The organism is Bradyrhizobium sp. SZCCT0231 (assembly GCF_018130245.1).
Taxonomy (GTDB): Bacteria; Pseudomonadota; Alphaproteobacteria; order Rhizobiales; family Xanthobacteraceae; genus Bradyrhizobium; species Bradyrhizobium japonicum_F.
Genome location: NZ_JAFCKP010000001.1, coordinates 111,723 through 167,692, shown reverse-complemented (window position 1 = coordinate 167,692; position 55,970 = coordinate 111,723). Strand labels below are relative to the sequence as shown.

Genomic DNA, 55,970 nt, shown 5'->3' with positions numbered 1-55,970 from the left:
ATGACTGCCAGCAGGCGGGCGGTTCGTTGCATTCGTTCTCTCCCAGACCTCTTGGCGCCGCTTGTGCATGTTTGTTGGTGCGACGCCTTCGAAGATCATGATTAGCGGCCGTGCCGGATTTCGCAATCGCGTTCGGGCGCCGGCATTCCGCCGCACGGCACGTGCGCGCCGCTTCCAAACAAAAAGTGCGAAAACAACCCCATGCACAGTAGCCGGCCCCCTGTCGGAACAAGGACTTGCGCAGGGAAAAGAATTTTTCGGATTTACGAAATCGATTTTGACTCGTCGGGCAAAACAGTGGCATGATGGCATCATCGCAACAATCGTGAGCGTCACGGCCTGCCCGACCGCAGCCGCCCCGACGCGGTTGCGCGTAAACCCTTCATCGACATTCCGAAATTCGCATTCGCGCGCAGCAGCGAACGCTCGCTCGCGCCTGCGCCGTCAAAGGACACAGCACATGACGACAGCTCTCGAACGCCACATCACCTCGCCGCTCACGGCAAGCCATCGCAGCGGGCCCGCCGTGAGCCCGCGGGTCAAGCTCTACAAGCGCCGCATTGCGATCAGCCATCCGGACCCGCAGGCCGGCGAGCGGTTGCTGGCCGAGGCGCTCGGTGCCGTCGACCGCGACGCGATGCACGGCATGCTGAGGCAATTGGTCAAGGCGAGCGTGATCGGACAGAAGCCCGACGAAGCCAACCTCGCCTTCATGATCTCGACCATCAGGAGCATCGCGCCGAAGGATTCCATCGAGGCCATGCTGGCGTCCCAGATGGTGTCGGTTCACATGGCGGCGATGCGTTGCGCCTGCCGACTCGCCTGCACCGACGGTCTGCCGCAGCAGGAGAGCGTCACCCGCGCACTGACCCGGCTCTCCCGCACCTTCGCCGCCCAGGTCGAGGCGCTGAATCGCCACCGCAACAGCGACGCGCGCTCGATCACCGTGCAGAACCTGTCGGTGCAGGACGGTGGACGGGCGATCGTGGGCAACGTCACGCAGCATGCGCAGCTGATCGGCGCCGATCCGGACACCGCGGCAGGTCCAGGACTCGTCGCGTCCCGCGAAGCCGGCGAGCGCGAACACGACCGGGCCGCCACAAGGCAAGGCGCCAACGCATGAGTGCCGGTCACATCCGCAACACGCGCGCGATGATGGCAAGCCCGCGCTGCGGTGCCGGCACACGCAGCGGCTTCGCCTGCTCCGCGCCCGCGGTACGCGGCAAGCCCCGCTGCCGCATGCATGGCGGCGCCGCGGGATCGGGAGCGCCATTGGGAAACCAGAATGCGCGAAAGCACGGCGCATTCACACGAGAACGGTTCGACGAGCGAAGGACGATCCGGGCACTGCTGGACGAGACGCGGAAGTTGTTGGTTGCGATGAAATCCACGCCTGACGCATCCGGCTGAGCAGCCTCAAGAATTGAGCTATTGATGGATCATATGGGGCCAAATGATCTATCTTTGGACCAGCCGCCGGCCGTGCTTGCGCCTATTCGCGTCGACCGGCAGCTCCTCCCAAGAATAATTTCCATGCCTTATCGAAATATAGCTTCCGCTCCTTGGCCGAGGCGAGCGGTTTGTAGCCGAACATCGCCAGAGTCGTCGGGCCGACGATGATGCTGTTGATGAGAAAGTCGGTCAGGAAATTGACGTCACCCGACACGATGCGCTGATCGGCCTGAGCTTTCGTGAGCGACGTCCGCAGCAGCGACATGATTGCATCGGGCTCAGGCTCGGCCTGGCTTCCGGCGGCCACCAGACTTTCGCTCGCGGCGATGCGCTTGAAGGCCACCAGTTCCGGATCGAGATTGATGTCGAGCAGAAGGCTTGCCAGCTCCTTGAGCTGCGCGAGGCTGTCTTGACCCGATTGCCTCACCTGAAGATCAGCCAATCGGGCCATGATCCGCCGGCGGCTTCGCTCGAGCACGGCGACGAAGATCGCCCGCTTCGACGGATATCGCCGGTAGATGGTGTCCTTGCCCGCCCCGCATTCCGAGACGACTCGCTCCATCGAGGTCGCGGCATAGCCATCCCGGGCGAACAATTCTGCAGCAACCGCAAGGATCCGCTCCTCGATCGCCTGCGCTTCGGCCTTGGTCGGCCGTCCGCCACGCCCTTCGCCGCCACGCCTCTTGGCGCGTCTGCCGGTCTTCAATGCCGTCTTCATGCCTTCCCCTGCGCGATCCCGGGAATCATTCTGGACTTTTAATAGTTCTAAATAAGCGAAAACGCCAACGACATAACTGGACAGTTCCGTCCCGTTTTGTTTTAAGCCAGCTCGCAGATTTTTGGTGGGGTTTTGGAATGGGAATGACCGGGAGATCGCAGCGGACTCTGCGAGGCGCGACACTTTTGCTTGGTTCTACCGCTTTTCTGGCGTTCGACGTACCGGCCGTTGCGCAAAGCTCCGCGCTACCGCCGGTCACGGTGGACGCACCGCAAGCACAACGGGCGGCACGCAACGTCACATCACAGCGTCAACAGGCGGCGACGCGGCGCAGCGCCCGGGCGAGGAGCAATCCGACGGCGCCGGTGCCGGCTGCTCCCGCGGCGGCATCCGCAACAGCCCGGCAGGACACGCGCGACCGGGTGCTTGCCACCAGCCAGTCGACGGCGACGAAGACGTCCACGCCCGTACTGGAGACACCGCAATCGGTCACCACGATAACGCGCCGGCAGATCGACGAGCAGAACCCGCAGACCGTCGGAAATGCCCTGCAATACACGGCGGGCGTCCTCTCCGAACGCGACGCAACCACCCGCTATGACAGCGTGTTCCTGCGCGGCATCGGCGGCTTCGGCACCTCCACCAATTTCGTTAGCTTCCTCGACGGATTGAAGCTGCCGCGCGGCCAGGCTTTTGCGGTCACGTCGATCGACGCGTTCCTGCTCGACCGCATCGAGGTCATCAAGGGCCCCTCGGCCGTCCTGTACGGACAGATCAGCCCCGGCGGTCTCGTCAATCTGGTCAGCCGCCAGCCGAACGACATTCCCTACAATGAAGCGCGTATCGAAGGCGGCAGCCACGGCCGCGTCCAGGGCGGCATCACCAGCCAGGGCGCATTGGATGCCGCGCATCAATGGCTCTACAGCTTCAGCGCAATCGGCCGGATGTCCGGCACGCGTTACGACGACGTGGACGAACAGCGCTTCGGCGTCGCGCCGGCGATTACGTGGCGCCCGGATGCCGATACGCAGCTGACGGTGTCCGGCTTCTACCAGCGCGATCCGAAGGGCGGCTATTTCAACTCGCTCTATCCGCAATCGCTCGCGCCCGCCGCGTACAAGCCCTATCTCAACCGCAATCTGAACATCGGCGACCCCGGCTTCGACCGCTTCGAGCGCGAGCAATCGGGCGTCGGATATGTGTTCGACCGCCGCCTGAACGATGTCGTCAGCTTCCACTCCGCGCTGCGTTACTCCAAGGTCGATACCGACTTCCAGTCGCTGCAAATGTTCGGCCCGCTCACCGCGGCCGGCACGATCCCCCGCGCGGCGATCCGGTCGACCGAGAGTGCCGAAGGCATCGCCGCCGACAACCGCCTGCGTTTCGACTTCAGGACGTCCGCGGTCGAGCACACCGTGCTCGCCGGCTGGGACCAGCAGAACACGCGCAGCTCGTGGCTCTATCAGTTCGGCGGCGCGACCTCGCTGGATGTCGTCAATCCCGCCTATTATCAACCGGTGGGAACGTTGTTCCCGTTCATCAACAACGACCAGTCGCTGTCGCAGACCGGCATCTACGTCCAGGACCAGATGAAGTTCGGCGGCTTCCGCCTGACGCTCGGCACCCGGCACGACTGGACGGAGCAGAACAACGACAACCGCATCTCGCTGGCCAAGACATCGCAGGACGCCGACAAGCAGACCTATCGCGCCGGCTTGCTCTATCTCTTCGACAACGGGCTCGCCCCCTATGTCAGCTATTCGACGTCGTTCGAGCCGACCATCGGTGTCGGGCCGGACGGACTGCCCTTCGTTCCCACGACGGGCGAGCAGTATGAAGGCGGCCTGAAATACAAGCCGGCCTTTGCCGACATGCTGTTCACGGCAGCCGTGTTCGATCTGCGCCAGCAGAACACGCTGACGCCGTCTGCCGTGCCGGGCTTCAGCGTGCAGCAGGGCGAGATCCGCTCGCGCGGCATCGAGCTGGAGGCGCGCGGCAAGCCGACCGAGAACATCGAGATCATCGCGGCCTCGACCTTCCTCGACACCAAGGTGACGAAATCGACCGATCTCACCGCGATCGGCAAGCGACCTCAAGCCGTGCCGACGCATTTCGAATCGCTCTGGGCCAATTACAGCTTCCTCACCGGCGGCCTTGCCGGCCTGACCATCGGCGGCGGCGTGCGTTCGGTCGGGCCCAGCTATGGCGACGACATCAACAGCCTGGTATCGCCGGGATACGTCGTGGTGGACGCCGCGGTTCGGTACGATCTCGCCAATCTGGTGCGGGCCTGGAAGGGCGCGGAGGTCACGCTCAACGTCACCAACCTGTTCGACAAGAGCTACTACACCAGCTGCAGCTCCAACTTCTACTGCCAGTTCGGAAACGGCCGGCTGGTGCTCGCGGGCCTGCGCTACAGATGGTGATCGCATGATGCTGTGCCGGCCATGACGGCGAGACGGCTGCGGTGGTGGTCCTGGGTTCACAAGTGGAGCAGCCTGATCTGCACGATCTTTGCGCTGCTGCTGTGTCTCACGGGGTTGCCCCTCATCTTTCACGAGGAGCTGGGACCAAATCCGGCCATCGACAAAGTCGCTGCACCCGGCATCCGCGCGTCGGTCGATACGATGATCGCCGAGGCGCTCGCCGAGCGGCCGGGTGAGGTCGTGCCATATCTGTTCTACGATCGCGAGAAACCAATCGTGAAGATACCGACGGCCGGCAGCATGACGTCTGCTCCGGACACCTTCTTCTACAAGGTGTTCGACGTCCGGACCGGCAAGGCACTCAGCGCCGATCAGCCCAACGAGGGCTTCATTTATGTCATGCTGCGGCTCCATGCCGATTTGTTTGCCGGCATCAAGGGCATGTTGTTCCTCGGCGGCATGGGACTACTGCTGACGGCTTCGATCGTCTCGGGCATGGTGCTGTACGGGCCGTTCGCGCGGCGCCTCAGGTTCGGCGAGATACGCAAGCGGCAGAGCAACCGGCTGCGCTGGCTGGACCTGCACAATCTGCTCGGCATCATCACCCTGGCCTGGTTCGGCATCGTCACGCTGACGGGCGTGATCAATACGCTGGCGGCGCCGATCGAGCTGATGTGGCAGTCGAACCAGTTGCTCGACATGGCCGCGCAAAACCGGGGTCAGGCGCAAGGAGACCGCAAAGCTCCGGTTGACCTGGTGCTCGCCAATGTCCGCGCGGCCGTGCCGGGAATGACCGTGACGACGCTCGCCTTTCCCGGCAGCCCATTTTCAACACCCACTCATTATGCGGCGTTCCTGACCGGGGATACGCCGCTCACGAGCCGCATTCTCAAGCCAGCCATCATCGATGCGGCCAGCGGCGAAGTCGTCGTGGTTCGCGACATGCCGTGGTACGCGACGGCATTGTTCGTGTCGCAGCCGCTGCATTTCGGCGACTACGGCGGGCTGCCGCTGAAGATCATCTGGGCGACCCTCGACATCGTCACCATCTTCATCCTGATCAGCGGCCTGTATCTCTGGCTCGCCAAATGGCGCTCAGGCCGCGCTGTCGTCGACGCGGTGGGAACAGCCTCGACTGAGGCTTCCCGATGAGCATAAGCCGGACAAGGCGGGCGCCCTGGGCGATCCCGGCGCTGCTGGCGCTCGTGACGCTGTTCGGTCTGCTTGCCGCCCTGGTCGGTGAAGGGGGCATTTGGTGGCCCCTTTCGTGGGTGACGCTGGCGGTGCCTTGCGTGTGCAGCGGTTGTTATCTCGTTCGCGGCCTGCGGCCGCCCGAGCAATCCTGACATCACATCCGGTCCGCCTCTGCACCAACGTATCCGTCCGGCCATTGGCACCCGCTCCCCAATCATGTAACCCCACCCAAAACCTCCTCGGGACGGGACGCTCATGACCACCGCCGCCAACGACGCGGGCACCGCCACCCGCGCGCTGATCTTCGCGCTGCTCGCGCTCGCCTGCGGCCACATGCTGTCCACCCTGCTGCGCACCATTCCGGCCGTGAGCCTCGACCTGATGGCGGCGGATTTCCACATCGAGCCGCAGACGCTGGCCAGCCTCACCTCGGTCTATCCCTTCGCCTTTGCGGCTTCGCAGATCCCGGTCGGCGCGGCGATGGACCGCTTCGGCGTGCGGCCGGTGTCGCTCGGCTTGCTGGCGGGGACCGTGTTCGGTGCGGTGGCCTCGGGGTTTGCGACGGGACCTGAGAGCTTTGCCGTCGGGCAGCTGCTGCTGGGCGTTGCCACCTCGGGCATGCTGATGTGCCCGATGACGCTGGCGGCCAAGCAATTGTCGCCGGGCCGCTTCGGTCTGTGGTCGGGCGCGATCCTCTCGATCGGCAATATCGGCATGCTGCTGTCGGCGAGCCCGCTCGCCCTTGTGGTCGACAATTGGGGCTGGCGCGCGGGGTTCTGGATCTCCGCGATCGGCGGCGTGGCGGTGGCGCTTGCGGTGTTCGCGCTGGTGCCGAACCAGCCGGCCGAGCACAAGGACGAGTCCTCGCCGCTTTCGCAGATGGTCGAGGTGCTCAGGCTCGGCCTCTCCCGTCCCTTGCGCGGCCTGATCGCGCTGGCGCTGGTATCGCTGGCGAGCACGCTGGTGCTGCGCGGCCTGTGGGGCGGGCCGTGGCTGATGGAGATCAAGGGACTGACGCGGGTCGAGGCCGGCAACCAGCTCGGCGCGTTCACGCTGGCGATGATCGTAGGCCCGCTGTGCATCGGCATGATCGACCGCAGGCTCGGCCGCCGCCGCGCGCTGGTGGCGGGCTCGCATCTGGCCGGGGCGGTGCTGCTGGCGCTGATGGCGTTGGGCGCACCGCATTACGCGGTCTCCACGCTGCTCGGCGTGCCCGTGATGCCGCCGCAATTCGATCTGGTGCTGTTCGTGCTGATTGGCCTTGCGACCTCCGCCCAGCCGCTGCTGTTCGGCATGTCGCGGCAGCTGGTCGACGCGCAGACCGCGGGCAAGGCGCTCGCGGCCGTCAACCTCGCGTTCTTTCTCGGTGCGGCCTTGATGCAGTCGGTGACCGGCGCGGTGGCAGCGCTCGCGGGTCTGCCGGCAGTGCTGCTGTTCATGGCTGCCATGCTGGCGCTCGGCGTGCTGATCTTCTTGGCTTACACCTCGCCAAGCCCCTAGGATGGCGCGCCCCGCTCGCTAGAGGAATCACTCATGCCCGTCGACACCAAAGCCGCCACCGACCGTCTCATGCGCTTCCTCACTGTGGAGGGCGTCACCGGACAGGAGGCGGCGATCGGGCGGGAGCTCACGGCCGCGCTGAAGGAGGCCGGCGTGCCGGCGAAGGCGATCCGGCTCGACGATGCCAACACCCGCATTCCCGTCCCGACCGAGACCGGCAACCTCATCGTCGACCTGCCCGGCCGCGGCGCGCTGCACAACCACCCCCGCATCATGTTCATGACCCACATGGACACCGTGCCGCTGTGCGCCGGCGCCAAGCCGAAGAAATCCGGGCGCAAAATCGTCAACGAGGCCAGGACCGCGCTCGGCGGCGACAATCGCTGCGGCTGCGGCGTGCTGGTGACGCTGGCCGCCGAGCTCGTAAAGCAGAAGCTCGATCATCCGCCGATCACGCTGCTGTTCTGCGTGCGCGAGGAGAGCGGACTCTACGGCGCGCGCCACGTCAAGCTCGACGAGCTCGGCTCGCCGGTGATGGCCTTCAACTATGACGGCGGCGCGGCTTCCAACGTCGTGATCGGGGCTGTCGGCGCCGACCGCTGGACCGTCGAGATCTTCGGCCGCGCCTCGCATGCCGGCGTCGCGCCGGAGCGCGGCATCTCCTCGACCATGATCATGGCGCTCGCGCTCGCCGACGTGAAGGCCGGCGGCTGGTTCGGCAAGGTGGTGAAGGGCAAGCAGCAAGGCACCAGCAATGTCGGCCCCGTCACCGGCGGCGAGGGCCGCCCGGCGGGCGATGCCACCAACGTCGTCACCGATTACGTGCATGTGCGCGGCGAATGCCGCAGCCATGACGGCAAGTTCTTCAAGGAGATCACCAAGGCCTACAAGGCCGCGTTCGAGAAGGCGGCCAAGAAGGTGACGAACGCGCAAGGCAAGTCCGGCAAGGTCAAGTTCAAGGCGGAGACGGACTATTATCCGTTCCGCATGAAGGAGAGCCTGCCCGTGGTCAAACGCGCGGTCGAGGCGGTCTCTGCCGTGGGCGGCACCCCGAACGTGCGCGCCGCCAATGGCGGCCTGGACGCCAACTGGATGGTCCGCCACGGCATTCCGACCGTCACCTTCGGCGCCGGCCAGAACGAGGCGCACACGGTCGACGAATGGATCAATCTCGACGAATACGACCGTGCCTGCGCGCTGGCGCTGCAGGTTGCGACGATGCGGTGAGGCAGGTTGTAGGGTGGGTTAGCCGTGCGGGCCGCGCGCAGCGCAGACCGCCCGGCGTAACCCACCCTACGAAGAAAGAATCGAACGTGACACCCATTGCTCGTCATTCCGGGGCGCGACGAAGTCGCGAGCCCGGAATCCATTGGGCCACAGAGATTGCTGCGCGATGGATTCCGGGTTCGCGCCCACGGGGCGCGCCCCGGAATGACGGGGAAAAAGCGGCGCATTGCTGCACGCGAGGCATTCGCTGGCGCTTGATGCAGCGGCCCAATATTCGGCTATGCTGGTTGCAAGCCGGCCCTCCCAGCGAAAGATCCCTGCCTTGCCCCCCGAACTCCACCAGAAACTGACCGCGTGGCGCCAGCACCTGCATGCCCACCCCGAACTGTCGCTCCAGGAAAAAGCCACCGCCGCCTTCGTGCAGGACAAGCTGACCGAGCTCGGCATTCCCTTTGAAGCCGACATCGGCGGGCACGGCATCGTCGCGACCTTGACGCGCGGGCACGCACGAAGCCGGGTCGGCCTGCGCGCCGACATGGATGCGCTGCCGATCACCGAGGACACCGGCCTGCCATACGCCTCCAAGATATCCGGCGTGATGCATGCCTGCGGCCATGACGGCCACACCGCCTCGCTGCTGGGCGCAGCGGCACTGCTCGCCGCCGACACCGATTGGAGCGGCACGGTCGATTTCATCTTCCAGCCGGCCGAGGAAGGCTTTGGCGGCTCGCGCGCGATGGTCGCGGCCGGGCTGTTCGACCGCTTTCCGATGGAGCGGATATTCGGCTTCCACAACTGGCCGGGCCTTGCCGCCGGCACCATCGCGGTCCATGACGGCGTCGTCATGGCCTCGGGCGGGCGCATCACCATCACCATCGAGGGGCATGCCGGTCACGCCGGCATGCCGCATCTGACGCGCGATCCGGTGGTGGCGGCAGGCCATTTGATCGTGGCGCTGCAATCGGTCACCTCGCGCAGCGTCGATCCGCTCGACACCGCCGTGCTGTCGTTGTGCACGATCGAAGGCGGCACCGCGCCGAACCAGATCGCCGGACGCGTCACCATCCGCGGCACGCTGCGGTATCACCGCGAGGCGGTCAAGGGCACCATCCTCGACGGCATCGAGCGCACCTGCGCCGGGATAGCGACCGGCTTCGGCGTCAAGGTCACGCCCGAGATCGTCATGGGTGTCGGCGTCGTGATCAACACGCCTGATGAGGCCGACCTCGCGCGCATCGCCGCGGAGAAGGTGCAGGCGCCGGTGCGGCGCGACCTTCCGCCCAGCATGGCCGGCGAGGATTTTGCCCATTATCTGCAGCAGCGGCCGGGCGCCTTCGTCTGGATCGGCAATGGCGCGTTGCGCGAGGGTGCCGAGCTGCACGGCCCGCGCTACGATTTCAACGACGCGATCCTGCCGGTGGCCTCCGCCTGGATGGCCGAGGTGGCCAAGACGGCGCTGGCGACGAACTGAAGCGCGACGAGATTGGGTTTAATCGCTTTCCACGGCACCTCCGCCGCTGCAGCGATCATGCCTCATAATGCGCTAAACGACGCCGCCCTGCCGAAGCGCTGCGATCGCCGCCTTGTCGTAGCCGAGCTCGGCGAGGACGCGATCGGTGTGCTCGCCGAGTGTCGGCGGACGGCTCGCGATGTCGCCCGGCGTTTCCGACAGCCGCACCGCGGCGCGGGCGACCGGCGCCTGTTTCGGCAGGCCCGGATAATCGACGTCCTGCATAAAGCCGGCGGCGCGGATGTGCGGATGATCCAGCGCCTGTTGCGGTGAGAGCACCGGGCCGGTCGGGATCATCGCCTGGCCCAGCGTATCGACCGCCTCCTGCGTGGTACGCTCGGCGCACCAGCGCGCCATCCGCTCGCTGATGATGCGGCCGTTGTTGCCGCGGCTGATGTCGTCGGCAAAGCGCGGATCGCTCAGCCAAAGCTCCTCCTCACCCATCAGCCTCGCCCAGCGCTTGAACAGCGGATGGCCGGTGACCTGGCACAGCACCCAGCCGTCCTTGGTGCGGTAGATGTCGGCGGGCGCCGCGGTCTGGCCGAGATTGCCCGTCGGCACGCGGTTGACGTTGATGACGGCCTGCTCGATCAGCGTGGCATTGGTGAAGGACAAAGCGGTTGCGAGCAGCGCGCCCTCGACGATCTGCCCGCGCCCGGATTTGCCGCGCTCGATCAGCGCGGCGAGCGTGCCGAACGCGCAATGCAGCGCGGTGCCGAAATCGACCCAGTTCACGGCGGCCCGATACGGCGGATCGCCCGCGCCCGTCATGTAGACCGAGCCCGACATCACCTGCCCGACGCCGTCGAAGCCGACGCGGTCGGACCAGGGACCCGGCCCGCCGAACGCAGTCGCCGTGGTCAGGATGATGTCCGGCTTGATCGCCTTGAGCGAATCGTAGTCGAGCTTCATCGCGCGCAGGGTCTGCGGCGGCAGATTGGCGACCACGACGTCCGCGGTCGCGATCAGGCGGCGCATCACCTCCTGGCCTTCCGCCTTCATCGGATCGAGCGTGATGCACTTCTTGTTGCGATTGACCTGGAGAAACAGCGCGCCCTCGCCGCCTTCGCCCACCGGCGCCACGAAACGATCCTCGCTGCCGTCGCGCTTCTCGACGCGGATGACCTCGGCCCCGAACTCGGCCAGCAAGGTCGCACAATAGGGCCCGGCGATGTAGCGCCCGAAATCGAGCACGCGCACGCCCTCCAGAACTCCTCCCATCGAACCCTTCCCTGTTGTTTGTTGCAGATTACAGGGACTGGCCGCCAGGGCAAGTTGGGAAGCGGGATGCGCATGCGACTTTCATCATCGCATCGCGAACAGCTCCTGATGAAACCGCTGTTCGACGGGGAAGCCGAGCACGCTGAAGTCTCGCCTGAGCGCTTCGCCGAAAGCTGCCGGACCACAGAACCAGATGCTCGCCTGACGCCATTGCGGTACGGCTTCGCGAATGCGTTCGCCGGTCAGATGTCCATCGCGGGCGTCAATGAGAACGTGGAGACGAACATCTGCCGAGCGCGCATCTGCTGCAAGCTTGCCGAGGGCTTCCTCATCCACATCGGCGGTGGTGTGAAAGAGGTCAACCGCCTGCGCGACAGGGCAACCAGGAACATCCTTCATGGCCGCCTGTTTCATGCGGGCAACGAAGGGCGTGATGCCGATACCGCCGCCGATCCAGATCTGATGCGAGCAATCATCGTCGAACGTGAAGCAGCCATAGGGCCCCTCCACCTTCACCTCCTGCCCGACACGGAGCTTCTCACGCAGCCTGCTGGTGTGGTCCCCAAGTTCCTTGGTGATGAAGATGATCCTGGGGTCTGCCGCGTTCCAGCCGGAGGCGATCGTGTAGGGATGCGCGCCCTCGGAGACATCGGACGTGGCGAAGGCGAACTGGCCCGGCCGATGCCCCGGCCAGCCGTGGGGCACCTCGATTTCGGTCTCGATCGCTCTGACGCCGGGATAATATTTGAGCGAGGTGATCCTGCCTTGGACCTGCCGCCTAGCCCCAATGCGCCGCAACAGCGTAACAGCCGCCGCCCATGTCCCGAACGCAAGCAGCGCCCCCACGATCCAGCCGAGCGGCGACATCCAGTAGCCGAACTTCATCAGCGTGATCGCATGAAAGACCAGAACCAGATAGGCGATGGCGAGCAACCGATGCGTCTTGTAGAAGAGCCGATAGGGGAACATTTGAATGAGCGCCAAAGCAATCAGCACCACAGTGCCGTAGAAGGCCCACTCGCCCAGTCCCTCCGCCGGTCCATGCAGGCCGACAAAGAAGGCCTCGATGGGATTCTCGATGGCGGGCCTTGCCCCACGCTGCGGTCGGGTCAGCAAACCCCAACCGACCGCCCATTTCGGGGCATTGGCCCAGAGCCAATGGATAATGGCAGTCACAAGCGCCGCGATACCGAGCCATTTGTGCAAGCGATACATCTTGTCGAGACCGCCCAGCCAAGCCTCCGGCCAGCGCGGCCGCAGCGCGAGGATCATCGCCATGCTCATGCAACCGATTGCCAGGACGCCGCTCAATTGCACCATCCTCTCGCGAAGTGGGAAGAAGGAGCCCGGCCCAAATGGCTGGGGCTCCGCAACCAGCCACAGCACGACGAGAGCCGCCAGAGTGCCCCACAATACCCGTTTGAGCTTCTGCATGCCGTCCTTCCCTCGCGACCTTACGGCGCCAGCTTGAACCGATCGAGCTGTGTTGCATTGAGCTGACTCAAGGCTGCCTGTGATCAGCTGTACGGGCTCATTGAGAGCAGAAACGCCAGTCTCGCGATGAGGCAATGGCCGGGATGCCAGCGCATGGCACGGCTATCGCCTATGCCGCAACGGCCTCGTAGATATCCTCCTCCTGGGCCGTGTGCATGCGCACCAGCGTCTCGATCGCCTCGATCACGCGCTGAGCGTCTCGAACAAGGTAGCGATCGATCTTCTCCGACGGCAGATCCTCCGCGATCCGGGCGAGCAGCCGCGCTAGATGCAATATCTCGCGATGCGCACGGCTCATGGCAGAGAGCCCGTGGCGGTCGCGCAGCACCTCCGTGAGCTTCGGATAGACGCTGTCTTCATCCTCGCGTTCATGCATCACGACGCTGCCCTGGACCAGTCGATCGGCCTCACCAATCAACGCAGCGGCGGATTCGGGCACCGCATCGTCCAGCGCATCGACGATCTGGCGCAGGCGGTCGAGGTCCTTGAGCAGGGCCTGATGATCGTGATGCAGCGTCAGCCCCTGTTCCGCGGTGAGGCGCGGACCGCTGCTGGCGAGGGACGGATTGAGCGCTCGCAGCGCGTTCAGAATGACGGCAACATCGATCACCTCCTGAACGATCGCGGCGGGTACGGGATCGAGCCAGCCAAGGCTGGCAGCGGCCATTGCCGCCAGCGACAACCCCATCCCGACGAAGATGCTTTGCAGGGCAATGCGCCGCGCGCGCTGCGCGATGATGATCGCTTCGCCGACCCGATCCAGCCGATCGGTGAGAATGACCACATCTGCCGCCTCGGAGGAGGCGCTTGCACCGCGCGCGCCGAGCGCGACCCCGGTGTCAGCCACGGCCAGCGCCGGGGCATCATTGATGCCGTCGCCGACCATGATGGTCGGATGCAGCCGCTGTTCGCTGCGCACCGCCTCGACCTTGTCTGAGGGAATCCGATCGGCCAGCACGGCATCGAGATCGAGCGCCGCACCGATGGCCTGCGCCGCCGCGGCGCGATCGCCCGTGACCATCACCATCCGCGCGATGCCGGCATCGCGCAGCAGCCGGATCGCGCGTGGCGTATCGGCTCGCAATTCGTCTGCCAGCAGCAACGCGCCGATGAGACGGCCGTCCACCGCGACAAAGACGATCAGCGCCGAGCGCCATGAGGCACGTCGAATCGCCCGCAGCTCCCATGGCGAGAGCTCGGCGCGCGAGAGAAGCATCTCTCGCGAGCCCGCCATGACGTGGCGTCCGTCGATCTGGCCGCTGAGGCCGGAACCCATGGCCTCCTTGACGTGTTCCGGCGGTTTCAGGCTGAGCCCCTGGGCGTGGGCCGCAGCGACGACGGCCTTTGCCAGCACGTGATGCGAAGCTTGCTCGAGCGACGCCCCGAGCGTGAGGACCTCATCCGGATCCTCGCCTGGCGCAACTTCGACCGACAGCAACCGCGCCCCGCCCACCGTCAGGGTCCCGGTCTTGTCGAACAGCACGGTGTGCGCGCGGGCCAACGCCTCCAGCGCCTTCCCGCCCTTGACCAGGATGCCGCGGCGGGCCGCTTGGGCCACCCCGGCAATGAAGGCGACGGGTGCGGCCAGGATCAGGGGGCAAGGCGTCGCTGCCACCAGCACGGCAAGGCTGCGGGTGACGTCGCCGGAGATGTGCCATGCCACAAAGGAGATGACGAGTGTCACCGGCAGAAAGATCAGCGCATACTGGTCGGCCAAGCGCACGAAGGGAGCTCTCGCCGTTTGCGCCGCAGTCACCATGCGCACGATGCCCGCATAGGTGCTCTCGCTGGCCGCCGCGGTCACGGTCAATTGGAAGGTCTCGCCCGCATTCAGCGAACCGGAAAGAACGGCGCTTCCGCGTGTCTTCTCCACCGGAATCGGTTCGCCGGTAACCGCGGACTCGTCGATCGTGGCGAAGGCGGACGCAACGACACCGTCGACCGGTACGATCTCGCCGGCCTTAACCAGGAGCTCCTCGCCGACCGCGACGTCCTCGATCGGAACATCCTCGATCCGCTCGCCGGATTTGCGATGGACCTGCCGCGGCGCCCGATCAACCAGGGATCGCAGATCATGCTCCGCCCGTGCGACCGCGATCTCCTCCAGCACGTTGCCGCCGGAATACATCAGTGCGACCACGGCTCCTGCGAGCGGCTGTCCGAGCGCCAACGCCGCACTCATCGACAGCAGCGCGATCGCATCCACTCCGACGCGGCCGCTCAGCAGATCCTGGACGATCGAGACCGCCAATCCTGCAATCACGGGCGCCGTGCCGAGCGCCCACGCGACATCGGCCAGATCAGGCCGGCCCGCGGCTCGCGCGAGAGTGCCCGCAATCAATCCCGCGATTGCGATCGCAACCAGAGCCCATCGCAAGACCCGATCAAACGACATGGCTTGGCGCGCCCGCCCTGAGGTCTCCGCTCGCTATTGTTGCGGGACGGAGCTCTTGCTCCGGTGCATGAACGCCATCATCTCCTCGAAAGTGAGCTTGCCGTCCTTGTCGCGATCCATTGCCTTGAAAATTCGTTCGTGAGCGACCTGAAACTCGGACAGCGAGACGGTCCCGTCGCCATCGGCATCCATCAACGCGAAGACGATGCGGAAGACGACCGGCGGCTCCATGGCGTCACCGCCCATCGCGCCGTGTCTCTTCATTCCTTGTCCCATCATTCCTTGTCCCATCATTCCGCGCCCCATCATTCCCATCATGTCTCCACCGCGCATCGGGCTCTGCCGCTCGGCGGATGGGTTGGCAGGAGAACTCGACGGCGGCGACGCCGGCGCCTGCTCCTGTCCGGGATGATGGCCTTGATGCTCCGCCGGCGATTGGGCCAAAGCTGGCTGGCCCAGGATGGCGAACAGCAACGCTGCAGCAACGGTTCGACCTAGCATGGCGCTTCCTCCGACCTTGGTGTGGGTCTGACGAGGTTGTCGAACTTCACCGAATTCACCTTGAGCCAAGTCAAGAAAGCGGCTTGTGCCCATGGCTTTTCGACGCGAATGACCATGGCGCCGAATTCAGCCGGCGAGATCGCGCGATAGGCCCCCGTTTTTGGGGACGTCCTCTGGCCTGCGCGAGCCTCGCCACGTCAAGGACGGGACGGACCGGGCTGGTCGCCGAGACCGCGACGCCGGCCGATCGCTTCGCTCAACGTCTTGCCGCTGGCGGTGCTGACGAAGTGCAACGCGGCGCAAGCGGGACATCGGACGGATACGTGCGTGTCCGCGGCATCGGACGTTGCGTCGGAAAGCCAATGCTGCACGTTCATGCCCGTGCGGGGACATTTGAAGATGACGTTGCGCTCCATGCCGGACATATGCGCCCGGCGCTCCGGCCTTGAAATTGCGGGCCAATACTTAGGCAAATGTCCTGAACGGATCCACACGGGAACGGCAAAGACATCGCAAAGCGCCGCTGGGCAGGATGCCAGTCGAGAGCACCCGGTCGAGCGCCTCCGACCGCCCTTGAGCTGGATCAAGACATGTTTGTGACCCTGATTATAGCGTTGTATTGGCATCGGGAACGCTTTTTCGAGGTACCGTTGCCGAAAGCAGCGACGTTCGGATTCCTAGGCCTTCCCGGCGCCGCTTTCACAGATGGGTGCAGAAGACCGCGAGCATGGAGCAGGCCGGAGAGCGGCTCCGCCGGAGAGTTCGATGGAACGACGATCGGCAACGCGGGTTTGTTGGACGGGCTCAGACCCTGGATGGAAGAACCAAAGCGAACAGTCGGCCTCGGCGCTCCCATGGAGCCCGGGGCCGATTTTCGTCGAACCCATGGGATCGTCTGGGCAACGGAGGACGCCGATCAGGAGAACCGACATGCTTGCCGACATTCAAACCGACGATCTCACCGCCGTCGTGCGCTACGCACTGGAGACGACCCGTGCGACGACGGCCTGCCCTTTCCACTGCGACGTGATCGTCCGTATCGGAGATGACGCTGCCGAGAGCCACGCCTTCGAACGCGCCAAGCGAATCATCAGAAGCGACGGCACGAAATGGGACAAGGAAGCTCTCAGGATCGAGCTCGGCCGTCAGCTCGGCGCAGCCGCGGACGGCTGCTGCCCCAAGTGCGACACGACAGCCTCGTGCGCCTAGCCGCCGTGAGCTAACCGGATGAGGCACACGAACTCGCGTTTCCGGGCAGGACGTCGAGCGATCGGCGGCGATTTAACCTGTGTGAAATCCGCTGATGGAATTGGCCCTTACCCTGAACTGCGCGCGCAGCTCTATCCAGAGGCCGGAATTCCCGTGAAAGTGACAAAGCCGATCGCCTCCATCATCCGCAGGATATCCCGGACGGATATTCCGTCAGCGGACGAGGACGATGATCGTCAGCTTTCTCTATCGGCCGAGAGGCGTCAGGTCGTCGACGAGTACGCCGACAATTTGAGGAAGATCATCCGAAGACTTCTTGGAAAGCCGAATTGATCTCGCTTGGGTACCTCGCGGCAAAGGGAGCAATTTCGAAATTGACGTTCGGCGGCCTCGCCTTCTGGGCGCTCCTGTTTCACTCGGGGCGCGGAATGCGGAAACTTGATTCAGCGCAAGGGCATGGAACGCGACCCTGATAGTAAAGGTCGAGGTTCACAGGGAATGCTCGGATGACGCTGAAGAAATGGTGCGCGGTTCTCGCGATGTCGGCCGGTGCGGTTACGTCCGCGATTGCTCAGTCCGACTTTCCACCGTCCGCGAGCGCGAAACAAGAGGCGCCCCGCCTCGTCGAGGTCATGAGCATGGCGCAGCTCGAGCATCTCAAGCTATGGTATGCAGGCAAGGCGAAGAACTGGGACCTGGCCGCGTATGAGTTGCGGCAGCTGACGAATAGCCTGGCCGAAGCGGCCATCTTCTATCCCGCGGTCCCCGTCAGCAACGTGACCACGATGAAGGAGCCGCTGCTCTCGATCGCCGACGCGATCGCGGCGGGAGATCACCGCAAGTTCGCCGCTTCCATGCGCGTGCTGACCGACGGCTGCAACGCCTGTCACTCATCGATGGGCCGCGGCTTCATTGCCATCGCCGTTCCGACCGGCGGGCAACCACCCGCCAATCAGATCTTCTCGCCATTGGAAAAACCGCGGAAGAAATGATGCGCTGAGGCAGCGCGACCTCAGGTCTGGGAACGAGGAGGAGACATGTCGGCAGTCAGCTTTGCGCTCGATCGCGCCCACAGCAGAAACATCGATCGCTATCATCGGCTCCTCAAGACGCATCTAACGGATGTCGAGCGCAACTACATCGAGTGGCGCCTGTCGCAGGAGCAGGCTGCCCTCGAAGCGCTCGACCGGCCGCATCAGGATGGTGCCGCCACGACCGCCGCCCAAGACCGGATTGAGCTGCATCAACCCGGAGATTGAGCAGCCTATTACCTTCGCCGGGCCCCAGACGTCAGTGACCGGCGAGCCCCTTGATGATCGAGCAGTCTACTCCGGCCAACACTCCGGCTGCCGAGTTCTGGCAAACGCCAAAGGACGAGCTCTGCCGCGCGCTCGGCTCGGGTCCCGAAGGCCTGGCACAAATCGAAGCGAACCGACGGCTGGCGATCTTCGGAGCAAACCGCGCTGACGCCTCCCAAAGCCGGTCGGCCCTGCGCAAGCTCGGCCAACGCCTCTGGAATCCGCTGATTGCGATGCTGCTCGCGGCGGCGCTGGTATCCGGGCTCAGCGGCGACATCGGCAGTTTTGCAGTCATCGCAACCGTGCTCTCCCTGTCCATCACGCTCGATATCGTTCAGGAGCATCGCGCCGAGCTCACTGCCGAAGCGTTGCGGGAATCGGTCGCCATTCAGGCGGACGTCGTCCGGGATGGCAGGGACATGACGATTTCGGTGACGGCTCTCGTCCCCGGGGACGTCGTGAAACTCCGTATCGGCGATCTGATACCCGCCGATGGCGTCGTTCTCGATGCCCAGGAATTACAGGTCAATGAAGCCCTCATGACAGGAGAGCCGTTTCCGGCCTTCAAGACGGACGCCCCCTGCTCGGCGGCATTGCCGGCAGATGCCACGAACGCGCTGTTCGCGGGAACCAGTACCGTCGGCGGGAGCGGCAGGATGCTGGTCGTGAGGACCGGCGGCCGGACGCGCTTTGGCGCGATCGCCTCGGCAATGGCCGCCAACGCGCCACCGACCGCTCTCGAGGAAGGCGTCCAAGGGCTCGGACTGCTGATCCTGCGACTGACGCTCTTCCTCACGCTGTTTGTGATGATGGCTCATCTCGTCGCGCAACATCCCGCAATGGAGTCCTTCCTCTTCGCGGTCGCGCTCGCCGTCGGCCTGACACCCGAGCTGCTGCCTATGGTGATGACGGTGACCCTCGCCCGCGGCGCGCTGCGCATGGCGGAGCGAAAGGTCATCGTGAAACGACTGTCGGCGATTCACGACCTGGGTGCGATGGACACGCTTTGCGTCGACAAGACCGGTACGCTGACGGAAGCCAGGATCACGCTGGAGGCGCATATCGATCCGCAGGACCGGCCCAGCGATCGCGTCCTAAGCTTCGCGCACCTGAACAGCACGTTCCAGGCCGGTGTCAGAAGCCCTCTCGACGACGCGATATTGTCAGCGAGCCGCGATGGTCTGGACGGCTGGGCCCGGCGTTCGGAAGTCCCGTTCGACTTCGAGCGACGGTGCTTGTCCGTTCTCGTCGCACGGGACGAAGAGCACATGCTGATCGCAAAAGGAGCTCCGGAATCCATCCTGTCCCGCTGCGTTGCCGTGGAGATCGATGGCCTGGCCCATCCGCTCGACGCCGCATGGCAACAGAAGATGACGGACATCCAGGCTCGATATGCCCGCGATGGCTTCCGGCTCCTTGCCGTCGCCATCAAGTCGATTCCGTCCGGGCAGCAGACGATTGCCGTCGGTGACGAGAGCAGTCTGACCATGCTCGGGTTCTGTGTCTTCGCCGATCCGCCGAAGCAGGATGCGGCCTCGGCGATTGAAGCGCTCACCTCGCTCGGCGTGACGATCAAGATCCTCTCGGGTGACCATGACGCCGTGGTCTCCCATGTCGCGCGATCGGTCGGCCTGCCGTCGGGACGCGTCATGACCGGAGCCGAAATCTCCGGGCTCACCGATGCCGCGCTCGTCGCCCGGGTCGATGATGTCGACCTGTTTGCCCGGATCGACCCCGATCAGAAGCGGCGGATCATTGCCGCGCTGCGGCACCGCAATCACGTCGTCGGTTTCATGGGAGACGGCGTCAATGATGCGCCGGCGATTCACGCAGCGCATGTCGGCATTTCTGTCACGGGCGCGACCGAAGTCGCTCGCGCAGCCGCCGACATGATCCTGGTGACTCCCGACCTGTCAGTGCTTGCGGCCGGCGTGCGCGAGGGCCGCAGAACCTTTGCCAACATCCTGAAATATGTTCGGATGGGAACGAGCTCGAATTTCGGCAACATGCTTTCGATGGCCCTGGCGTCGGTCGTTCTTCCATTCCTGCCGCTGCTGCCGCTGCAAATCCTGCTGAACAACCTGATCTACGATCTCTCCGAAATCGGGATCCCCTTCGACGAGGTCGACCGCGAAGACGTTGCCCGGCCCGAAACGTGGAACATGGCGAGCATCCTGCGCTTCTCCATCATCATGGGAATGGCGTCCTCCCTGTTCGATGCGATCACCTTCGTCGTTCTCCTCAAGGTGTTCGAGGCGGATGCAGAATTGTTTCGAACCGGATGGTTCGTGGAATCGATACTCACCCAGATCCTGGTGATCTTCGTCATCCGGTCTCGCCGCATGCCGTGGCGCGCGAATCGCCCCCACACCATCCTGATCGCGACGTCCGTCGGCGCCCTCCTCGCCGGGCTGGCGCTGGCGCTTGGTCCGTGGCGCGGACTGTTTGGCTTTACCGCGCTTTCCGCAGAAATATTTGCGGCGATAATTGCCATCGCAGCCGCCTATCTGATCTCGGCGAACGCCGCCAAGCGCCTGGCAATCTCAGAGCGTTGACAGACGGTCGACCTGGATCGATGCCGTGCGTGAAGACGACAGCGCTGATTGGCCCACATTCGGCTGGAAGCAGAGCAACCCTACTTTGGTGGCTGAAGACCCCGAGAGTTGACCCATTCGTCGAGGTGAGCTGCGACGTCGGCCTGACGAACCTTCGCGAGCAGGTCGTCCCGCTCGCGGCCAGGCTTCAGTTTGGCGGCCTGCTCACGGAGCTGTTCGGCCCACGCCGAAAGCCGGTCCTGAAACGATACGCTCTGCTTGAGGTAGTGCCGCTTCACCGTGTTTCCCCCAGGCGCTTTGACTCAAGTTAGGAGCCGATCGGCTTGCGGCTTTGCGCCAAATCAATGGGGGGCCGAATTCCGCGATGTGGGGCGATCAGACTGCGGCAGGGAGAGAGCCGCGCTACATCCCTTCACCGGTGCTCAGGTCGCATTTGAATAAATCCGTTCGCGGTGAACTTCCCGGCCGCTCTCGTCGATGACGACGATCTGGAGCGCGGGATGGCCTTTCGGTTTCTCTCTGCGCACCTTCTCGGCGAGACTCTTGCTGTGAGCGATGGCGGCGCCATCGCTCACCAGCTCCAGTCCCGACTTGTCCCGGACGGGCACGCCGTCCTTGAGATCGAAATAGTATGTGGGCATCGGCTCATTCCCGCGGTCCCACACAGCTTGGCTGGATTCATTCATCCAAAAAAGAGCCGCCGAGATGCGGTGGGTTGGACCTCGGCCCTCCTTCGATTCACACTACTATAGTACCGCAACGACCTAACCCAAAGAGGTCATCTTCCCGCTTGCCCTTGCGGTGGTAACATTAGGCGACGTCACGGGGAAGTGCGCCATGCATCGCTACATCGCTCAGGCCAATGTCGACCATTACATCGCGCTGTTGAACGGCGCCGACCTCTTGCCTGACCGCCGGAGCGCGATCACCAAGATGCTGATTTCCGAAGTGGACGGGCTCGGCCGCGATCTGGAGCAGCTCGAGTTCTTCGAAAATCGAGCCGCGGCCGGACGTAAGCGCGTGGAGCACGTCGCGAGCCTGCGAGACGGTTTTGCCTTCGGAACGCTGGAACGGCGGCACGCAGATGAGCTGCTGGTGAACATCGAGAATCTTCAAACTCTCCTGGAAGATGCGTGTCATCGCCTGCGCAGGAAGGTCAACGCGCGCGGCCTTTGATTGCCTCGGCAGGCCTGACGCGAACTCTTGCAAAGCAAGCCGCGACTGTTCATGCCGCAATCACGCGGCGACCGGCTTGCTCTCCTCGTTGCGCTTGCCGAGCAGCGGCGCGAACTGCTCGGACGTCACCGTTTCGTTCGCGATCAACAGTTCCACACCGGCGTCCAGGTCGCCACGCCGGCGCTGGAGGATGTCCCGGGCGCGGCGGTCCCCCTCCTCGATCAGGTTGCGGACGGCGAGATCGATCTCGCGGCCTGTTGCCTCGGCAGCCCCGACGATCTTGTCCTGGGCCGCCCCGAGGAACGCTTGCGGCTTGGGCGCATAGGTGCGTTGCCCCACCGTCTCGTCCATGCCGTACTTGGTCACCATTTCGATCGCGACTTCGGTCGCACGCTGAAGATCGTCGGCGGCGCCGGTGGAGATCGCACCGTCGAAGATCAGACGTTCCGATGCGCGTCCTCCCATCAGCACGGCAATGCGGTTCTTGAGCTCCTCGATCGTCAGCAGGAACCTGTCCTCGGTCGGACGCTGGATGGTGTATCCCAGTGCACCGATTCCGCGCGGAATGATCGAGACCTTCTGCACGGGATCGACGCCGGGCAGGCTGGCCGCGACGAGGGCATGGCCCATCTCGTGATAGGCAACCCTGCGCCGTTCGTCCTTGCTGAGCACCCTGCTCTTCTTCTCGATGCCGGCCACGATCCGCTCGATCGCCATGACGAAATCGTCGAACGTGACCTCCTCACCGCTCCGCCTGGTCGCGGCGATCGCGGCTTCGTTGATGAGGTTTGCGAGGTCGGCGCCGGTGAATCCGGTCGTGAGTCCCGCCACCTTGTCGAGGTCGACGTCATTGCTCATGCGAATCTTGCGGACGTGGACCTTGAGAATGGCAACCCGTCCGACCTTGTCCGGCCGATCGACCAGGACCTGGCGGTCGAACCGGCCCGCCCGCAACAGTGCGGGATCCAGGATCTCGGGGCGGTTGGTGGCTGCGAGCAGGATGACGCCGGCGCTCGGGTCGAAGCCGTCGAGCTCGGACAGGAGCTGATTGAGGGTCTGCTCCTTCTCGTCGTAACCTCCGAACGACAGCGGCCCGCGGCTGCGTCCCAGCGCGTCGAGCTCGTCGACGAAGATGATGCACGGCGCCGCCTTTCGGGCCTGCTCGAACAAGTCTCGCACGCGTGCCGCGCCGACACCGACGAACATCTCCACGAATTCCGAGCCCGAGATCGAGAAGAACGGAACGCCGGCCTCTCCCGCCACCGCGCGGGCCAGCAGGGTCTTCCCCGTTCCCGGCGGTCCGACCAGCAATATTCCCTTCGGCACATGCGCCCCCAATCGGCCATAGCTGTTGGGGTCCTTGAGGAATGACACGACTTCCTGGAGCTCGAACTTCGCCTCGTCCACTCCGGCGACATCCGCGAAGGTGACCTTGATGTCCTTTTCGACATAGACCTTCGCGCGTGACTTGCCGATCGCCATCAGACCGCCCAGGCCCTGACGGCCACCCATGCTGCGGCCGATCCAGAACCAGATCACGAAGAAGACGATGACCGGAAAGATCCAGGACAATAGCGTCTGCAGCGCGCCGGCGCCGGGAACGCCGGTCACGCTCGCGCCTTTTGCCGCAAGCTTTTCGGCCAGAGCCATATCGACCCGCGCGGTCACGAATGCGGACTTTCCGCTCGGAAGCGGCTCTTTCAACTTCCCCTGAATCATATCCGGGCCAACGGAGACCTCGGCAATCTTGTCCTGGGCGAGCAGCTGCTCGAATTGGCTGTAGGGAATGGTCTCGATTGAATTGTAGGTCGAGAGACCGAACTGCAGCACGGCGAGCAGCATGCCGCCGGCCAAAATGGCGGCCATCACCATGGCCTGCTTCCGCGAACCTTGATCGGACTCCACCCTGCTTCTCCCATTGCCGTCGGCTGCAGCATGAATGGTAGTGGGGAACGGCGGCCTCTGCTTGATTCAGGTCAACGCGGCGGCCGCCACTCTATCGCGCCATCCGGCGCCCGGGAGCTTCGGCGCTGGCGCTCACGTTGACGAAGATCAATCTGGTGCGAACTCACTCGTTCAAACTGGATCAACCCATTGGCAATGGCCGCGAGACAGAGGGCATGGAAATGGCGCACAAACAGATCCTGTTTCACTCGGCAGCTCGTGAAAAAGTCTTGCGCGGCGCGTCCCTTCTTGCCGATGCCGTGCGCGTCACGCTCGGGCCGAAATCGAAATCCGTCCTAATCCAGAAGGCGTGGGGCGCACCGATCGTCTGCAACGACGGCGTCACCATTGCCAAGGAATTCGACCTCAAGGACCCCGAGGAGAACCTCGGCGCTCGGGTGCTGCGGCAGGCCGCCGAGAAGACCGGCGATGTCGTCGGCGACGGCACCAGCACGTCGACCATCCTTGCCCACGCCATGCTTTCGGACGGCGTCCGGAACGTCGTCGCCGGCGCAAGCGCGATCGACCTCAAACGCGGCCTCGATCGCGGGGCACAGGCCGCCATCGCCGCCCTGCACGCGATGGCGAAGCCGGTGAAGACCAGGGCGGAGAAGGTTCAGGTCGCCACGATCTCGGCGCACAATGACGCCTCCATCGGCGAACTGGTGGCGGATGCGATCGAGAAGGTCGGCGGTGACGGCGTGATCTCGGTGGAAGAATCCAAGACCACCGAGACGCTGCTGGACGTCGTGGAAGGCATGAAGTTCGACCGCGGCTTCCTGTCGCCCTACTTCGTCACGGATGCCGACCGCATGGAAGCCGTGTTGCAGGATCCCTACGTGCTGCTCTGCGATCACAAGATCGGCGCCCTGCGCGATCTGGTCCCCGTGCTCGAGCAGGTCGCCAAGAGCGGCCGGTCGCTTCTGATCATCGCCGAGGACATCGAGGGCGAAGCGCTGGCGACCCTCATCGTCAATCAGCTCCGCGGCGTGCTCAAGGCTTGTGCAGTCAAGGCGCCCGGCTTCGGCGACCGGCGCAAGGCCATGCTGGAGGACATCGCCATCCTCACCGGCGCGCAGGTGATCTCGGAGGAGATCGGGCTCAAGCTGGAGAGTGCCACCTTGCAACAGCTCGGTCGCGCCGCGCGCGTCGTCGCCGACAAGGAGAATACGACCCTGATCGGGAGTGGCGGCGATCGCGCCCGTATCGACGCGCGGCTGGCGCAAATCCGATTCGAGATCGAGAAGACCACCAGCGAGTACGACCGCGAGAAGCTCGAGGAGCGCCTCGCCAAGCTCTCGGGCGGCGTTGCCGTGATCCGGGTGGGCGCACCGACCGAAGCCGAGATGAAGTCGAAGAAGGAAGCCCTCGACGATGCGATCAGCTCGACGAAGGCTGCGATGGCCGAGGGCATCGTGCCGGGCGGCGGGCTTGCCCTGCTCCGCACGATCGCGGCGGTGGCCAAGGAGGAGGCTGCCTGCGAGGGCGACGAACGAACGGGCATGCAGATCCTGAAACGCGCACTCGAAGCGCCTGCGCGCCAGATCGCCGAAAATTCCGCGACCGATGGCGGCGTCGTGGTTGCACGGATGCTCGGCAGCGAGGGCAATTTCGGCTTCGATGCCGCCCGGAAGGTCTATATCGATCTCGTGGAGGCCGGCATCGTCGACCCGGTGAAGGTCGTACGGACCGCGCTCGAGAACGCCGTTTCCGTCGCAAGCGTGCTTCTTCTGACGGAGGCGACCATGACGGAGATTCCGGAGCCGAAACGCGAGCGGCTGCCCGAACCCGACATGGCGATGTAGCAGCGGCACGCCCGCCGCAAGCGCCCGGCATCAGCCGTCGGCGCCCAGGGCGGGCCGATGATCCGCACAGGATGCGACGATGCCCTATCGCTCGAACGAGGATCTTCCTGCAGGTGTGCGGCACCACTTGCCGCCCCATGCGCTGGACATCTACCGGGAGGCGTTCAACCATTCCTTTGCCTCGCACGTCGGCGACCTCCGGCAGGAGGAGATCGCCCACCGCACGGCCTGGGCTGCCGTGAAGCGCTCCTACGTGAAGCTTGGCGACCAATGGGTGCCAAGGAGGGCGGCTTCATAGGGCCCATATGCTCTCGACTGCCGCGGCAATCGAGAAACGTCCGTGTATCTGCCCAATTTACGCGGCGTCAGGATGGGGATTGACGAGCGCCGAGCCCGTGTTGCGCACGATCATTCCACCAGTTGCCGACGCACCAGATCTCGCACGCGATGCTCTCGAATTTGAGCGAAATCAACCACCGCATGATGGCCATGACTATTCTTTCCCGCGACCGGAATGGTCAAGCTCGAAGGAGACAATGATCATGGCGACCGAAACCAAATTACCTGTCACCAAAACGTCCACCGCCCCTGCAGCCGCCGGCGAGGCATGGCAGCCGTTCCAGGCCCTGAGAAACGAGATCGACCAGATCTTCGACGATTTCGGCAACGGCTTCTGGAGACGCCCGTTCCGCTCGCTCGCCCGGCTGGAGCGCGACCTGTCCAGGAACTTCACTGCGCCGGCCGTCGACGTCGCCGAAAGCGACAAGGCCTACGAGATCACGGCTGAGCTTCCCGGCCTCGACGAGAAGGACATCGACGTCAAGCTCGTCAACGGCGGCCTCACCATCAGAGGCGAGAAGAAGGAAGAGACCGAAGAGAAGAAGAAGGACTACTACGTCTCCGAGCGCCGTTACGGCTCTTTCGAGCGCTACTTCGCGCTCCCGGACGGTGTCAACGCCGACAAGATCGAGGCGACGTTCAAGAACGGCGTGCTCAAGGTGGTGCTTCCCAAGACCGAGGAAGCCCAGCAGCGGGCCAAAACCATCAGCGTGAAGGCTGCCTGATGGTCCATGAAGGCCGCTGGCTGAACTCCCCGCGGATCGAGGCCTCGATGCTTGGATGGTTCGTTCGGGTTCTCTTCGCCATAGCAGCGCCGATCACGGCGCTGTTCGTGGCACGTGACGCGCTGAACTTCGGCCTGATCCAGACCATCGTGACCATGTTGCTCGTGACGGCCCTGGTTTGGATGATTGCCGCCTATACCGGGCGGGACCGGCAGGCCCGGCGGTAGTTGCTTCGACTCCGCTAGCCTCTGAAATCATCGCTTACTTGCTCGCCGCTTCCTGGCCGGCCGATGCAAGAAGCCGCCCGACGGCGTCGGCGGGCACTGCGAAGGCAAAGCCGTTGCGGCCCTCGCCTCTGCGCGCGCAGGGACTATCGCATTTGAGAGCTGTTCCCTGCGGCCATCCTTCGAGACGCCCGCTTTAGGCGGGCTCCTCAGGATGAGGACGGAGTGCGTGGCTGCAGTTTCAAAGGGCACTGACGCTGATTAGCCTCATCCTGAGTCGCCAGCGCCGAAAGTGGACGCTGCACATGGAACCATGAACCACCTGCCAGACGTCGTCTGACAGGTGGTTCATGGAGAGGAGGCGCGTAAGCGCCGTCTCGAAGGACGAGGCGTGCGCACAAGCCGTCGCAACAAGTCAAATGCGCTAGCCCTGCCTGCGCGCGGTTCGCCTCCCTATCCGCCCCGTTTGACCAATAGACGGTATTTGAGGATGCAAGAGCCGCATCTTCCGTTCGGCTACGGGCATCACCTTAGGTGAAGCCCCCAAATTTCGGTCGGACCATTCATGCATTAATAAGGATCTGCCAGCACGCACCGGCAAGGGGCTTGCAATGAACCACTCGATTTACACCGCGGACAAGGCAACACATCTGAAGGTGGTCGTCGCAGGATTGCTTGCCGGCATCGCCATCGTCGCGACCACGCTGACCGTCCACTTTGCCCAGCCTGAACTGAGCTTGCAGAAGGCGAAGACCCTGGCCGTCCACCAGGCCCGTCCAATGCATGCACGGATCGAAATGGCCCAACGTTAGTCGGGGTCGGCTGTCGGAGGATATTCAGATGACGAACGAAGCAATCAAGGCGCTGATGATATTCGCGATGTACGGCATCCTCGAACTCGCGCTCTATTTTTCGTCGACGGTCAGACCGGCCAAGCAACCGATCCGTCCGACACCGGATCTCACCCGTCCAGGGGCGGAAGGCTAAAGCGCGATGAGATCAGGATGCTCCCGGCCGACCCGCGCGGTCACCTGAAGCGCGTCCTCAGGGATAAGCGTCACAACGGTTCAAGTACCAGTGCGTGTCTGGAAACGTTGAGAGCCGGCCCGCCGCGCCGGAATCCGCCCCGCTCCACGCGCCCGCTGCTTGCCCGGCGGTTGATCTCCGTCAAACCGTGATCAGCAAAGAGCAGCATTGTGGACCGAGCACAATCTGAACTGCGCATCGCAAGGCAGGCACATGACAACGACAGACGGAGCCGCGCCCTCACTTCAAGCGCGCGTGCCGGCGGCGAATTCATTTCTGTGGGGCGTCTCGACCTCGAGCTTCCAGATCGAGGGCGCTTCCCATGTGGATGGGCGCGGCGACAGCATTTGGGACAGCTATTGCCGGCAGAAGGGGCGCATCAAGAACGGCGATACCGGCGACATCGCTTGCGATCATTATCACCGCTACCGCGAAGACATCGCGCTGATGCGCGATATCGGCGTCGGCGCTTACCGCTTCTCGATCGCGTGGCCGCGCATTCTGCCTCGCGGTCGCGGGGCTGCGAACGAGGCGGGTCTCGATTTCTACGACAGGCTCGTCGATGCACTCCTGGCTGCCGGCATAGAGCCCTGGATTTGTCTCTATCACTGGGATCTGCCGCAGGCGCTGCAGGACCTTGGCGGCTGGCAGAACCGGGACATCGCGGGATGGTTTGCCGATTATGCTGCGCTGGTGGCCCAACGCTTCGGCGACCGGGTGACGCGGTTCGCCACCTTCAACGAACCATGCGTATTCACGCTATTCGGATATGGTCTCGGCTGGAACGCGCCCGGCATCGCCGACAGGAGCGCTTTGCACCGCGCCATTCACCACGTCAACCTCAGTCACGGCCATGCCATCGACGTGCTCCGCCAATCGGTGACGAATGCATCGCTCGGCGCCATTCACAACCGCCAGCCCTGTTATCCCGCCACCACGCGGGAGGAGGATGTTGCGGCGACGCGGCGCTTTGCGCCGTACTGGAACGACGCATTCCCGTATCCGCAGCACTTTGCCCACTATCCCCCGGAGCTTGCCGAGTCCATCGAGCCTTATGTCAGGCCCGGTGACATGGCGCGGATCGCAAGGCCGGTCGACTGGTTTGGGCTCAACCATTATTCGCCGCACTACATCAAGGCCGACAGCAATCCGATCGGCGCCGGCTTCGGTGTGCCGCCGGATGACGTGCGGCGGACCGCCATCGGCTGGCCCATCATTCCCGGTGCGTTCCGCGATACGCTGCTGGACATCCACCGCCGTTTCCGCCTGCCGATCTACGTGCTGGAGAACGGCACCGCCGCGGACGACAAGCCGGACGATGCCGGTCGTGTTCAGGACACCGCGCGAATTGCCTATCTCGACGCCTATACAAGGGCAATGCAGGAGGCGATCCGAGCCGGAGCCGACGTCAAGGGCTATTTCGTGTGGTCCCTGCTCGACAATTTCGAATGGGCATCGGGCTATTCGCAACGCTTCGGTCTGGTTCATGTCGATTTCGCCACGCAGAAGCGAACGCTGAAGGCCTCGGCGCACTGGTACTCCGATCTCATTCGGACGGCGCGACGGCCGCAGATCGCCGCAGACCGTGCGGGCCTCGACAGCGTGACGGAAAGGGCCGTCGCGATGGCCGCGCCCGCGGCCTCCAGCTAAGCCGATGACCGGGATCCTCACGATCACGCCCAATCCGGCGGTCGACGTGTCGACATCGGTGGACAGGATCGTTCCTGTCGCCAAGCTGCGCGGCGTCGGGCAGCGCCGCGACCCCGGCGGCGGCGGCATCAACGTTGCGCGCGTGGTCAGGCGCCTCGGCGGCAATGCCGCCGCGCTCTATCCGGTGGGCGGCCTTACAGGAGACCTGCTGCGCCAATTGCTGGACAGGGAGGGCGTCGAAAGCCTGACCTTTCCGATCGCGGGCGAGACCCGACAAGACTTCTTCGTCCGCGAGATCAGCACGGGCCAGCCCTATCGCTTCATCTTGCCAGGGCCGCCTCTGGCCGAGAACGAATGGCAGAAATGCCTTGCAATGCTGGCGGCGCTGCAGCCGTTTCCCGGCTTCGTCGTTGCCAGCGGAAGCCTGCCGGCCGGGGTGCCCGACGATTTCTATGCAAGGGTGGCAAGGATCGTCAAACAGCGCGGAGCCAAGATGATCCTCGACACCTCCGGACAGGCCCTTGTTGCTGCGGTGGCGGAAGGCGTCGAACTGGTCAAGCCGAACCTGCGGGAGATGCGCGAGCTGGTCGGCCGCGAATCGTCTGATGCCGCCGAATGGGAAGCTGCTGCCGGAACGCTGGTGCGCAGCGGCAAGGCGGCGGCGGTCGCTCTTACGATGGGCCATCTCGGCGCCGCGCTGGTGACGAGCGACCGGGTGCTGCGCGCCAAACCTCTCGCGATTGCGCCCGTCGGCGCCGTTGGCGCAGGCGACAGTTTTCTCGGCGCCCTGGTCCACGGGCTGGCATCCGGAGCCAGCCTCGAGCACTGCTTTCGACAGGCCGTCGCCGCCGGCGCCGCGGCGCTGCTCAATCCCGGCACAGAACTTTGCCGGCCTGACGACATCAAGCGTCTGGCCGAACAGGTGGTGCTCTCTACGGCAATTTGACCGAGCCGGCCGGCAGGCTCAGGGCCTCCGCCTGCTGCGGTGGCGTTGCCCGGTTGAGACGGTCGAGCGACAGCAGGAGGCCGCCGACCCGTTCCAGCGACGACATCCAATCGGCAATGCGCCCATAATTGTCGACAACCCAGTTGAACGAGGCCTGCACCAGCGTGAAAGCCGCCGCGGCTTGCGTGAGCTCGCCCAGTGTCATGGCCCCGGAGAGAAATTTCGGCGCGCAGAGCACCAGCCCGATGATCGGCGCTAGAAGCGAGTTGCCGTGCGACACGATCGTCGTCTGCATCAGTTGCCAGCACAGGCGGCGCCACTGATCGATGGCGGCCCTGAGAGCGCTGCGAAGGTCGCGGCAGACTTCCGGCCGCTGCCCTTGCGGGGCGACACCCTCCCCGATATCGCGGAGCTCGTGTGCGGCCGTGATCAGCTCCGCCTCGGCCTGGTTCTTGATCTGAACCAGCCGGGTCAGCGGCGCCCCGACCGTCATCATCGCGGTCGTCACGATGCCGGAATAGAGCGCCACGCCGACGACGAGGTAGCCCGGGATCCGGAAGGAATGATCTCCCACAGGCAGCGCGATGTCGCCACCGACCGTCCAGAGAATCTGAATGAAGATCACAGCGCTGAGCAGCGCGGAAACCAGTCCGAGCGCAAGGTCGATCGGCGCATCCGTTGCAATCCGGACGTCCTCGGCGATCCGGTATTCGGGAATCTGCTGCTCGCTCTGCACGGCCGCGAGGCGGGCGTAACGGTCGTCTTCGACCCAATAGTCGATCACCTTGCCGGTCAGCCAGTCCCGCCATCGTCTTTGCACGGTCATGCGGCCCCAGACCGACGTGACGGCCAGCGCGATGCTGCCGACGCACAATGGGACAAGCAGGAGCGCCTGCCCCCTCAGCCGCGCAGGATCGCGGCTCTCCAGCGCATCGAAGAAGTCGCGATTCCAGTAGTTGAAGCGAAATTGCACGTAGAGCTGGAGGACGACGACGATCACCAGGAGCGCGCATAGCGCCCACACGCGCCAGGCCGTCGCGCCCCGCCAGAAGCCGGAGGCGCTCTGCCAAAATCGCGACCTCGTTCGCGAAGAGCCGTTCTGTTCTGGTTCCGTCATCAATGTTCACAGCTAAAGCGGGCACGTGCTGCGCACTTGATCTTTCGCAAGCCGGTGGTGCGCAGATGCGGGAAAATTATCAACGTACGGACCCATTTTGCAGCGCGGGAGAATGCGCGATGGACGCGTCAAGCTACATTCGCTGGTTCAGGGACATACGTCTTGCCGACGTGCCGCTGGTCGGGGGCAAGACCGCATCCCTGGGCGAATTGTATTCGGCGCTGACACCGGAGGGCGTCAGGGTCCCCAACGGATTTGCGCTGACCGCGGCGTCCTATCGGGACGCCCTGACCGAAGCTGGCGCGTGGGACAGGCTCGGTCCTCTTCTCGCCGGCATCGACAAGCGGCGGATCGCCGATCTTGCCCGTCGCGCCGCCGCCGCGCGCGCGATCGTCTATGCGGCGACCGACCGGGAGGATCTGCGCCATCAGGTCACACAGGCATATCGGCAGCTGGAGCAGGAATACGGACGAAACGTCGCGGTCGCGGTCCGTAGCTCCGCCACGGCCGAAGACCTGCCGACCGCAAGTTTTGCCGGTCAGCACGACAGTTTTCTCAACATCCGGGGTGCGGGCGGGCTGATGGAGGCCTGCCGCCGCTGCTTTGCTTCATTGTTCACCGATCGTGCGATCTCCTATCGGATCGACAATGGCTTCGATCATTTCAAGGTCGCGCTGTCGGTTGCGGTCATGAAGATGGTCCGCTCGGATCTCGCGGCAAGCGGCGTCACCTTCACGCTCGATACCGAGACCGGGTTTCGCGATGTCGTATTCGTGACCGGCGTCTACGGGCTCGGCGAAAATATCGTGCAGGGCGTCGTCGATCCCGATGAATTCTACGTTCACAAACCGACCTTCAATGCCGGTTTCCGGGCGGTTCTGTCGCGCCGCCTGGGATCCAAGGCGAAGCGGATGGTCTACGGCCGCGGGCACAATACAACGCGGAACGTGACAACGCCGGCGCGCGCGCGCCAGCAATTCTGCATCAATGACGACGAAGTCCTGACGCTGGCCGAATGCGCGCTGCTCGTCGAGAGGCATTACTCGCAAAAATCGGGCAAGCCGACGCCGATGGATGTGGAATGGGCCAAGGACGGCAGGGACGGTTCGCTCTACATCATCCAGGCCCGGCCCGAGACGGTCGCCTCCCGCCGCAAGCCGGAGGCGCTCGAGAGCTATGTCCTGAAAGCGACCGGCACGGCGCTGGCCGAAGGCCGCGCCGTCGGCGAAAAGATCGCGGCAGGACGCATCCGACTGATCAGGAACGAGCGGGAGCTCCGGAAATTCCGTCCAGGCGAGGTGCTTGTCGCGACGGCGACGCGCCCGGACTGGGAGCCCGTCATGAAACTCGCCGCCGCGATCGTGACCGATCATGGCGGCCGGACCTGCCATGCCGCCATCATCGCACGCGAGCTCGGGGTGCCTGCAGTGGTCGGGACAGGCGGTTTCAGCAAGAGAGCGAAGACGGGCGCCGCCGTGACGGTGTCCTGCGCGGAAGGTGACATCGGTCACGTGTTCGAGGGGACCCTGCCATATGAGGTCGAACGGACCGCGGCTGAAAGCGTTCAGAAGCCGCGCACCGAGATCATGGTGAACCTCGGCAATCCCGAGGTCGCGTTCAAGACCGCATCCCTGCCGAGCGATGGCGTCGGCCTTGCCCGTATGGAATTCATCATCAACCAGCATATCGGAGTCCATCCGATGGCGCTGGCCTGCCCCGACAAGGTCACCTCAGTGCGGGACCGGCGGAAGATCAAGCTCCTGACCGCACGCCACAAGCAGCCGTCCGAGTTCTTTGTCGAACGACTTTCGGAGGGCGTCGGCACCATCGCCGCGGCGTTCCATCCCCGGCCGGTGATCGTGCGCCTCTCCGATTTCAAGACCAATGAATATGCGAACCTTCTCGGCGGCGCCGATTTCGAGCCTCGCGAGGAGAACCCGATGCTCGGCTTTCGGGGCGCCGCGCGCTACGCGCACCCCGCCTATGCGCAGGGTTTTGCGCTGGAATGCGCGGCAATGAAGCGGGTGCGCGAGACCATGGGCCTCACCAATCTCAAGATCATGATTCCGTTTTGCCGGCGTGTCGAGGAAGCGCGCAAGGTCATTGCAGCCATGGCAAGCCTTGGCCTCAAGCGAGGCGAGAACGGCCTTGAAATATTCATGATGTGCGAGATCCCGAACAACGTCATCCTGATCGACCAGTTCGCGCAATTGTTCGACGGATTCTCCATCGGCTCCAATGATCTCACCCAGCTCACGCTCGGCGTCGACCGGGACTCCGAGATCGTCGCCTTCGACTTCGACGAGCGCGATCCCGGCATGCTGCAAATGCTGTCAATGGCCGTGCTGGGCGCCAAACGCAACCGCCGCCACGTCGGGATCTGTGGCGAGGCTCCCGCCAACTATCCGGAGATCGCGAAGTATCTGGCAGAGCTCGAGATCGACTCGATCAGCGTGAATCCGTCGAGCGTATTGCGGACCATCGAGATCGTCCGCACCGCGGAGCGCGACAGCGGTGGAAGCCTGCGGGCCGCGGGCTGAGCTAGGAGCGCTTGTCCCCGCGATGCAGGCCAAGTGCCTCGCGCACCTCATCGTCCTCAAGGGCATCCTTGATCGCGCGATCGGCCGGCCCGGTCTCCGGAACCGGCGCATCGACCGGCGCGTCGCGATCAGGTACGGGCACCTCCGCCTTTCGCTCCGCGACGCTCTTCTTCGCCGCTTGAGCATCCTTGTCCATTGCACACTCTCCTATGGCGTTGAGGTCAGTGCGACATCAACAGGCAGACCGGAGCGTGCTGCAGAAGGCTCTGCGTCATGCCGCCGAAAACCCATTCTCCCAACCGGCTGTGTCCATATCCCCCGGTCACGATGAGGTCGGCACCGACATCGGCGGCCAGCCGGACGAGGTAGCCCGCATCCGGTTCCGTCGTATGCACACGCACCTCGTGCTGGCAGCTCACGCCGTGCCGCTGAAGATATCTGGCCACGTCCCGCAACCGGTCTCGCGCCGCATCCTGCTCGTTCGACGTGCAGATTTCGGCGATCGTGACCTGCGAAGCGCGGGTCAGAAACGGCAGCGCGTCCCGAACAGCCAAGCGCGCCTCCCGGGCGTCCTTCCAGCCGACCACGATCCGATCGCCCGACAATCGTGTGACGCCGTCCGGCACCGAGAGGATCGGACGACCCACCCGTAACATGGCTCCCGCCGCATCGAGGTAGTGAGAGTAATTGGGCTTCAGCTGGCTGCGCCTCACCACGACAAGATCCGCCGCCCTGGACTGCTCGACCAGGAAGTCGGTCGGAAAGCCGATCGTCCAGCGCCACTCCACCTTTTCGCTCGGCAGGCGAACAATGCGCCTGAACCACACCTCCTTGGCCGACAGCGCCCCGCGTATGCGCCTGAGATCGTCCGCGGTCGTCTGCTCGATGATCACGCCTTCGGCGACGAACGGGGGCTCCGTTGCGATGGCCGAGACGCCAAGCAAGGCCGCGCCAAAGTCGTTTGCGACGGCCTCGGCGACGGCAATCTGCCCTTCGTCCTGCTGCTCGGAATCGACGTAAACCATGACGCTGGCAAGAGACATGTCACTGCTCCATTGCTCGAACGGTAATCCTTATCTCGCGTTTCCCAGCCGTCCCGTTGACGCAAATCAAGCGGTCCAGCCGCTCCCATCGCGCCGATGCGCGCTTCAGTTGCCCTCTTAGTTCAGGTGCTCCTTGATCCCGATCAATCCCGCTGGCCCGGAAGGGCGGCAAGATGCCGCAAACCAGCACGGAGGTCCGCCATGCAAGCCCAGGACGTGATGATCTCACCGGTGGTGACCGTCGGCCCAAATGCAACCGTTCGCCAAGTCGCTAAGATCCTGCTCGAGCGCCACATCAGCGCGGTGCCGGTCGTCGATGCCGACAACAACATTCTCGGGATCGTGACCGAAGGCGACCTGATGCACCGTACCGAATCCGGCACCGAGCGCGCCTATGCCTGGTGGCTTCGCCTCTTGATCGGCGACGCGCAAATGGCGGCCGACTACGTCAAGTCGCATGCGGTCAAGGTCGAGGACATCATGACCCGCGAGGTCGTGACTGCCACCCCCGAAACGCCCCTGAACGATATCGCCATGCTGCTCGAAAAGCACCAGATCAAGCGCGTGCCGATCGTCAACAAGCAGGGTCAGCTCGTCGGGATCGTCAGCCGCGCCAACCTGCTGCAGGCCGTCGCGAGCGCCAGGCCGAAGCTGGAGATTTCACTTCCCGATTCGATCATCAGGAAGAAATTCCTTGAAGAGATCAGGAAGCAGCCTTGGGCACACACGTTCAACCTGAACGCGACCGTCCAGAACGGTGTGGTCGACATCTGGGGCTTCGCGCCATCTGCGGCCGAACGCACAGCCATCCGGGTAGCGGCAAAGGCTATTCCGGGCGTCGTCATGGTGAACGACCACCTGCTCGAAACTCCGGCTTTCGTCTACTGACGCGAACCGGAATGCAGTCCTTCGAGCCGGGCTATTGTTGCGGATCGAGCCTCTCTTCGACCGACGCGATGTGCTTCCGAAACAAGACGACGGTGTCGGCGAAGCTCACGATACATTGGTGACTGCGGGCGAAATTGCGCAGGCGACCAAGTGCGACATCGTTCAATCCGAACAAGCGCTCATAGTCGGCGCGGTCGATCTGGACAAGCGCCCCATTCTGCAACGCCTCCAACCCGTTCTCCAGCTCGGGCAGGGTAAACTTGCCGCGCACCAGCTCCCGCCAAGGACGACCGGTGCGCTCGGCGGCTTCGGCTGCATTCTCGCGCTCGTCGAACGAAGACATGCCCGATCCTCCAGCTTGGCGCGGAAGCACCAAGCTAAAAGGTTAAGAGCTGCGCTCCCGGTTGATGCAGGTCAAACGCTCCGGCGCCGAGAACGTGTTTGCCCAATCGACGGGAGCGGCGCGGGAAAGCTACTGCTGCATGTCGTGCCATTCTCAGGCACGCGCCCGCCACAGCGTCGCGGCAAGCACGAGATAGGCGGCGCAAGTCCACATCGCCTGCCAGTTCGCCGGCCCTTCGTTGACCCCCACATAGATCGCGGCTCCGACAAGCACGCCCGCAAACAGCGCCTCCGCCACCGGACGGCTTCCCTTGCCGGGCGGGTTGAGCAGCGTCATGGCCGCCAAAGGTAAGGCTGCCATGGTGAGTGCGGCAAAAGGAAAATCGATAAAGCGCGGGTCAAACACAAGCCCGAGCGCGGTCGCCGTGCCGGTCACGACGATTACGATCAAGGCCAGCCCGTGCATGGTCACGAGCATCGATTCCGTCCGATAGCCTTTCGGACCGAGCAACTCCTGAAAACTCGGCGGTGGACGCCCCGACATCAGGGCGTTGGCACCAAGCACCGGCGAGACCGTCGCGGCCGCCAGCAGAGAGCTCCACAGCAGCCAGCCACCTGGTCCGACACTTTCAAAGAATACCTTCTGGGCGGCCACGCCAAACAGGATTCCGGCTGTCGTCGCCGATATTGCGACCCCGAACCATGAAGCCAGGCCAGAGCTCCCGGGCTTGCGACGCGAGGTCAGCCACGCGGCAGCGAAGACCAGGGTCGCCAGCGCAACTCCGCTGCCCATTTGCAGCTTCCAGAGCGGAAAGTTGCTGACGGGGATGCCGGCAGGGTATTTGAGCACCCGCTGCTCGCCTCCGAACAGGCCCCATGATCCGCCGACGGTGCCCTCGATCTCCCGCTTCCAGGATTCGTCATAGGCCTCGAACAGGTTGACGCGGAAGTTCTCGCGCCGAGCGAGGTCGAGGACCTCCGAGACCACCCGGGCCTGATTGATACGCGACGGCAACGCCGATTCCCGCATCCGTCCCTGGCTCGGCCAACCTATCTCTCCGATCAGGATCTCCTTGCCCGGAAAGGCCGCCGCGACCTGCCGGCGTATTTCGTTGGCATGCGTGGCAGCCGATTCCGCCGGGATCGGCACGTTCTCCCAATATGGCAGGATGTGAATCGTGACGAAATCGACGGCGTCGTAGAGCTCGCGATTGCTCAGCCAGAATTCCCAGACGTCGGCATAGGTCACGGGGACACTGACCTGAGCCTTGACCGAGCGGATCGTGTCAGCGAGATCGGACACCGTTATGTCCTTGCGCAACAAGGTCTCGTTGCCGACCACCAGCGCGATCACGGTCCCCGGATATTCCCTGGCGAGGCGGATCGCCGTTGAGATCTGCGTTCGGTTCTTCTGCTGGTCCTTGTCGAGGAAAATACCCTGGATGACCTTCAGCCCCGCTTTGGATGCAAGTTCGGGGATCTGGTCGAGACCCAGATCGGTCGCATAGGTGCGGATGCAGTCGGATATTTCCGCAAGCTGGGCGAGATCTTCCGCGATCTGCTCACGCGATACCTGCGTCGCGGGCGAAAGCGAGGTCTGATGGCTGCGGAATGGAGCGTATGAGATGCATTGGACCTTGTCGTTTGGATCGATCGGTGCGCGCACCAGATGGACTGGCGTCCCCAACCACCACCACACGGCGGCGATGGCGCCCAGCGATGTCAGAAACAGCGCGAGCGAAACGCGGAGAGCATCCACGGGCCTTGTGGCAGGCGCGACGTGCTTGGCTTCCCCGCTTGGCGGGAGCAGCAGCCTGGAGAACCAGCTTGCTTTCCGAGGATGGGCCAACTGATCACACGTGAGGTGCGGCTTTTCACGTGCTGCGATGTCGCGGACGCGTCGCATTGCTTCAAGCGCGCGCCTGCGATCGCAACTGCATGAAAAACAGGAGGATCATGCAATTGAATTTGTTCAACGGTCGCTCCCAAACCGATTATAGGATCGCTCCCGTTTTCACAAGCCGGTTGGGTAGCCATTTCCAAATGAAGAGGCCGTCTTTGCGGCGGTCAACAGCGGGAGGCGCGCCAACCTTGATCGCCTCCCGCTATTTGTTCGCCTAGCGACAGACCCAGACGCCATTTACCAGCACGCGGACACACGCCGGCGCGGCAACTGCCGCTCCGACGGCCGCTCCACCCACCACCGCACGGCGGGTGGTTCGACGTGCGACGCCCGCAACACTTGCCGGAGTTGCGGGCCGCCCTACGCGTGCCTGCGCGCTCTCGATCGAGAATGTAAGACCATCCTCGTTCGACCACTGTATCGAGCCCATCGCGGCGACAACCGCGAGCGCAATCCACAAGCTCTTCCTAGTCATCATGGCGTTCTCCTGTTCAGTTTCGTCACTCAGTTGAATGTGGCGGCGTCGAGGGGACTGCACTGAATGCGGCCGCAAAGGGAAGCAAGCGGTTGGGGACCTTGGATACGAGCATACTCCTCACCGTCGGCGCACAGGCGGGAGCGCCGGCGGAATGTCGCGATGCCAGATCGTGCCGTTGTCGAACTGAATCAACAGGCCGTCTGGCGAATAGACTGCACCAAGGTTGAAAGCATCGATCCAGAGCCGATTGGATGGATAGAACCAATCCGGCCACGCGCGCGACGCGACGCCGGCTTCGGTTAGAATGTTGAGTTCTGTCCCATTCTGGGTGACATGAGCCGGCAAATCTCCACGACACATCTGGGTGCATTTGTAGATGCCGGTGAGATTGACCGACTGCGCGGACGCGCCCGAGGCCACCATTGCAGTCAAGATGCCGGCGATCAGCGGCAGGCGCGTGATTCTCATGGATTTGCTCCTTCGGGACAATGACATTCTATTGCCTATTTCGGTTCTTGCTCGCGCCTCTGAGCGCCGTCCTCGACATCGGAGTTGCAAGGTCAGTCATCTGGATGCAGGTGAGTAGATCGACGTAGCTTTGGCTCCCGCCGCTTGTGGCTTCGCCCTCGCACTCGTCGCGGACGGCGGGCTTCGTCGTCGCCCAGACGGTGCCAAGTTGTTGCTGCGCCGCGGTCTCATCACGCATGCAATCGGCAAAGCTCTGCGCCAGCGCCAATCCCATTGCCTTGTCCGTCTCGGATGTTGCCTTGCACAGAGCTTCGATCCTGAGCTCTGGGACACGATCGGATATTTCCACCAACGAAGAGCCCGCAAGCAGCGCAAGAGAAAATAGAGCGGCGTTCATCTCTGTCTCCGTCCCTAATACTGCCCTGGCTGTGCCGGCGGGCTCGGCCAGTCGGACTTGAGATTGTTCGGATCGGCACGATCGAACGGGTCTTGTCGCAATACGAACCCCCGCACCGGCGGAGCGGCCGTGCTGTGCGCAGCGACAGAGAACGGTGATGGCACATCTTCGGGCTTGGCGGCACCAAAGGTCTTCTGCAACGGAACATGAGGAGGTGCCGTTTGGGCGCTTGCCGTGACCTGCGTTGCGACGGCGATAGTGGCAAGGGTGACGACGCGCGATGCAATGCGGTACATACGAAATACTCCAGCACCTTCGGTAAGCGTCGCCCGCAAGAAAGGCACGCGGGCCCAGAAACGGTGTTGATCCAGATCAACACAAGCGTGCGCCCGGAGATCGCCGGACCTCGCGCTCTCGGCGAGTTGACGATCGCGGCGTGGAGGCTTATTCGGGCAGACTCTCAAGAACTTACGGGACTCGCGTCCAACTCGCGGGGGCGCGCGGCACTCGGCGCCGCCAGTAATACACGGCGCTCCGGCGAAAGATGTGGAAGGGCATTGCGAAACACACCCGGCAGCGCCACACTGGCGAGCAGATCGCGGCCGAACTTGGCGTCTCGTCGGCGACCGTCAGCCGTATCCTGCGGCGGTTGGGATTGAACCGGTTACGCGACCTGCAGCCGGCTGAGCCGGTGCGCCGCTATGAACGAGAACGTCCCGGCGAGTTGATCCACATCGACACCAAGAAGCTCGGCAAGTTCAACCGGGCCATCGCACTACAGGGGATCATGCAATCAGCTAACTTGCCTGAAAAACCGCCGGCTCCAATTCAACACTCCGATGGCAGCCGACATAGTGCTGCGGCGCGATTACGTCCAACGCCGGCAGGCGCTGCCGGCACACATCGAGGGCCGACGGACACCGTTGCGCAAAGCGGCAACCTGGTGGCGGATCCACCGGGCTCGGCGGGTCACCCTTCACCAGGTAGCGACGCTTCAATTCGTCCCGCATGGCACCGGGCGGCGCCGCAGCCGCGATCAGCGACCACGTATAGGGATGACGCGGCGCGGTGAAGATATCCGCAGCCGGGGCCTGCTCGACGATCTTGCCGAGATACATGACCGCGACCTCATTGCAGAATTGCTGGATCACGCCGAGATCGTGCGAGATGAAGATGTAGGTCAAGCCGCGTTCGCGCTGCAGCCGCTTCAGGAGATTGAGAATCTGCGCCTGGATCGCGACGTCGAGGGCCGACACCGCCTCGTCGCAGACGATCAGGTCGGGTTCGGGCGCGAGCGCGCGCGCGATGCAGAGCCGCTGGCGCTGGCCGCCGGAGAACTGATGCGGAAACAGATCCGCGGCCTGCGGCGGCAATCCGACCTCGGCCAGCAGTTTCCGCACCCGCTCGTCGCGCTCGCTGCGCGTGCCGATCCCGAGCAGGTCGAGCGGCTCGCGGATCTGCTCGCCGGCGCGACGGCGCGGATTGAGGGCCGAGAACGGGTCCTGGAACACGATCTGCAGGTGACGCCTGACATCGCGCAGCGGCTTGCCCGTCAGCTCGGCAATATCCCTGTCGCCAAACACGACCTGCCCCGACGTCACCGGGACGAGCCGCATCACCGCTTGCGCGGTGGTCGATTTGCCGGAACCGCTTTCACCGACGATGCCGAACGTCGTGCCGCGGCGGACGCGGAAACTGACGCCGTCGACGGCATGCACGAAGGACCGCTTGCCGCTTTTGCGACCGGCCGGGAAGTGCACCACGAGATCGTTGACATCGAGCAGATAGTCCGGCGCCCCCTCGGGGCGAGCCGCATGCAGGGGTGTCATGCCGCGATCTCCGCCTTGCGCCAGCACGAGACGGCGTGACCGGCTTCGATCGTTTCAAGTGCGGGCTGTGCGCGCGAGCGGCAGATCTCGGCGGCCTGCGCACACCGTGCCAGGAACGCACAATCCGCACCGCGCGCCCCCAGCGGCGGCACCATGCCCGGGATTTCGCCGAGATCGAACCACGGCTCCGGCGCCTGTCCGAGCTTCAGATGCGGCACGCAGTTCAGAAGCCCCCGCGTATAGGGATGAAGCGGCCGCTCCACGATGCCCGCTGACGTCCCGGCCTCGATACAGCGGCCGGCATAGAGCACGAGAACGTCATCGGCGAGCTCCGCCACCGCGCCGAGATCGTGGGTGATGAGCAGGATCGCCGTTCCGGTCTCCCGCTGGAGCTGTGCCAGGAGATCGAAGATCTGCGCCTGCACGGTGACGTCGAGCGCCGTGGTCGGCTCGTCGGCGATCAGGAGCTTCGGACGGCCCGCAAGCGCCATTGCGATCATCACGCGCTGGCGCATCCCTCCCGAGAGCTGATGCGGGTAGGCATCGACGCGCTGTTCCGGCGCCGGAATCTGCACCGCGCGCAACAGTGCGATGACCTGTTCCCGGACCGCGGAAGCGCCGAGGTTTCGATGCCAGCGCAGCACCTCGCCGATCTGGTCGCCGACCGTGAACAGCGGGTTGAGCGCCGTCATCGGCTCCTGGAAGATCATCGACATGCCGTTGCCGCGCAGACCGCGCATCTCCTTCGCGGACAAGGACAGGATATCCCTGCCCTCCAGCAGGATGCGGCCGGAGGTGATGACGAAGTCCTCCGGCAGCAGCCGCATCAAGGCGAGCGCGGTCATGCTCTTGCCGCAGCCGGACTCGCCCACCAGCGCCAGCGTCGTTGCCGGCGCGACCGTGAACGACAGATTCTCGATGACGGGCACCAGGCGGCCGGCTTCGTTGCGCATGCTGACATTGAGATTGTCGACCTCGAGTAGCGCGCTCATCACGACCTCCGCCGCAGACGCGGGTTGATGGCGTCGTTGATCCCGTCGCCGACAAGGCTGATCGCGAGCACCGCCATGAAGATCGCCGCCCCCGGAAACATCACCGCCCACCAGGCATCGAGAATGTAGTTGCGGTTCTGTCCGAGCATGAGACCCCAGCTCATCACGTTGGGATCGCCGAGCCCGAGAAAGCTGAGGCCGCCCTCGAACAGAATGGCGACGCCGATGGCGAGCGTCGCCGAGACGATCACGGCCGGCAGGGCGTTCGGCAGCAGCACACGCAGCATCAGATGCGCATTGCTGGCGCCGGCCGCCCGCGAGGCCTTGACGAAATCGAGATCGCGCAGCCGCATGAACTCGGCCCGCGTCAGCCGCGCCACCGACGTCCAGCTCACCGCGCCGATCGACAGCGTAATGGTCGAAAGCTTCGGCCCGAACAGCGTGACGAGCACCATGGCAAACAGAAGCGGCGGCAGGATCTGGAAGAACTCGGTGATCTTCACCAGCACGGCATCGATGGCGCCGCCGAAATAGCCGCCGAATGCGCCGACCACGAGACCGATCGCAATGGTGATCAGGGCAGCGACCGCACCGACCGCAAGCGTCGCGCGGCCGCCATGGATGAGCCCGGCCAGCACGTCGCGCCCGAGATAGTCGGTGCCGAGCCAGGCGTCCGCATCGGGCGGAGAGAAAGGCGCACCGACGAGATCGAGCGGGTCGACCGGATGGAGCATCGGTCCGATCAGCGTCCCGACGATGATCAAGATGAGCAGGCAGGCCCCGGCCACGCCGGATGGGCTCTTCAGGAACTGCCGCAACGCGGCGCGCCAGGGTGAGGCCGCGCTCGTCGTCGGCAGCTCGACCGGCAAGGCGACGGTCGGCGTGGATGCATCCATCGTCGTCATCGCCGCCCCGTCCGAATGCGCGGATCGATCAGGCGGTAGACGATGTCGGTCAGGATGTTTGCGGTCATCACCATCAGCGCGGAAAAGAACAGCACGGCCATCAGGGTCGGATAGTCGCGACGCAGGATCGAATCGAACACCAGCCGTCCCATGCCCGGCCAGCTGAACACGGTCTCGACCAGCACCGCGCCCGCAAACAGGTTGCCGAATTGATGCCCCGCGACGGTGACGATCGGGATCAAGGTGTTGCGCAGCGCATGCTTGCCGATCACGATCCATTCCGGAAGTCCCTTGGCGCGCGCGGTCCGCACGTAATCGGCCGACAGCGCGTCGATCATGTTGACGCGCGCGAGCCGGCTATATTGCGCGATGAAGACCAGCCCGAGCGTCAGCGACGGCAGCACCAGATGCTGCGCGACATCGAGCACATAGGCGAAGCCCCGCTTCGGATGCACGACATCGGCCATCCCGACCACGGGCAGGATCGGCCACACAGAGCCGAACAGGAGCAGCAGCATGAGCCCGGTCCAGAAGATCGGCGCCGCATAGCCCGCGAGCGAGAACACGGTGACGGTGTGGCTGAACATCCCATTCGGCCGCCGCGCGCTGACGACACCGAGCAAGGTGCCGATCGCGAGCGCACTCACCAGCGCGCATAGCGCGAGATAGAGCGTCGCCGGCAGGCGCTGCAGGATCAGCCCGAGCACCGGCTCGTTGAAATAATAGGAGTAGCCGAAGTCGCCGGCTGCGACGTTGCGCAGATAGATGGCAAGCTGCTCGGTCAGACTGTGGTCGAGTCCGTATTTGGCTCGCAGCGCCGCGATGACATCAGCCGACGCGCCCCCCATCTCCCCGGCGATCACCAGCACGGGATCGCCGGGCGCAAGATGGATCAGGCAGAAGTTCAGGACCAGCACCGCAAGCAGAAGCGCTGCGGCGTTGACGATCTGCCTCGCCAGATGGGCGGCTAGTGCCATGGTGCTGTGGGACTCCTCGACAATCTGGGCTCGCTGTGGGCCGGACGCTCAGGTCTTGAAAACTCAGGTCTTGGAAACTCAGGGCTTGGAAACTCAGGTCTTGGGCGGCGTCACCCAGTACATTTCATCGAGCGGCGCCATCATGCCCCAGATCGAGGTCGGAAGCCCGCCGAGCCCTTTGCTGAAGGCATTGTAGTACGGGGTCACGTTGATGAAATAGATCGGCACGTCCTGCACGACGATCTTCTGGAATTCGGAATAGAGCGCCTTGCGCTTCTCCGGCGAAGTCTCGACCGCGGCGGCCTGCAGCAGTTCGTCGACCTTCGGATTGCTGTATTGCTGGGTGTTCGACCAGATGATGCCCTTGCGGATATTGGATGAGAGATAGGTCCGGTTCACGCCGATGACGGGATCGCCCCAGTTGTAGACGGTATCCATGGTCAGATCGAAATCATAGTTCGAGACGCGCTGGGCCCAGGTCGGAAAGTCGGGTGCCGCCCGGACCTCCAGGTTGATGCCGACGCGCTTCAACTGCGAGCGGAGATATTCGGCGACGTTGCGCTGCTGCTCGTCCCCGCCGGGGATGTAGTCGATGGTGAGCGCAAAGCGCGAGCCGTCGGCACCTTTCGGATATCCTGCAGCGTCCAGCAGCGCCGCCGACTTGGCATAGTCGACCTTGAACGGCTCGACACCAGGTTCCGCGAGCGGCGAATCCGGCGCGATCGGTCCGAGCGACGGCGCGGCCTTGCCGCCCATCAGCTTGCTGACGATGAAGTCGCGATTGGCGGCATGGGCGATGGCCTGGCGCACCCGGAGATCGTCAAGCGGCTTCTTCCTGGTGTTGAAGGCGAGCCAATTGAGCGGGCCGATACCGGCAAAGCCCTTGTCGGTGACGGTGACGTTCGGCGCCTTCTGCAGCCGGTCGACGTCGCGCACACCGGCAACGAATGGCAGCGCCTGGACATCGCCACGTTCCATCGAGACCAGCGCGGCGTTCTGATCCGACACCAGGCGGACGACGATCCTGTCGAGCTTGGGCCGGCCGGCGAGGAAGAACTTGTCGAACTTCTCCAGCGTATAATACTCGCCCTGCTTGTATTCGATCAGCTTGAACGGACCGGAGCCGATCGGCTTCAGATTGGCCGGGTGCGTCTTCAGATCCTGGCCGTCGCCATAGATATGCTTGGGCAGAATCGGCATCAGCGCCGGCGACATCGCCAGCAGCAGCGACGGAGCGGGATGCGTCAAGCGGATAACCGCCGTTGCCGGATCGGGCGTCTCGACCTTGTCGACCGCCGCCAACATGGTCTGGAACGGATGGTTGGCCTTGATCGCCATGATCGAGAACGCGACGTCCTCGGAGGTCACGCGGTGACCGTCGTGGAACACCGCATCCTTGACGAGGTGCAGGGTCACCGAGCGCCCATCCGGCGCAACCTCCCAGGATTGCGCGAGATAGGGTTGCGGCTTCCAGCTCTCGTCATAGCGGAGCGGGCTTGCGAAGATCTGGGCCGTCGGCAGCGCGGTCGCCATGCCCGACTGGACCGCGCCGTTGAAGTGACGCGGCACCTGGGTCGTGGCGATGACGAGCGTGCTGCCGTTTCCCGATTGCGCATGCGCAGAGGGCGATGCGGCGGCGGCCGCAACAAGACCAAGGGCTCCCAGCACAAAAGTCCGTCTGATCAACATGGCTCTCTCTCGCTTTCCTCAATCATGGGCCCGGCGATGCCGGGCCGTTCACCCGTTCGCAAAATTCTCGGCAGCGCCGTCATGCCGCAAGGGGCGCGACCAGCGCGCCGTCCAGGATGGCATCCAGCTCGTCGTCCGCCGGCAGATCGGCGGTGCCGACGCCGACCAGGGCGATCGCGTCCGCGATCTGCTCATTGCTTCCGTCCGGCGGCAGCAACGTCCAGCTCCGCGACACCATTTGAAGGATTTGCGGCCGCACCTCGCCGTCGATCCGGCACGCGCCCTTCAGCCGCAGCAATTGCGGCGGCAGCGCCCCCACCGCCGCGGCGAGGCGATTGCGGTCGAAGCTGCCGTTGCGACGATAGGTCCAGCGCCGGAAGTCGGCCTCATGATCGATCCCGTCATCGACGGGATCGGCGCGGAAGCGCACGGCAGGCCGACGCCCGAGCATCGCGAGGTCGGGGGCGGAGTCCGGCGACACGAACTCGATCCGAACATCCGGCCGAACCAAGCGAATCGCCGCACGCGCTGCCTCGAGCTGCGCATCGGTCACCAGATCGCGCTTGCTGAGCAACGCAACGTCGCATCGGGCGAATTGATTGCGGACGGTCTCGCCGACCTGCCGGTCATCGATCAGCGTTGCGATCCGGCTGGCATCCGCCAGAACGACGACGCCATCGAGCCGGAGCGCCGGCTCGACCAGCGCGATCTCGGCAATGCGCCAGGGGTCACCGACGCCGGAGGCCTCGATCACGATGCGGTCGAACCGTCCGGTCTCGTCAAGCAGCCGGCCTAGCGTGTCGAGAAATCCCGACCCGATGCTGCAGCAGACGCAGCCGTTGGTGAGCGACATGGTGGCGCCGTCGTGACTTTTGATCAGCGCGGCGTCGATGTTGACCTCGCCGAAATCGTTCACGAGCACCGCGCAGCGCGTGTGCCCGCTGGCCAGAAGACGATTGAGCAGTGTCGTCTTGCCGGCGCCGAGAAACCCGCCAATCACCGTCAGGGGGATGGGCGCTGACTGCGTCATGCGCGCGGCGCCTTCCTGACCTGGCCGCCGACGACGGTGCCCCAGACCGGGACGTCCTTCAGCGCCTCCGGCGCGATAGCGAGCGGGTCGTCCTCGAGCACGGCGAAATCGGCGTACTTGCCGCACTCGATGCTGCCGACCAGATCGTCGAGCTTGAGCGTATAGGCAGCACCGATCGTGATCGCGGCGAGCGCCTGCTCGACGCTCAAGGCTTCGGTCTCGTGGCCGAGCTTGCGGCCGGAGGACGAGAGGCGGTTGACCGCGCACCAGGCGGTGAACAGCGGCGACAGCGGTGTCACCGGCGCATCGGAATGGATCGAGAACGGCACGCCGATCCGCAGCGCAGTGCCGGTCGCGTCGAGATGCCCGGCCCGCTCCGGTCCCATCGTCAGCGCATAGTGGGCATCGCCCCAGTAGAACACATGGTTGGCGAACAGGTTGACGCAGACGCCCAGCGCCTTCATGCGCCGAAACTGGGCAGCATCGGCCATCTGGCAGTGCTGCAGCGTATGGCGATGATCCGGCCGTGGCGTCGCGACCTGCGCCTTCTCGACCGCATCGAGCGCGAGCTCGGTGGCCTCGTCGCCATTGGTGTGGATGTGAAGCTGAATGCCGGCCCTGTGATAGAGATCGACCAGCCGCGGCAGCTCCTCCGGCGCGATGTACCAGAGGCCGTTCGCCGCACCATTGTGATAACCGGGCCAGCGCAATCGCGCCGTGAAGCCCTGGATCGAGCCGTCGACGACCAGCTTGACGATGCCGTAGTGGAGCTTGTCATTGCCGCCGTCGCGGAGCGCTGCGATCTTCGCGATCGCCTGCTCCGGCGTGTGCGAAACCGATGCGAGCGCCGGCACCAGCCGCACGCCGAAATCGGGTGAGCGCGTCGCCGTCGCATAGAGCTCGATGGTGGGATCGGTCAGATCGTTGTGCAGATCGGTGATCGTGGTCACGCCCTGCACGCAGGCGGACGCCGCGTAGCGCGTCACGTCGTCAAGCGTGATTCCGGAGGAGAGCGGGTTGCCGAGCACGCGGAACACGCGAAAGCGCGCCGCAATGCCCTGCAATACGCCGCTCGCCAGTCCGTCGGTGCCAGCGACGACGCCGGAAATATCGGTCGCGCGAAGCAGCTCGGCGCGCTCGAGCACGAGCGTGTTGACGTTGCTGATGTGGAAGCTCGCATGGATCACCATGACCGGGCGCGTGGTCGACACGCGATCGAGATCCTGCCGGGTCAGCATATAACTGCCGATGTGAAGCGGATCGAAGCCCCAGGCGAACAACGGCGCCTTTGGATCGGACATCTTCGACTCCGACTCGCGCAGCCGCGCGACGATCGCATCCACGTCGCGGACGCCCGAAACGACTTTTCCTTCGGGCGAGCGGCGGTCGAAGGCGCCGACATAAGGCAGCGACCACATCATCCCCTCCATGATGTGGCTGTGGCCTTCAACGAAGCCGGGGAGCAACACCTTGTCACGGAAGCGATCGTCGATCATTCCGCCCGGCGCAAATTGCGCAATCTCGACCTCACTGCCCACCGCGACGATGCGACCATCGCGGACGGCCACATGCGTCGCCACGGGACGCGACGGGTTCATGGTCACGATCTTGCGGGCTGAATAGACGACGGTATCCGAACTCACCTCGAACTCCCAAGCGCATCTCTGCAGACCCTGGGGCCTCGGCTGGGTCCAGGCCAGCGCCAGATGCCATGCACAAATGGAGCCAGCCTATGCGCCGCCATCGCATCGATGCTACTATGGCGCGGATTTTGCTTCACTTTCCAGCATTCGCAAACATCGTGATCCGGGATTTCAATGGGAAAATTTGCTCCACTGCTCCGATCCGAAGCCGCGGGAGAGGCCGTTCCGCTGAACGACTTCCTGTTCTGGGGCTCGTTGTTCCAGGGGCTGGACCGGCGCGGCAGCTTCCTGCAATTGCAGATCCGCCAGATGATCGTGACCGCGATCGAGGACGGGCGGCTGCCGCTCGGCGTGCGCATGCCGTCGAGCCGCGATCTCGCCGCGCTGTTGAAGGTCTCGCGGAATACGATCGTGATCGCCTATGAGCAGCTCGTCGACCAGACCTTCCTGGTCTCGCGCGAGCGCAGCGGCTATTTCGTCGCCGGCCTGCCCAAGCAGATCGGAGAAGCGAGGCAGCCGGCCACGGAGGTCTACAGCCGCCGCTGGACCGAACGTTTCGCGCTGCAGCCCTCCGCCTTCCGCAACATCGTCAAACCCCTCGACTGGCAGACCTATCCCTACCCCTTCATCTTCGGCCAGTTCGATCCCAGCCTGTTTCCGACCAACGACTGGCGCGAAAGTGCGCGCGCCGCGCTGAGCGTGCCCGAAATCAACAACTGGGCGCGCGACATGATCGACGGCGATGATCCCGCGCTGATCGAGCAATTGCAGCGGCAGGTGCTGCCGCGCCGGGGCATCCGCGCCCGCCCCGACGAGATCATGATCACGATCGGTGCGCAGCATGCCCTTTATCTGATCGCCAAGCTGTTCGTGCGGCCGTCGACGGAAGTCGGCATGGAAGATCCGGGCTATCCGGACGCGCGCAACATCTTCGGCATGATGACCTCGCATGTGACGCCGCTGCGCGTCGATGGCGAAGGCCTCGTCCCCGATGACGCCTTCGCGCGCTGCGCGCTCGCCTATGTCACGGCGAGCCATCAGTGCCCCACCGCGGCGGCGATGTCGCGCGAACGCCGCGAGGAGATCCTGAAGGTGGCGAAAGAGCGCGACATCGTCCTGATCGAGGATGACTACGAGAGCGAGCTGATCCCGGAGGTCAGCGCGCTGCCGCCGCTGATGAGCCTCGATCGCAATCAGAGCGTGCTCTATGTCGGCAGCCTGTCCAAGGCGTTGGCACCCGGCCTGCGGCTCGGTTACGTCGTCGCGCCGGCCCCGGTCATCCGCGAGCTGCGTGCCCTGCGCCGCCTGATGTTGCGCCATCCGCCGCTGAACAATCAGCGGGTCGCGGCACTCTTCATCGGCCTTGGTCACTACCGCTCCCACCTGCAGCAGGTCGGCCGCGTGCTGCTGGAGCGCGCCAGGCTGCTCGACGAGCTGCTGCCGCAGGCGCTTCCGACGTGCCGTTGGTCGCGCGGACCGGGCAGCACCAGCTACTGGATCACCTGTCCCGAGGGCACCGACACGACGAAGCTGGCGGAGGCCGCGCGCGCCGAGGGCGTCGTCATCGAACCAGGCGACGTATTCGCGATGAACCCCGAGGCCACGCGGCATTGCTTCCGTCTCGGCTTCTCGTCGATCCGCACCGACCGGATTGCCGCGGGCATCGCCAAGCTCGGCGAGGTCCTCGCGCGGAACGGCTAGAGCAGATCGCTCAAGCCCTTGAGCGCGCTGCCGAGCGCGACCGCGGCGAGGCTGACGATCGAGACGCGGCGATGCAGCGCGTCGCTGCCGCGATGGAAGCCGATATCTCCGAGCCGGGTGCCGAGCAGCATGATCGGCACGCCAAGCACGGTCAGCACGAGCGTGCTCAGGTCCAACAGACCGAGCATCGCGGTGCTGACCAGCGCGGCAATCGACGAGACCAGGAAGAACACCATCATCGATGCCCGCGCCGCAACCCGGCTGAACGGACCCGAAGTGTAATAGACGATGACAGGCGGCCCCGGCATCGCCGCCAGGCCGTTGAAGAGGCCGGCGCCCAGCCCAACCAGCGTCGTGAGGCCCCGCGACGGCGCGGTCGCAAGGCGGAAGCCGCCATTGATCGCAACCACCACTGCACCGACGGTGATCAGCGCGATGAGAAGACGCGCGACCGGTGCGGAGACGACGCTCAGGACCAGCGCGCCGACCGGCGAGCCGAGAACGCCGCCGACGATCAGCCACCGCAGTGACGGCCAGTCGCAGACGCGCGAGGCGCGCGGAAAGTCGCTCAATCCGATCAAGAGCTGGAGACAGACGGCGACCGGCACCGACTGCATCGGCGGCATGAACAGCCCGAGCAGCGGCACCGCCATCAGCGCAAAGCCGAAGCCGGTGAAGCCTCGCACCAGGGCCGCAGCAAAGATCGACATCGCCGCGGTCGACACGATGGCCGGGGTCGGCAGCGCCGATGCGGCGACATCGCGGACCGCGATGGCAATCTCCTGCATGGTCATCGTCAAATCGTCGCGCGAGGAAGGCAGCGGCCACGGTCGGTCATCCCCGGCAATCAGCAAGTCCGATGTCGGGACGAAAGGGCCAGCCACCCCTCGCTCGCCATGCCAGTTCTGGCCGCAGAGCTCGCTCGGTCTGGTTCTAGGGCGTCCGCCCGGACACGTGGCAAATGCCTCGAGCGCCGCAAGAGTGCGGCAGGCGCGGGCGACGCGCCGGGACAGGCGCGAGGACACCACCATGCCCGATATCGATCGCGTGAGGCGCGAGCTTCTGGACACCCTGTTCGCTGCGTTCAACCGGCACGATGGCGCTGGCGTGATGGCCTGCATGACCGAGGACATCGTGTTCGACGCGGCCGCCGGGCCCGACATTTGCGGCCGGCGCATCGCCGGCAGCGCGGACGTCCGCGCCGCCTTCGAGGCGACCTGGACCAGCATGCCCAATGTGAGCTGGCACTGCACGCAGCACGCGGTGTTCGGCGATCGCGCCATTTCCGAATGGATCTTCCGCGCGACCGCGCCGGACGGCCGCCGGATCGAGGCCGAGGGCTGCGATCTCTTCGGCTTCCGGGGCGACAAGATCTGCACCAAGAGCGCCTTCCGCAAGGACCGGCCGCCGCAACCCGCTGCCAATGGGAGTGCCGCACGATGAATGTGCATGCAGCGCCTCCATCCGCGGCCTACGATCCGCACTATGATCCGCTGGTCTCCGAGGGTCCCGGTCGCAACCGCCAATATGCCCCGACCTACTGGATCGCGACCGCCGGCACGCCGCCGGAGGGCGATGGGCCGATCGTGACCGACACGGCTGCCGATGTTGCAATCATCGGCTCCGGCTATACGGGCCTTGCCTGCGCGATCTTCCTCGCGCGCGAATACGGCATCAAGGCCGTCATCCTCGAAGCCAATCGCGTCGCCTGGGGCTGCAGCACCCGCAATGGCGGCCAGGCGCAGAACGCCTCCGGTCGGTTGACGCGCTCACAATGGATCAGGCGCTGGGGCCTTGACGTCGCGCGCCGCATGCATGCCGAGGTCACCGAAGGGTTCGAGACCTTCGAAGAGCTGGTGCGAACGAGCCCGATCGATTGCGAACCGCAGCGTGGCGGACATCTCTACGTCGCCCATCGCCAGCGCAATCTCGAGGCGATCGCGGCCGAGTCGAAGGTGCTCAACGACGTCTTCGGCTATGCCACGCGCGTGGTGTCGCGCGAGGAGCTCCGCCACGACTTCGTGGACGAGGCGGAAGCGGTCGGCGCGGTGCACGAGCCGCTCGGCACCGGCGTCCATCCGGCCAAGCTCGCATTCGGCTATTTGCGCATGGCGCGCGAACTCGGGGTACGCGTGCACACTGCGAGCCCCGTGCAGCGGATCGAGCAGCGCGATGGCGCGTTTGTCCTGCGCACGCCCGGCGGAACGGTGAAGGCCAAGCGCGTGGGAATTGCGACCGGCGCCTATACCTCGCTCGGCCTGACGCCGGCGCTTACCGGACGGTGCATGCCGATCCTGTCCAACTCGCTGGTGACCCGGCCGCTGACGCGAGCCGAGATCGACGCCACAGGCTTCCGCACCAGGCAGGTGATCACCGATACCCGCACCTTGCGCTTCTACTACCGCCTGCTGCCCGACAACCGGGTGCAGATCGGGAGCCGGAGCGCCATCACCGGCGCGGATGCAGCCGGCGACCGCCATCTGCAGCTCCTGATCCACGGTCTCCACCGCAAGTTCCCGCCGCTCGAGGGCATTGAGATCGACTACTCCTGGTGGGGCTGGGTCGATGTCAGCCATGACATGATGCCGCGCATCTTCCGTCCCGATCCCAGGCAGGGGCTCGTCTATGCGCTCGGTTATGGCGGCAACGGCGTATCCTACTCGGCGCAGGCCGGGCGCCGCATGGCGCAGATGCTCGCCGGCAAGACGTTCCCGGGACAGGACCTTCCGATCTTCACCTCGCCATTGCCGACGCATCCCTTCGCGTCGTTCCGCCGGATCGGCCAGCGCATGCTCTACCGCTGGTACCATCTGCGCGACGAGGCGCACTGAGCCGTTCGGGTAAACTCTTCGAGCTTCGTACGGCCCATCTATGTCCGGTCGCAAACATCGCGATCAGCACGCGTTTCCGGGATTCGAGCGGTGTGCTGATTGCAACGGCAAGTTCGACGGCAGCGTTGCGGGTTCAGGAGCGCAAGGTTTCAAGCAGGCAATGAGGTCAGGCCGATCGTATCGACGCTCTGTGCATCGATCGCAACCGCTCCGCCGGACCGCAAGACGAGCCGGGGGGACAACGTGATCGAGATGCACCTGAAGAATCTTTATTGCTTCAGGTACAGGGACCGGGTTAGCGCGGCTTGAGCAGTTCGCGCGCGACGATCAGCTTCTGGACCTCGGTCGCCCCTTCGTAGATTCGAAGGGCGCGGACCTCGCGATACAGGCTCTCGACGATTTCGCCCTTGCGCACGCCGCGTCCGCCAAACATCTGCACCGCGCGGTCGACGACCCGCTGGGCGGTCTCGGTGGCGGACAGTTTTGCCATCGCAGCCTCTCGCGTGGTGGGGAGTTTCTGGACGTCGCGGCGCCAGGCGGCGCGGTAGGTCAGCAGCGCCGCGGCGTCGGTTTCAGTCATCATGTCTCCGAACGCGGCCTGGGTGAGCTGCAGATCCGACAGCGTCGCTCCGAACATGCGCCGCGTCTGTGCGTGCGCTCGCGCCTCCTCCAGCGCCCGTCTGGCAAAGCCCAGAGCGGCTGCAGCAACCGAAGCCCGGAAGATGTCGAGGGTCTGCATCGCGATCTTGAACCCTCCACCGGGCGCCCCGAGCCGCCGGCTGCTCGGAACGCGACAATCGTCCAGGCGCAGCGTCGCCAGCGGATGCGGCGCGATGATGTCGATGCGATCGGCAACGCCGAAGCCGGGGTCGTCCGGAAACACGACGAACGCGGAAATGCCGCGCGCGCCGGGCGCCTCCCCGGTTCGGGCGAACAGCGTGTAGACGTCCGCGATGCCGCCGTTGGAGATCCAGGTCTTCTCGCCGTTCAGAACATAGCTGCCGCCGTCTTCGCGTGCCGTGCAAGTCATCGCCGCCACATCGGAGCCGGCCTCCTGCTCCGAAAGCGCGAAGGCCGCCAACCATTCGCCCGAACGGACTTTCGGCAGCACGGCATGTCGCAGTTCCGCCGAGCCGGCAAGCGCAATGGCGCCGGATCCGAGACCCTGCATGGCGAAGGCAAAATCGGCGAGGCCATCGGCGTAAGCCAGCGTCTCACGCGACAGGCAGATCGAGCGGGAATCGATGCTCGCCACGTCGCCGTCCGGCGCCGCGACCGCGCAATCGAGCAGCCCCTCCGCGCCAAGCGCGCGCACGAGCTTGCGGCAGGCGTCATCGACGTCGCGGTGATCGGCAGCCTGCAGACCGCCCTGCGCGACGAAGCGGTCGAGCGCGTCGCAAATTGCGCGATGACGCGGCTCGAAGAACGGCCAGTCCAGCCAGTCGCGGGAGATTGTCTTTGCCGGTGAGCTCATCGGTCGCTCCGCAAGGTCGGGGATCGGTTTCGGGCGGCCCGCATGTTCTCTGCAGAACCAGCGATCGCATCTGCCAATGCAGCCCGTCCGTCGATTGTTTTAAGCATAAACTATTTCCTTCCCGAAAGACGTTGTCAAGGCGCCAGGGCGAGGACGATGTTCCAGCGCTTGTCCGGCACGATGACAGAGAACGGCCGACCAATTCGTCCCGCATCAGAGACGCTCCGGCTCTTCCGCTCTCGCCTTGAATTTAGTTTTGGCACGAACTATTCTGCTGCAGGTCGAATGGAATTGCATTCGCCTTCAACCCGAACGAGGCTCAGGAGATCGATTTGGCACCCGCAAAGGAGCCCTCGCCGGCGCCCAGCAGGAACGCGGCCGACGCGGAGGCCGAATACAGGGCCCAGACGCGGCTCTGGCTTCGGCTGCTGGCCTGCACATCCATGATCGAGGGAGAGTTGCGGCGCCGGTTTCGCGAGGAATACGACTTCACGATGCCGCGCTTCGACGTTCTCGCTCAACTCGATCGGGAGCCGAGCGGATTGGTGCTGGGGGAGCTACCCAAACGCCTGATGGTTTCGGCCGGCAACCTGACACCGATCGTCGACCGCCTGGTCGAGGATGGATATATCACCCGGACGCCGTCGCATCTGGACAGGCGGGTGCAAATCGTCTGCATGACGGTTGAGGGCCGAAAGACCTTCAGGCGAATGGCGAAGAGTCACGGCGCCTGGCTCGCCGAATTGCTGGCCGAATTTCCGGTGGACCGCCTCGACGGCCTCGTCGGCGCGCTCGACGACGTCAAGCGTGCCGTGCGGGACGCCCTGCAGCGCCCCGAGCGGTCGTGAGCCTCAGCGCCGGACTCGCATGCCCGCGGCTTCGCGGTCCCAGGTCTGCGCCGTCACGCCGGCCTGTTGCAGCACCCCTTTCCTGATCTTGCCGTTCTCCGTCAACGGCATGTCGCTCATGATCCGAACGTAGCGTGGAATCGCGAAATAGGCGATCTTGCCTTCGCAGTGCCTGATGATGTCGGCAGGCTCCAGCGACTGCCCCTGCTCCAGCACGATCGCGGCCGCGACTTCGTCTTCGCCGAGTTCGGACGGCAACGGATAGATCGCGCACGCCGCGACCGCGGGATGGGCAAGGATGACCTGCTCAACCTCCCAGGAAGACACGTTCTCGCCGCGT

Annotated in this window: 55 protein-coding genes and 1 pseudogene (2 of these 56 cut by a window edge); 28 read left to right on the top strand and 28 right to left on the bottom strand. The window is 64.6% G+C overall.

Annotated features, from left to right (window positions below; genetic code table 11):
* On the bottom strand, positions 1-32 hold the 5' end (the start) of the coding sequence (locus JQ566_RS00835; RefSeq protein ID WP_212368166.1) for a Bug family tripartite tricarboxylate transporter substrate binding protein. 952 nt of this gene lie to the left of the window's left edge; the window shows 32 of its 984 coding nt (coding positions 1-32); its start codon is at positions 30-32; its stop codon lies off the left edge, out of view.
* A 428-nt stretch (positions 33-460) separates the two neighbouring features.
* On the opposite strand from JQ566_RS00835, the gene JQ566_RS00830 reads away from it, so the two are divergent.
* The gene (locus JQ566_RS00830) at positions 461-1,123 is read left to right on the top strand and encodes a hypothetical protein (RefSeq protein WP_212368163.1); all 663 of its coding nucleotides are present in this window, start codon (positions 461-463) and stop codon (positions 1,121-1,123) included.
* A complete protein-coding gene (locus tag JQ566_RS34785; RefSeq protein ID WP_349643295.1) occupies positions 1,120-1,410 on the top strand; it encodes an HGGxSTG domain-containing protein in 291 nt (96 codons plus the stop codon). The genes JQ566_RS00830 and JQ566_RS34785 overlap by 4 nt, the downstream gene beginning before the upstream one ends.
* 82 nt (positions 1,411-1,492) lie before the next feature.
* Here JQ566_RS34785 and JQ566_RS34440 read toward each other — a convergent pair whose 3' ends face one another.
* Positions 1,493-2,353 (bottom strand): TetR/AcrR family transcriptional regulator, encoded by an 861-nt coding sequence (locus JQ566_RS34440; RefSeq protein WP_212368157.1) that lies wholly within the window; start codon positions 2,351-2,353, stop codon positions 1,493-1,495.
* Between the two features lie 182 nt (positions 2,354-2,535).
* On the opposite strand from JQ566_RS34440, the gene JQ566_RS00815 reads away from it, so the two are divergent.
* The 5 genes from JQ566_RS00815 (at position 2,536) to JQ566_RS00795 (ending at position 9,988) form a co-directional block, all read left to right on the top strand.
* The gene (locus JQ566_RS00815; RefSeq protein WP_212368153.1) at positions 2,536-4,596 is read left to right on the top strand and encodes a TonB-dependent siderophore receptor; all 2,061 of its coding nucleotides are present in this window, start codon (positions 2,536-2,538) and stop codon (positions 4,594-4,596) included.
* A 21-nt stretch (positions 4,597-4,617) separates the two neighbouring features.
* Positions 4,618-5,748, top strand: a complete 1,131-nt coding sequence (locus tag JQ566_RS00810; protein WP_212368150.1) for a PepSY-associated TM helix domain-containing protein — start codon at positions 4,618-4,620, stop codon at positions 5,746-5,748.
* 297 nt (positions 5,749-6,045) lie between these two features.
* Positions 6,046-7,290: an MFS transporter gene (locus tag JQ566_RS00805; RefSeq protein WP_212368134.1), complete on the top strand. Its 1,245-nt coding sequence runs from the start codon at positions 6,046-6,048 to the stop codon at positions 7,288-7,290.
* A 33-nt stretch (positions 7,291-7,323) separates the two neighbouring features.
* Positions 7,324-8,517 carry a M20/M25/M40 family metallo-hydrolase gene (locus tag JQ566_RS00800; RefSeq protein ID WP_212368131.1) on the top strand — a complete coding sequence of 398 codons (1,194 nt, stop codon included), beginning with the start codon at positions 7,324-7,326 and terminating at the stop codon, positions 8,515-8,517.
* A 322-nt stretch (positions 8,518-8,839) separates the two neighbouring features.
* Positions 8,840-9,988 carry an amidohydrolase gene (locus JQ566_RS00795; RefSeq protein WP_212368128.1) on the top strand — a complete coding sequence of 383 codons (1,149 nt, stop codon included), beginning with the start codon at positions 8,840-8,842 and terminating at the stop codon, positions 9,986-9,988.
* A 72-nt stretch (positions 9,989-10,060) separates the two neighbouring features.
* Here the strand turns inward: JQ566_RS00795 and JQ566_RS00790 are convergent, their stop codons facing one another.
* The 4 genes from JQ566_RS00790 to JQ566_RS00775 all read right to left on the bottom strand — a co-directional run bounded on the left by JQ566_RS00790 (position 10,061) and on the right by JQ566_RS00775 (position 15,731).
* Positions 10,061-11,248 (bottom strand): CaiB/BaiF CoA transferase family protein, encoded by a 1,188-nt coding sequence (locus JQ566_RS00790; protein WP_212368111.1) that lies wholly within the window; start codon positions 11,246-11,248, stop codon positions 10,061-10,063.
* 84 nt (positions 11,249-11,332) lie between these two features.
* Positions 11,333-12,682: a ferredoxin reductase family protein gene (locus JQ566_RS00785; protein ID WP_212368108.1), complete on the bottom strand. Its 1,350-nt coding sequence runs from the start codon at positions 12,680-12,682 to the stop codon at positions 11,333-11,335.
* A 169-nt stretch (positions 12,683-12,851) separates the two neighbouring features.
* Positions 12,852-15,137 carry a heavy metal translocating P-type ATPase gene (locus tag JQ566_RS00780; protein ID WP_212368105.1) on the bottom strand — a complete coding sequence of 762 codons (2,286 nt, stop codon included), beginning with the start codon at positions 15,135-15,137 and terminating at the stop codon, positions 12,852-12,854.
* 33 nt (positions 15,138-15,170) lie between these two features.
* Positions 15,171-15,731 (bottom strand): EF-hand domain-containing protein, encoded by a 561-nt coding sequence (locus JQ566_RS00775; protein WP_349643294.1) that lies wholly within the window; start codon positions 15,729-15,731, stop codon positions 15,171-15,173.
* An 837-nt stretch (positions 15,732-16,568) separates the two neighbouring features.
* Between JQ566_RS00775 and JQ566_RS00770 the strand changes: the two genes are divergently transcribed.
* The 5 genes from JQ566_RS00770 to mgtA all read left to right on the top strand — a co-directional run bounded on the left by JQ566_RS00770 (position 16,569) and on the right by mgtA (position 20,700).
* Positions 16,569-16,847 carry a hypothetical protein gene (locus JQ566_RS00770; RefSeq protein ID WP_212368102.1) on the top strand — a complete coding sequence of 93 codons (279 nt, stop codon included), beginning with the start codon at positions 16,569-16,571 and terminating at the stop codon, positions 16,845-16,847.
* Between the two features lie 18 nt (positions 16,848-16,865).
* Entirely contained in the window at positions 16,866-17,180 is a 315-nt protein-coding gene (locus JQ566_RS00765; protein ID WP_212368098.1) for a hypothetical protein, read from the top strand.
* 173 nt (positions 17,181-17,353) lie between these two features.
* Positions 17,354-17,839: a hypothetical protein gene (locus tag JQ566_RS00760; RefSeq protein ID WP_212368095.1), complete on the top strand. Its 486-nt coding sequence runs from the start codon at positions 17,354-17,356 to the stop codon at positions 17,837-17,839.
* A gap of 45 nt (positions 17,840-17,884) precedes the next feature.
* Entirely contained in the window at positions 17,885-18,106 is a 222-nt protein-coding gene (locus JQ566_RS00755; protein ID WP_212368092.1) for a hypothetical protein, read from the top strand.
* Positions 18,107-18,159: 53 nt separating this feature from the next.
* Positions 18,160-20,700 (top strand): magnesium-translocating P-type ATPase, encoded by a 2,541-nt coding sequence (gene mgtA, locus JQ566_RS00750; RefSeq protein WP_212368089.1) that lies wholly within the window; start codon positions 18,160-18,162, stop codon positions 20,698-20,700.
* Between the two features lie 80 nt (positions 20,701-20,780).
* Here the strand turns inward: mgtA and JQ566_RS00745 are convergent, their stop codons facing one another.
* Both JQ566_RS00745 and JQ566_RS00740 read right to left on the bottom strand, forming a co-directional pair.
* Positions 20,781-20,978 (bottom strand): hypothetical protein, encoded by a 198-nt coding sequence (locus tag JQ566_RS00745; protein WP_212368087.1) that lies wholly within the window; start codon positions 20,976-20,978, stop codon positions 20,781-20,783.
* A 144-nt stretch (positions 20,979-21,122) separates the two neighbouring features.
* Entirely contained in the window at positions 21,123-21,341 is a 219-nt protein-coding gene (locus JQ566_RS00740; RefSeq protein WP_212368084.1) for a DUF6894 family protein, read from the bottom strand.
* A 196-nt stretch (positions 21,342-21,537) separates the two neighbouring features.
* Between JQ566_RS00740 and JQ566_RS00735 the strand changes: the two genes are divergently transcribed.
* Positions 21,538-21,876 (top strand): hypothetical protein, encoded by a 339-nt coding sequence (locus JQ566_RS00735; RefSeq protein WP_212368081.1) that lies wholly within the window; start codon positions 21,538-21,540, stop codon positions 21,874-21,876.
* Between the two features lie 60 nt (positions 21,877-21,936).
* On the opposite strand, the gene ftsH is transcribed toward JQ566_RS00735, so the two are convergent.
* The gene (ftsH, locus tag JQ566_RS00730; protein ID WP_212368078.1) at positions 21,937-23,781 is read right to left on the bottom strand and encodes an ATP-dependent zinc metalloprotease FtsH; all 1,845 of its coding nucleotides are present in this window, start codon (positions 23,779-23,781) and stop codon (positions 21,937-21,939) included.
* A 221-nt stretch (positions 23,782-24,002) separates the two neighbouring features.
* On the opposite strand from ftsH, the gene groL reads away from it, so the two are divergent.
* From groL to JQ566_RS00690, 8 genes are all read left to right on the top strand, one after another.
* The gene (groL, locus tag JQ566_RS00725) at positions 24,003-25,625 is read left to right on the top strand and encodes a chaperonin GroEL (protein ID WP_212368059.1); all 1,623 of its coding nucleotides are present in this window, start codon (positions 24,003-24,005) and stop codon (positions 25,623-25,625) included.
* 79 nt (positions 25,626-25,704) lie between these two features.
* On the top strand, positions 25,705-25,923 hold the full coding sequence (locus JQ566_RS00720; RefSeq protein ID WP_212368041.1) for a ChaB family protein: 219 nt from the start codon (positions 25,705-25,707) through the stop codon (positions 25,921-25,923).
* 244 nt (positions 25,924-26,167) lie between these two features.
* A complete protein-coding gene (locus JQ566_RS00715; RefSeq protein ID WP_212368038.1) occupies positions 26,168-26,689 on the top strand; it encodes an Hsp20/alpha crystallin family protein in 522 nt (173 codons plus the stop codon).
* Positions 26,689-26,916, top strand: coding sequence for a hypothetical protein (locus JQ566_RS00710; protein WP_249139151.1), 228 nt, complete (start codon positions 26,689-26,691; stop codon positions 26,914-26,916). The genes JQ566_RS00715 and JQ566_RS00710 overlap by 1 nt, the downstream gene beginning before the upstream one ends.
* Before the next feature lie 608 nt (positions 26,917-27,524).
* Positions 27,525-27,725, top strand: a complete 201-nt coding sequence (locus tag JQ566_RS00705) for a hypothetical protein (protein ID WP_212368035.1) — start codon at positions 27,525-27,527, stop codon at positions 27,723-27,725.
* Positions 27,726-27,753: 28 nt separating this feature from the next.
* On the top strand, positions 27,754-27,900 hold the full coding sequence (locus JQ566_RS00700) for a hypothetical protein (protein WP_212368032.1): 147 nt from the start codon (positions 27,754-27,756) through the stop codon (positions 27,898-27,900).
* 252 nt (positions 27,901-28,152) lie between these two features.
* Complete coding sequence (locus JQ566_RS00695) at positions 28,153-29,589, top strand: GH1 family beta-glucosidase (RefSeq protein ID WP_212368029.1); 1,437 nt, start codon at positions 28,153-28,155, stop codon at positions 29,587-29,589.
* 4 nt (positions 29,590-29,593) lie between these two features.
* Positions 29,594-30,535 carry a 1-phosphofructokinase family hexose kinase gene (locus JQ566_RS00690; RefSeq protein WP_212368026.1) on the top strand — a complete coding sequence of 314 codons (942 nt, stop codon included), beginning with the start codon at positions 29,594-29,596 and terminating at the stop codon, positions 30,533-30,535.
* Here the strand turns inward: JQ566_RS00690 and JQ566_RS00685 are convergent.
* On the bottom strand, positions 30,522-31,652 hold the full coding sequence (locus JQ566_RS00685) for an SbmA/BacA-like family transporter (protein WP_212368023.1): 1,131 nt from the start codon (positions 31,650-31,652) through the stop codon (positions 30,522-30,524). The two genes, JQ566_RS00690 and JQ566_RS00685, sit on opposite strands and share 14 nt — an antisense overlap.
* Before the next feature lie 119 nt (positions 31,653-31,771).
* Between JQ566_RS00685 and ppsA the strand changes: the two genes are divergently transcribed.
* A complete protein-coding gene (ppsA, locus tag JQ566_RS00680; protein WP_212368020.1) occupies positions 31,772-34,192 on the top strand; it encodes a phosphoenolpyruvate synthase in 2,421 nt (806 codons plus the stop codon).
* 1 nt (position 34,193) lies between these two features.
* Here the strand turns inward: ppsA and JQ566_RS00675 are convergent, their stop codons facing one another.
* Entirely contained in the window at positions 34,194-34,388 is a 195-nt protein-coding gene (locus JQ566_RS00675) for a hypothetical protein (protein WP_212368017.1), read from the bottom strand.
* A gap of 25 nt (positions 34,389-34,413) precedes the next feature.
* Positions 34,414-35,235 carry a universal stress protein gene (locus JQ566_RS00670; protein ID WP_212368014.1) on the bottom strand — a complete coding sequence of 274 codons (822 nt, stop codon included), beginning with the start codon at positions 35,233-35,235 and terminating at the stop codon, positions 34,414-34,416.
* 201 nt (positions 35,236-35,436) lie between these two features.
* On the opposite strand from JQ566_RS00670, the gene JQ566_RS00665 reads away from it, so the two are divergent.
* The gene (locus tag JQ566_RS00665) at positions 35,437-36,123 is read left to right on the top strand and encodes a CBS domain-containing protein (protein WP_212368011.1); all 687 of its coding nucleotides are present in this window, start codon (positions 35,437-35,439) and stop codon (positions 36,121-36,123) included.
* A gap of 31 nt (positions 36,124-36,154) precedes the next feature.
* Here the strand turns inward: JQ566_RS00665 and JQ566_RS34435 are convergent, their stop codons facing one another.
* The 6 genes from JQ566_RS34435 to JQ566_RS00640 all read right to left on the bottom strand — a co-directional run bounded on the left by JQ566_RS34435 (position 36,155) and on the right by JQ566_RS00640 (position 40,007).
* The gene (locus JQ566_RS34435) at positions 36,155-36,466 is read right to left on the bottom strand and encodes a hypothetical protein (protein ID WP_249139150.1); all 312 of its coding nucleotides are present in this window, start codon (positions 36,464-36,466) and stop codon (positions 36,155-36,157) included.
* A 153-nt stretch (positions 36,467-36,619) separates the two neighbouring features.
* Entirely contained in the window at positions 36,620-38,224 is a 1,605-nt protein-coding gene (locus tag JQ566_RS00655) for a glycoside hydrolase family 17 protein (RefSeq protein WP_212368008.1), read from the bottom strand.
* Between the two features lie 358 nt (positions 38,225-38,582).
* Positions 38,583-38,846 carry a hypothetical protein gene (locus JQ566_RS34430; RefSeq protein ID WP_434057801.1) on the bottom strand — a complete coding sequence of 88 codons (264 nt, stop codon included), beginning with the start codon at positions 38,844-38,846 and terminating at the stop codon, positions 38,583-38,585.
* 117 nt (positions 38,847-38,963) lie between these two features.
* A complete protein-coding gene (locus tag JQ566_RS00650) occupies positions 38,964-39,314 on the bottom strand; it encodes a hypothetical protein (RefSeq protein WP_212368006.1) in 351 nt (116 codons plus the stop codon).
* A gap of 28 nt (positions 39,315-39,342) precedes the next feature.
* The gene (locus tag JQ566_RS00645) at positions 39,343-39,711 is read right to left on the bottom strand and encodes a hypothetical protein (RefSeq protein ID WP_212368002.1); all 369 of its coding nucleotides are present in this window, start codon (positions 39,709-39,711) and stop codon (positions 39,343-39,345) included.
* A gap of 14 nt (positions 39,712-39,725) precedes the next feature.
* Entirely contained in the window at positions 39,726-40,007 is a 282-nt protein-coding gene (locus tag JQ566_RS00640) for a hypothetical protein (RefSeq protein ID WP_212367997.1), read from the bottom strand.
* A 275-nt stretch (positions 40,008-40,282) separates the two neighbouring features.
* On the opposite strand from JQ566_RS00640, the pseudogene JQ566_RS00635 reads away from it, so the two are divergent.
* A pseudogene (locus JQ566_RS00635) lies at positions 40,283-40,477 on the top strand (helix-turn-helix domain-containing protein); the annotation flags it as partial.
* 31 nt (positions 40,478-40,508) lie between these two features.
* On the opposite strand, the gene JQ566_RS00630 reads toward JQ566_RS00635, so the two are convergent.
* The 7 genes from JQ566_RS00630 to JQ566_RS00600 all read right to left on the bottom strand — a co-directional run bounded on the left by JQ566_RS00630 (position 40,509) and on the right by JQ566_RS00600 (position 48,776).
* On the bottom strand, positions 40,509-41,540 hold the full coding sequence (locus JQ566_RS00630) for an ABC transporter ATP-binding protein (protein ID WP_212367991.1): 1,032 nt from the start codon (positions 41,538-41,540) through the stop codon (positions 40,509-40,511).
* Positions 41,537-42,532 (bottom strand): ABC transporter ATP-binding protein, encoded by a 996-nt coding sequence (locus JQ566_RS00625; protein WP_212367985.1) that lies wholly within the window; start codon positions 42,530-42,532, stop codon positions 41,537-41,539. Before JQ566_RS00625 ends, JQ566_RS00630 begins: the two co-directional genes overlap by 4 nt.
* On the bottom strand, positions 42,532-43,428 hold the full coding sequence (locus JQ566_RS00620; RefSeq protein ID WP_249139224.1) for an ABC transporter permease: 897 nt from the start codon (positions 43,426-43,428) through the stop codon (positions 42,532-42,534). The genes JQ566_RS00625 and JQ566_RS00620 overlap by 1 nt, the downstream gene beginning before the upstream one ends.
* A 5-nt stretch (positions 43,429-43,433) precedes the next feature.
* Positions 43,434-44,414 (bottom strand): ABC transporter permease, encoded by a 981-nt coding sequence (locus JQ566_RS00615; protein WP_212367979.1) that lies wholly within the window; start codon positions 44,412-44,414, stop codon positions 43,434-43,436.
* Between the two features lie 93 nt (positions 44,415-44,507).
* A complete protein-coding gene (locus tag JQ566_RS00610; protein WP_212367963.1) occupies positions 44,508-46,103 on the bottom strand; it encodes an ABC transporter substrate-binding protein in 1,596 nt (531 codons plus the stop codon).
* Positions 46,104-46,182: 79 nt separating this feature from the next.
* Entirely contained in the window at positions 46,183-47,133 is a 951-nt protein-coding gene (locus JQ566_RS00605; protein ID WP_212367960.1) for a CobW family GTP-binding protein, read from the bottom strand.
* Positions 47,130-48,776: an amidohydrolase gene (locus tag JQ566_RS00600; protein WP_212367957.1), complete on the bottom strand. Its 1,647-nt coding sequence runs from the start codon at positions 48,774-48,776 to the stop codon at positions 47,130-47,132. Before JQ566_RS00600 ends, JQ566_RS00605 begins: the two co-directional genes overlap by 4 nt.
* 174 nt (positions 48,777-48,950) lie before the next feature.
* On the opposite strand from JQ566_RS00600, the gene pdxR reads away from it, so the two are divergent.
* Positions 48,951-50,477, top strand: a complete 1,527-nt coding sequence (gene pdxR, locus JQ566_RS00595; protein WP_212367955.1) for a MocR-like pyridoxine biosynthesis transcription factor PdxR — start codon at positions 48,951-48,953, stop codon at positions 50,475-50,477.
* Here the strand turns inward: pdxR and JQ566_RS00590 are convergent.
* Positions 50,474-51,271, bottom strand: a complete 798-nt coding sequence (locus JQ566_RS00590; protein ID WP_249139149.1) for a sulfite exporter TauE/SafE family protein — start codon at positions 51,269-51,271, stop codon at positions 50,474-50,476. The genes pdxR and JQ566_RS00590 overlap by 4 nt on opposite strands.
* Before the next feature lie 235 nt (positions 51,272-51,506).
* On the opposite strand from JQ566_RS00590, the gene JQ566_RS00585 reads away from it, so the two are divergent.
* On the top strand, positions 51,507-51,920 hold the full coding sequence (locus JQ566_RS00585) for a nuclear transport factor 2 family protein (protein ID WP_212367952.1): 414 nt from the start codon (positions 51,507-51,509) through the stop codon (positions 51,918-51,920).
* Positions 51,917-53,308 carry an NAD(P)/FAD-dependent oxidoreductase gene (locus JQ566_RS00580; RefSeq protein WP_212367949.1) on the top strand — a complete coding sequence of 464 codons (1,392 nt, stop codon included), beginning with the start codon at positions 51,917-51,919 and terminating at the stop codon, positions 53,306-53,308. Before JQ566_RS00585 ends, JQ566_RS00580 begins: the two co-directional genes overlap by 4 nt.
* Positions 53,309-53,603: 295 nt before the next feature.
* Here the strand turns inward: JQ566_RS00580 and JQ566_RS00575 are convergent, their stop codons facing one another.
* The gene (locus JQ566_RS00575; RefSeq protein WP_212367946.1) at positions 53,604-54,782 is read right to left on the bottom strand and encodes an acyl-CoA dehydrogenase family protein; all 1,179 of its coding nucleotides are present in this window, start codon (positions 54,780-54,782) and stop codon (positions 53,604-53,606) included.
* Between the two features lie 332 nt (positions 54,783-55,114).
* Here JQ566_RS00575 and JQ566_RS00570 point away from each other — a divergent pair, with 332 nt between their 5' ends.
* Positions 55,115-55,630, top strand: coding sequence for a MarR family winged helix-turn-helix transcriptional regulator (locus JQ566_RS00570; RefSeq protein ID WP_212367893.1), 516 nt, complete (start codon positions 55,115-55,117; stop codon positions 55,628-55,630).
* A gap of 3 nt (positions 55,631-55,633) precedes the next feature.
* Here the strand turns inward: JQ566_RS00570 and JQ566_RS00565 are convergent, their stop codons facing one another.
* Positions 55,634-55,970, bottom strand: partial view of an ATP-dependent acyl-CoA ligase gene (locus JQ566_RS00565; protein ID WP_212367890.1) — the final stretch only. It continues 1,289 nt past the right edge of the window; only the last 337 of its 1,626 coding nucleotides appear in the window; its start codon lies beyond the right edge, outside the window; it ends in the stop codon at positions 55,634-55,636.

Coding starts and splice junctions, on each gene's coding strand:
- JQ566_RS00830 (WP_212368163.1), top strand. CDS start 461: ATGACGACAGCTCTCGAACGCCACATCACCTCGCCGCTCACGGCAAGC.
- JQ566_RS34785 (WP_349643295.1), top strand. CDS start 1,120: ATGAGTGCCGGTCACATCCGCAACACGCGCGCGATGATGGCAAGCCCG.
- JQ566_RS00810 (WP_212368150.1), top strand. CDS start 4,618: ATGACGGCGAGACGGCTGCGGTGGTGGTCCTGGGTTCACAAGTGGAGC.
- JQ566_RS00805 (WP_212368134.1), top strand. CDS start 6,046: ATGACCACCGCCGCCAACGACGCGGGCACCGCCACCCGCGCGCTGATC.
- JQ566_RS00800 (WP_212368131.1), top strand. CDS start 7,324: ATGCCCGTCGACACCAAAGCCGCCACCGACCGTCTCATGCGCTTCCTC.
- JQ566_RS00790 (WP_212368111.1), bottom strand. CDS start 11,248: ATGGGAGGAGTTCTGGAGGGCGTGCGCGTGCTCGATTTCGGGCGCTAC.
- JQ566_RS00785 (WP_212368108.1), bottom strand. CDS start 12,682: ATGCAGAAGCTCAAACGGGTATTGTGGGGCACTCTGGCGGCTCTCGTC.
- JQ566_RS00780 (WP_212368105.1), bottom strand. CDS start 15,137: ATGTCGTTTGATCGGGTCTTGCGATGGGCTCTGGTTGCGATCGCAATC.
- JQ566_RS00775 (WP_349643294.1), bottom strand. CDS start 15,731: ATGGGCACAAGCCGCTTTCTTGACTTGGCTCAAGGTGAATTCGGTGAA.
- JQ566_RS00770 (WP_212368102.1), top strand. CDS start 16,569: ATGCTTGCCGACATTCAAACCGACGATCTCACCGCCGTCGTGCGCTAC.
- JQ566_RS00765 (WP_212368098.1), top strand. CDS start 16,866: ATGAGGCACACGAACTCGCGTTTCCGGGCAGGACGTCGAGCGATCGGC.
- JQ566_RS00760 (WP_212368095.1), top strand. CDS start 17,354: ATGACGCTGAAGAAATGGTGCGCGGTTCTCGCGATGTCGGCCGGTGCG.
- JQ566_RS00755 (WP_212368092.1), top strand. CDS start 17,885: ATGTCGGCAGTCAGCTTTGCGCTCGATCGCGCCCACAGCAGAAACATC.
- mgtA (WP_212368089.1), top strand. CDS start 18,160: ATGATCGAGCAGTCTACTCCGGCCAACACTCCGGCTGCCGAGTTCTGG.
- JQ566_RS00740 (WP_212368084.1), bottom strand. CDS start 21,341: ATGCCCACATACTATTTCGATCTCAAGGACGGCGTGCCCGTCCGGGAC.
- JQ566_RS00735 (WP_212368081.1), top strand. CDS start 21,538: ATGCATCGCTACATCGCTCAGGCCAATGTCGACCATTACATCGCGCTG.
- groL (WP_212368059.1), top strand. CDS start 24,003: ATGGCGCACAAACAGATCCTGTTTCACTCGGCAGCTCGTGAAAAAGTC.
- JQ566_RS00720 (WP_212368041.1), top strand. CDS start 25,705: ATGCCCTATCGCTCGAACGAGGATCTTCCTGCAGGTGTGCGGCACCAC.
- JQ566_RS00715 (WP_212368038.1), top strand. CDS start 26,168: ATGGCGACCGAAACCAAATTACCTGTCACCAAAACGTCCACCGCCCCT.
- JQ566_RS00710 (WP_249139151.1), top strand. CDS start 26,689: ATGGTCCATGAAGGCCGCTGGCTGAACTCCCCGCGGATCGAGGCCTCG.
- JQ566_RS00705 (WP_212368035.1), top strand. CDS start 27,525: ATGAACCACTCGATTTACACCGCGGACAAGGCAACACATCTGAAGGTG.
- JQ566_RS00700 (WP_212368032.1), top strand. CDS start 27,754: ATGACGAACGAAGCAATCAAGGCGCTGATGATATTCGCGATGTACGGC.
- JQ566_RS00695 (WP_212368029.1), top strand. CDS start 28,153: ATGACAACGACAGACGGAGCCGCGCCCTCACTTCAAGCGCGCGTGCCG.
- JQ566_RS00690 (WP_212368026.1), top strand. CDS start 29,594: ATGACCGGGATCCTCACGATCACGCCCAATCCGGCGGTCGACGTGTCG.
- JQ566_RS00685 (WP_212368023.1), bottom strand. CDS start 31,652: ATGACGGAACCAGAACAGAACGGCTCTTCGCGAACGAGGTCGCGATTT.
- ppsA (WP_212368020.1), top strand. CDS start 31,772: ATGGACGCGTCAAGCTACATTCGCTGGTTCAGGGACATACGTCTTGCC.
- JQ566_RS00675 (WP_212368017.1), bottom strand. CDS start 34,388: ATGGACAAGGATGCTCAAGCGGCGAAGAAGAGCGTCGCGGAGCGAAAG.
- JQ566_RS00670 (WP_212368014.1), bottom strand. CDS start 35,235: ATGTCTCTTGCCAGCGTCATGGTTTACGTCGATTCCGAGCAGCAGGAC.
- JQ566_RS00665 (WP_212368011.1), top strand. CDS start 35,437: ATGCAAGCCCAGGACGTGATGATCTCACCGGTGGTGACCGTCGGCCCA.
- JQ566_RS34435 (WP_249139150.1), bottom strand. CDS start 36,466: ATGTCTTCGTTCGACGAGCGCGAGAATGCAGCCGAAGCCGCCGAGCGC.
- JQ566_RS34430 (WP_434057801.1), bottom strand. CDS start 38,846: ATGATGACTAGGAAGAGCTTGTGGATTGCGCTCGCGGTTGTCGCCGCG.
- JQ566_RS00650 (WP_212368006.1), bottom strand. CDS start 39,314: ATGAGAATCACGCGCCTGCCGCTGATCGCCGGCATCTTGACTGCAATG.
- JQ566_RS00645 (WP_212368002.1), bottom strand. CDS start 39,711: ATGAACGCCGCTCTATTTTCTCTTGCGCTGCTTGCGGGCTCTTCGTTG.
- JQ566_RS00640 (WP_212367997.1), bottom strand. CDS start 40,007: ATGTACCGCATTGCATCGCGCGTCGTCACCCTTGCCACTATCGCCGTC.
- JQ566_RS00630 (WP_212367991.1), bottom strand. CDS start 41,540: ATGACACCCCTGCATGCGGCTCGCCCCGAGGGGGCGCCGGACTATCTG.
- JQ566_RS00625 (WP_212367985.1), bottom strand. CDS start 42,532: ATGAGCGCGCTACTCGAGGTCGACAATCTCAATGTCAGCATGCGCAAC.
- JQ566_RS00620 (WP_249139224.1), bottom strand. CDS start 43,428: ATGGATGCATCCACGCCGACCGTCGCCTTGCCGGTCGAGCTGCCGACG.
- JQ566_RS00615 (WP_212367979.1), bottom strand. CDS start 44,414: ATGGCACTAGCCGCCCATCTGGCGAGGCAGATCGTCAACGCCGCAGCG.
- JQ566_RS00610 (WP_212367963.1), bottom strand. CDS start 46,103: ATGTTGATCAGACGGACTTTTGTGCTGGGAGCCCTTGGTCTTGTTGCG.
- JQ566_RS00605 (WP_212367960.1), bottom strand. CDS start 47,133: ATGACGCAGTCAGCGCCCATCCCCCTGACGGTGATTGGCGGGTTTCTC.
- pdxR (WP_212367955.1), top strand. CDS start 48,951: ATGGGAAAATTTGCTCCACTGCTCCGATCCGAAGCCGCGGGAGAGGCC.
- JQ566_RS00590 (WP_249139149.1), bottom strand. CDS start 51,271: ATGACCATGCAGGAGATTGCCATCGCGGTCCGCGATGTCGCCGCATCG.
- JQ566_RS00585 (WP_212367952.1), top strand. CDS start 51,507: ATGCCCGATATCGATCGCGTGAGGCGCGAGCTTCTGGACACCCTGTTC.
- JQ566_RS00580 (WP_212367949.1), top strand. CDS start 51,917: ATGAATGTGCATGCAGCGCCTCCATCCGCGGCCTACGATCCGCACTAT.
- JQ566_RS00575 (WP_212367946.1), bottom strand. CDS start 54,782: ATGAGCTCACCGGCAAAGACAATCTCCCGCGACTGGCTGGACTGGCCG.